The sequence below is a fragment of the Pseudonocardia yunnanensis genome, from assembly GCF_039534065.1.
In the GTDB taxonomy this organism is placed as follows: domain Bacteria; phylum Actinomycetota; class Actinomycetes; order Mycobacteriales; family Pseudonocardiaceae; genus Pseudonocardia; species Pseudonocardia yunnanensis.
In genome coordinates, this window is record NZ_BAAAUS010000001.1 from 113673 (window position 1) to 170959 (window position 57287).

General features: G+C 69.9%; 53 protein-coding genes (2 of these 53 cut by a window edge). 26 read left to right on the top strand and 27 right to left on the bottom strand.

The window, feature by feature from the left end; all coding sequences use genetic code 11:
- Positions 1–127, bottom strand: partial view of an APC family permease gene (locus ABD743_RS00585; protein WP_344717626.1) — the 5' end (the start) only. The gene continues 1127 nt to the left of window position 1, outside the view; 127 of the gene's 1254 nt are visible here — the first part of the coding sequence; the start codon lies at positions 125–127; its stop codon lies off the left edge, out of view.
- Between the two features lie 171 nt (positions 128–298).
- Between ABD743_RS00585 and ABD743_RS00590 the strand changes: the two genes are divergently transcribed.
- Positions 299–1810, top strand: a complete 1512-nt coding sequence (locus tag ABD743_RS00590) for a leucyl aminopeptidase (protein WP_344717628.1) — start codon at positions 299–301, stop codon at positions 1808–1810.
- A gap of 16 nt (positions 1811–1826) precedes the next feature.
- On the opposite strand, the gene ABD743_RS00595 is transcribed toward ABD743_RS00590, so the two are convergent.
- The gene (locus ABD743_RS00595) at positions 1827–2174 is read right to left on the bottom strand and encodes an oxidoreductase (RefSeq protein WP_344717630.1); all 348 of its coding nucleotides are present in this window, start codon (positions 2172–2174) and stop codon (positions 1827–1829) included.
- Between the two features lie 243 nt (positions 2175–2417).
- On the opposite strand from ABD743_RS00595, the gene lpdA reads away from it, so the two are divergent.
- The 4 genes from lpdA to lipB all read left to right on the top strand — a co-directional run bounded on the left by lpdA (position 2418) and on the right by lipB (position 7510).
- Positions 2418–3800, top strand: coding sequence for a dihydrolipoyl dehydrogenase (lpdA, locus tag ABD743_RS00600; RefSeq protein WP_344717632.1), 1383 nt, complete (start codon positions 2418–2420; stop codon positions 3798–3800).
- Between the two features lie 68 nt (positions 3801–3868).
- A complete protein-coding gene (sucB, locus tag ABD743_RS00605) occupies positions 3869–5695 on the top strand; it encodes a 2-oxoglutarate dehydrogenase, E2 component, dihydrolipoamide succinyltransferase (protein WP_344717634.1) in 1827 nt (608 codons plus the stop codon).
- Between the two features lie 66 nt (positions 5696–5761).
- Entirely contained in the window at positions 5762–6652 is an 891-nt protein-coding gene (locus tag ABD743_RS00610; RefSeq protein WP_344717636.1) for a TIGR01777 family oxidoreductase, read from the top strand.
- Between the two features lie 111 nt (positions 6653–6763).
- Positions 6764–7510, top strand: coding sequence for a lipoyl(octanoyl) transferase LipB (gene lipB, locus ABD743_RS00615; RefSeq protein ID WP_379659132.1), 747 nt, complete (start codon positions 6764–6766; stop codon positions 7508–7510).
- 6 nt (positions 7511–7516) lie between these two features.
- On the opposite strand, the gene ABD743_RS00620 is transcribed toward lipB, so the two are convergent.
- Positions 7517–7708 carry a glycine zipper domain-containing protein gene (locus ABD743_RS00620; RefSeq protein ID WP_344717641.1) on the bottom strand — a complete coding sequence of 64 codons (192 nt, stop codon included), beginning with the start codon at positions 7706–7708 and terminating at the stop codon, positions 7517–7519.
- Positions 7709–7750: 42 nt separating this feature from the next.
- Between ABD743_RS00620 and ABD743_RS00625 the strand changes: the two genes are divergently transcribed.
- On the top strand, positions 7751–8227 hold the full coding sequence (locus ABD743_RS00625) for an ArsR/SmtB family transcription factor (protein WP_344717643.1): 477 nt from the start codon (positions 7751–7753) through the stop codon (positions 8225–8227).
- A gap of 15 nt (positions 8228–8242) precedes the next feature.
- Here ABD743_RS00625 and ABD743_RS00630 read toward each other — a convergent pair whose 3' ends face one another.
- Entirely contained in the window at positions 8243–9178 is a 936-nt protein-coding gene (locus ABD743_RS00630) for an LLM class F420-dependent oxidoreductase (RefSeq protein WP_344717645.1), read from the bottom strand.
- A gap of 111 nt (positions 9179–9289) precedes the next feature.
- On the opposite strand from ABD743_RS00630, the gene lipA reads away from it, so the two are divergent.
- Entirely contained in the window at positions 9290–10291 is a 1002-nt protein-coding gene (lipA, locus tag ABD743_RS00635; RefSeq protein WP_241042821.1) for a lipoyl synthase, read from the top strand.
- 85 nt (positions 10292–10376) lie between these two features.
- On the top strand, positions 10377–11105 hold the full coding sequence (locus ABD743_RS00640) for a DUF4191 domain-containing protein (protein ID WP_344717646.1): 729 nt from the start codon (positions 10377–10379) through the stop codon (positions 11103–11105).
- A 4-nt stretch (positions 11106–11109) separates the two neighbouring features.
- On the opposite strand, the gene ABD743_RS00645 is transcribed toward ABD743_RS00640, so the two are convergent.
- The 3 genes from ABD743_RS00645 to ABD743_RS00655 are packed head-to-tail and all read right to left on the bottom strand — an operon-like array spanning position 11110 to position 13009.
- Complete coding sequence (locus tag ABD743_RS00645) at positions 11110–11889, bottom strand: MerR family transcriptional regulator (protein WP_344717648.1); 780 nt, start codon at positions 11887–11889, stop codon at positions 11110–11112.
- A 24-nt stretch (positions 11890–11913) separates the two neighbouring features.
- Positions 11914–12501, bottom strand: coding sequence for a GyrI-like domain-containing protein (locus ABD743_RS00650; protein ID WP_344717650.1), 588 nt, complete (start codon positions 12499–12501; stop codon positions 11914–11916).
- Between the two features lie 34 nt (positions 12502–12535).
- Positions 12536–13009: an RDD family protein gene (locus ABD743_RS00655; protein ID WP_344717652.1), complete on the bottom strand. Its 474-nt coding sequence runs from the start codon at positions 13007–13009 to the stop codon at positions 12536–12538.
- A 161-nt stretch (positions 13010–13170) separates the two neighbouring features.
- On the opposite strand from ABD743_RS00655, the gene glnA reads away from it, so the two are divergent.
- Together glnA and ABD743_RS00665 are read left to right on the top strand one after the other, a co-directional pair.
- Positions 13171–14595: a type I glutamate--ammonia ligase gene (gene glnA, locus ABD743_RS00660; RefSeq protein ID WP_344718753.1), complete on the top strand. Its 1425-nt coding sequence runs from the start codon at positions 13171–13173 to the stop codon at positions 14593–14595.
- A gap of 229 nt (positions 14596–14824) precedes the next feature.
- Positions 14825–16120: a glycosyltransferase family 2 protein gene (locus tag ABD743_RS00665; RefSeq protein ID WP_344717654.1), complete on the top strand. Its 1296-nt coding sequence runs from the start codon at positions 14825–14827 to the stop codon at positions 16118–16120.
- A 29-nt stretch (positions 16121–16149) separates the two neighbouring features.
- Here ABD743_RS00665 and ABD743_RS00670 read toward each other — a convergent pair whose 3' ends face one another.
- Positions 16150–17070 (bottom strand): CapA family protein, encoded by a 921-nt coding sequence (locus ABD743_RS00670; protein ID WP_344717656.1) that lies wholly within the window; start codon positions 17068–17070, stop codon positions 16150–16152.
- 294 nt (positions 17071–17364) lie between these two features.
- Positions 17365–18528, bottom strand: coding sequence for an MFS transporter (locus ABD743_RS00675; protein ID WP_344717658.1), 1164 nt, complete (start codon positions 18526–18528; stop codon positions 17365–17367).
- 174 nt (positions 18529–18702) lie between these two features.
- On the opposite strand from ABD743_RS00675, the gene ABD743_RS00680 reads away from it, so the two are divergent.
- From ABD743_RS00680 to asnB, 4 genes are all read left to right on the top strand, one after another.
- Positions 18703–18855: a hypothetical protein gene (locus ABD743_RS00680; protein WP_344717660.1), complete on the top strand. Its 153-nt coding sequence runs from the start codon at positions 18703–18705 to the stop codon at positions 18853–18855.
- A gap of 209 nt (positions 18856–19064) precedes the next feature.
- A complete protein-coding gene (locus ABD743_RS00685; RefSeq protein ID WP_344717662.1) occupies positions 19065–20468 on the top strand; it encodes an FAD-binding oxidoreductase in 1404 nt (467 codons plus the stop codon).
- A gap of 336 nt (positions 20469–20804) precedes the next feature.
- The gene (locus ABD743_RS00690) at positions 20805–22370 is read left to right on the top strand and encodes an AMP-binding protein (RefSeq protein WP_344717664.1); all 1566 of its coding nucleotides are present in this window, start codon (positions 20805–20807) and stop codon (positions 22368–22370) included.
- Positions 22371–22625: 255 nt separating this feature from the next.
- On the top strand, positions 22626–24497 hold the full coding sequence (gene asnB, locus ABD743_RS00695) for an asparagine synthase (glutamine-hydrolyzing) (protein WP_344718755.1): 1872 nt from the start codon (positions 22626–22628) through the stop codon (positions 24495–24497).
- Positions 24498–24551: 54 nt separating this feature from the next.
- On the opposite strand, the gene ABD743_RS00700 is transcribed toward asnB, so the two are convergent.
- From ABD743_RS00700 to ABD743_RS00710, 3 genes are all read right to left on the bottom strand, one after another.
- Positions 24552–25526, bottom strand: coding sequence for an ABC transporter substrate-binding protein (locus ABD743_RS00700; protein ID WP_344717665.1), 975 nt, complete (start codon positions 25524–25526; stop codon positions 24552–24554).
- A gap of 254 nt (positions 25527–25780) precedes the next feature.
- The gene (locus ABD743_RS00705; protein WP_344717666.1) at positions 25781–25972 is read right to left on the bottom strand and encodes a Rieske 2Fe-2S domain-containing protein; all 192 of its coding nucleotides are present in this window, start codon (positions 25970–25972) and stop codon (positions 25781–25783) included.
- A 192-nt stretch (positions 25973–26164) separates the two neighbouring features.
- Positions 26165–26479 (bottom strand): 2Fe-2S iron-sulfur cluster-binding protein, encoded by a 315-nt coding sequence (locus tag ABD743_RS00710; protein ID WP_344718757.1) that lies wholly within the window; start codon positions 26477–26479, stop codon positions 26165–26167.
- 332 nt (positions 26480–26811) lie between these two features.
- On the opposite strand from ABD743_RS00710, the gene ABD743_RS00715 reads away from it, so the two are divergent.
- On the top strand, positions 26812–27612 hold the full coding sequence (locus tag ABD743_RS00715) for a FadR/GntR family transcriptional regulator (protein WP_344717667.1): 801 nt from the start codon (positions 26812–26814) through the stop codon (positions 27610–27612).
- A gap of 20 nt (positions 27613–27632) precedes the next feature.
- Here the strand turns inward: ABD743_RS00715 and ABD743_RS00720 are convergent, their stop codons facing one another.
- From ABD743_RS00720 to ABD743_RS00745, 6 genes are all read right to left on the bottom strand, one after another.
- Positions 27633–28940 carry an MFS transporter gene (locus tag ABD743_RS00720; protein ID WP_344717669.1) on the bottom strand — a complete coding sequence of 436 codons (1308 nt, stop codon included), beginning with the start codon at positions 28938–28940 and terminating at the stop codon, positions 27633–27635.
- Between the two features lie 29 nt (positions 28941–28969).
- Positions 28970–30136 (bottom strand): ABC transporter ATP-binding protein, encoded by a 1167-nt coding sequence (locus ABD743_RS00725; protein ID WP_344717671.1) that lies wholly within the window; start codon positions 30134–30136, stop codon positions 28970–28972.
- Between the two features lie 30 nt (positions 30137–30166).
- A complete protein-coding gene (locus ABD743_RS00730; protein WP_344717673.1) occupies positions 30167–31921 on the bottom strand; it encodes an ABC transporter permease in 1755 nt (584 codons plus the stop codon).
- A 30-nt stretch (positions 31922–31951) separates the two neighbouring features.
- Entirely contained in the window at positions 31952–33076 is a 1125-nt protein-coding gene (locus tag ABD743_RS00735) for an ABC transporter substrate-binding protein (RefSeq protein WP_344717675.1), read from the bottom strand.
- Positions 33077–33123: 47 nt separating this feature from the next.
- A complete protein-coding gene (locus ABD743_RS00740; protein WP_344717677.1) occupies positions 33124–34233 on the bottom strand; it encodes an ABC transporter substrate-binding protein in 1110 nt (369 codons plus the stop codon).
- 239 nt (positions 34234–34472) lie between these two features.
- Positions 34473–35579, bottom strand: a complete 1107-nt coding sequence (locus ABD743_RS00745) for an ornithine cyclodeaminase family protein (protein ID WP_344717679.1) — start codon at positions 35577–35579, stop codon at positions 34473–34475.
- 85 nt (positions 35580–35664) lie between these two features.
- On the opposite strand from ABD743_RS00745, the gene ABD743_RS00750 reads away from it, so the two are divergent.
- The 8 genes from ABD743_RS00750 (at position 35665) to ABD743_RS00785 (ending at position 45816) form a co-directional block, all read left to right on the top strand.
- Positions 35665–36927: an MFS transporter gene (locus ABD743_RS00750; protein ID WP_344717681.1), complete on the top strand. Its 1263-nt coding sequence runs from the start codon at positions 35665–35667 to the stop codon at positions 36925–36927.
- A 107-nt stretch (positions 36928–37034) separates the two neighbouring features.
- Positions 37035–38060 carry a cupin domain-containing protein gene (locus tag ABD743_RS00755; protein ID WP_344717683.1) on the top strand — a complete coding sequence of 342 codons (1026 nt, stop codon included), beginning with the start codon at positions 37035–37037 and terminating at the stop codon, positions 38058–38060.
- Positions 38061–39999: 1939 nt separating this feature from the next.
- Positions 40000–41535 carry a tripartite tricarboxylate transporter permease gene (locus tag ABD743_RS00760; protein ID WP_344717685.1) on the top strand — a complete coding sequence of 512 codons (1536 nt, stop codon included), beginning with the start codon at positions 40000–40002 and terminating at the stop codon, positions 41533–41535.
- A complete protein-coding gene (locus tag ABD743_RS00765) occupies positions 41532–42032 on the top strand; it encodes a tripartite tricarboxylate transporter TctB family protein (protein ID WP_344717687.1) in 501 nt (166 codons plus the stop codon). The genes ABD743_RS00760 and ABD743_RS00765 overlap by 4 nt, the downstream gene beginning before the upstream one ends.
- Positions 42029–43051: a Bug family tripartite tricarboxylate transporter substrate binding protein gene (locus tag ABD743_RS00770; RefSeq protein ID WP_344717689.1), complete on the top strand. Its 1023-nt coding sequence runs from the start codon at positions 42029–42031 to the stop codon at positions 43049–43051. The genes ABD743_RS00765 and ABD743_RS00770 overlap by 4 nt, the downstream gene beginning before the upstream one ends.
- A 97-nt stretch (positions 43052–43148) precedes the next feature.
- Positions 43149–44408: an NAD(P)/FAD-dependent oxidoreductase gene (locus ABD743_RS00775; RefSeq protein WP_344717691.1), complete on the top strand. Its 1260-nt coding sequence runs from the start codon at positions 43149–43151 to the stop codon at positions 44406–44408.
- Positions 44405–45349: a substrate-binding domain-containing protein gene (locus ABD743_RS00780; RefSeq protein ID WP_344717693.1), complete on the top strand. Its 945-nt coding sequence runs from the start codon at positions 44405–44407 to the stop codon at positions 45347–45349. The genes ABD743_RS00775 and ABD743_RS00780 overlap by 4 nt, the downstream gene beginning before the upstream one ends.
- Before the next feature lie 14 nt (positions 45350–45363).
- Positions 45364–45816: an RpiB/LacA/LacB family sugar-phosphate isomerase gene (locus tag ABD743_RS00785; RefSeq protein ID WP_344717695.1), complete on the top strand. Its 453-nt coding sequence runs from the start codon at positions 45364–45366 to the stop codon at positions 45814–45816.
- A gap of 9 nt (positions 45817–45825) precedes the next feature.
- On the opposite strand, the gene ABD743_RS00790 is transcribed toward ABD743_RS00785, so the two are convergent.
- Genes ABD743_RS00790 through ABD743_RS00805 form a run of 4 tightly spaced genes read right to left on the bottom strand, consistent with a single transcriptional unit; the run spans position 45826 to position 50219 of the window.
- On the bottom strand, positions 45826–46392 hold the full coding sequence (locus ABD743_RS00790) for a VOC family protein (protein ID WP_344717697.1): 567 nt from the start codon (positions 46390–46392) through the stop codon (positions 45826–45828).
- 9 nt (positions 46393–46401) lie between these two features.
- Entirely contained in the window at positions 46402–47421 is a 1020-nt protein-coding gene (locus ABD743_RS00795; protein WP_344717699.1) for an ABC transporter permease, read from the bottom strand.
- Positions 47422–47423: 2 nt separating this feature from the next.
- On the bottom strand, positions 47424–49034 hold the full coding sequence (locus tag ABD743_RS00800) for a sugar ABC transporter ATP-binding protein (protein WP_344717701.1): 1611 nt from the start codon (positions 49032–49034) through the stop codon (positions 47424–47426).
- Positions 49035–49040: 6 nt separating this feature from the next.
- Positions 49041–50219, bottom strand: a complete 1179-nt coding sequence (locus ABD743_RS00805) for a sugar ABC transporter substrate-binding protein (protein WP_344717703.1) — start codon at positions 50217–50219, stop codon at positions 49041–49043.
- 266 nt (positions 50220–50485) lie between these two features.
- On the opposite strand from ABD743_RS00805, the gene ABD743_RS00810 reads away from it, so the two are divergent.
- Positions 50486–51283, top strand: a complete 798-nt coding sequence (locus tag ABD743_RS00810) for an alpha/beta fold hydrolase (protein WP_344717705.1) — start codon at positions 50486–50488, stop codon at positions 51281–51283.
- A 71-nt stretch (positions 51284–51354) separates the two neighbouring features.
- On the opposite strand, the gene ABD743_RS00815 is transcribed toward ABD743_RS00810, so the two are convergent.
- The 4 genes from ABD743_RS00815 to ABD743_RS00830 all read right to left on the bottom strand — a co-directional run bounded on the left by ABD743_RS00815 (position 51355) and on the right by ABD743_RS00830 (position 55018).
- A complete protein-coding gene (locus ABD743_RS00815) occupies positions 51355–52548 on the bottom strand; it encodes an acyl-CoA dehydrogenase family protein (RefSeq protein WP_344717707.1) in 1194 nt (397 codons plus the stop codon).
- A gap of 77 nt (positions 52549–52625) precedes the next feature.
- Complete coding sequence (locus ABD743_RS00820; protein WP_344717709.1) at positions 52626–52823, bottom strand: ferredoxin; 198 nt, start codon at positions 52821–52823, stop codon at positions 52626–52628.
- A 1-nt stretch (position 52824) separates the two neighbouring features.
- On the bottom strand, positions 52825–54012 hold the full coding sequence (locus ABD743_RS00825; RefSeq protein WP_344717711.1) for a cytochrome P450: 1188 nt from the start codon (positions 54010–54012) through the stop codon (positions 52825–52827).
- Positions 54013–54208: 196 nt separating this feature from the next.
- Positions 54209–55018, bottom strand: coding sequence for an IclR family transcriptional regulator domain-containing protein (locus ABD743_RS00830; RefSeq protein ID WP_344717713.1), 810 nt, complete (start codon positions 55016–55018; stop codon positions 54209–54211).
- A 288-nt stretch (positions 55019–55306) separates the two neighbouring features.
- On the opposite strand from ABD743_RS00830, the gene ABD743_RS00835 reads away from it, so the two are divergent.
- Positions 55307–56473 (top strand): VanZ family protein, encoded by a 1167-nt coding sequence (locus tag ABD743_RS00835; RefSeq protein ID WP_344717715.1) that lies wholly within the window; start codon positions 55307–55309, stop codon positions 56471–56473.
- Entirely contained in the window at positions 56470–56736 is a 267-nt protein-coding gene (locus tag ABD743_RS00840) for a PLD nuclease N-terminal domain-containing protein (RefSeq protein ID WP_344717717.1), read from the top strand. Before ABD743_RS00835 ends, ABD743_RS00840 begins: the two co-directional genes overlap by 4 nt.
- On the opposite strand, the gene ABD743_RS00845 is transcribed toward ABD743_RS00840, so the two are convergent.
- Positions 56729–57287, bottom strand: partial view of a beta-glucosidase family protein gene (locus tag ABD743_RS00845; RefSeq protein WP_344717719.1) — the final stretch only. Its footprint extends 1943 nt past the window's final position; only the last 559 of its 2502 coding nucleotides appear in the window; its start codon lies off the right edge, out of view; its stop codon occupies positions 56729–56731. The genes ABD743_RS00840 and ABD743_RS00845 overlap by 8 nt on opposite strands.

Genomic DNA, 57287 nt, shown 5'->3' on the forward strand with positions numbered 1-57287 from the left:
GCAACCACGACCCCGCCGCGCCAGCGGCAGGGGCCCAGACCGCGAACACACCCGTACCGAGCATGGCCGATAGCCCGAGCACCACCGCATCGGCCGTACCGAGACGACGTTGCAGGCTCCAGGACACGTGCCCCACCCTTGCACCCGGACCTGCCTGATCCGGCTGCACACCGGTGTCATTACCATCTCGAAGCGATCTCGCCTTAGTCTGCGCCGGTCCGCGTCCGGTCCGGCCTCCCCGGGAACACCCGGCGACCGCTCCGACTCGAGCGGACTCCGTTCATCGAGAGGACAGCGCGTGTCCACCGATCTGTATGTGGAGGGCGGTTCGCCCGCCACCGTCGAGACCGACGCCGTGGTCGTCGGGCTGCTGCCCGCGAGCGGTGACGGCTCCGCGCCACGCCTGGCGCCCGGCGTCGAGGACGTGGGCGAGGCGTTCCGCGACGCCGACGCCGACCTGCCCGCCCTGCTCGCCATCGCGGGAGCGTCCGGCAAGGCCGACGAGGTGGTGAAGCTGCCCACGCGCGGCGCGATCACGGCACCGCTGCTCGTCGCGGTCGGGCTCGGCGACGCGGAGGCGAACGGGACACCGGGCGCCGAGGCCGTGCGGCGGGCCTCCGGCGCGGCCGCCCGCGCACTGGCCGGCACCGGGAGCGCTGTCAGCACGCTGGGCCGGATCAACCTGGCCGCCGCGGCCGAGGGCGCCCTGCTCGGGGCCTACACGTTCACCGACTACCGCAGCAACGGCGCGGGCCGGGCGCCGGTGGGCCGCGTGGGCCTGGTCGCCGACGGCGCCGACGGGGACGCAGCGGAGATCCTGCGCACCGCCACGGGCGTCGCGCAGGCCGTCCGCACGGCTCGCGACCTCGTGAACACCCCTCCGAACGACCTGTTCCCGGAGACCTTCGCCGCCCGCGCGCGCGAGCTGGCCGAGGCGGTGGGCATCGAGGTCGAGGTGCTGGCCGGCGACGAGCTCGCCGAGGGTGGATACGGGGGCGTGCTCGGCGTCGGGCAGGGCTCGTCGCGCGGGCCACGGCTGGTCCGGCTCCGCTACTCGGGCGGAGCGGCACCGCGGGCCACGGTCGCGCTGATCGGCAAGGGCATCACGTTCGACACCGGCGGCATCTCGATCAAGCCCGCCGCGAACATGGACCACATGACCTCCGACATGGGCGGCGCGGCGGCCGTGATCGCGGCCACCGTGGCGGCCGCCCGGCTGGAGCTACCCGTGGCGGTCACGGCGACCGTGCCGATGGCCGAGAACATGCCCAGCGCCACCGCATACCGTCCGGGCGACGTCCTGCGGATGTACGGCGGCCGCACCGTCGAGGTGCTCAACACCGACGCCGAGGGCCGGCTGATCCTGGCCGACGCGATCGCCAGAGCCGCCGAGGACGCCCCCGACTACCTGATCGAGACCTCCACGCTCACCGGCGCCCAGCAGGTGGCGCTGGGGCTGCGCACCGCTGGCGTGATGGGCAGCGACGAGTTCCGCGACCGCGTGGCCGCGCTCGGCCGCGCCACCGGCGAGGACGCGTGGGCCATGCCGCTGCCGCCTCACCTGCGCGGCGAGCTCGACTCCCGCGTCGCCGACATCGCCAATGTCACAGGCACCCGCTGGGGCGGAATGCTCGTCGCGGGCACTTTCCTGCGGGAGTTCGTGCCTGCCGACCTGCCGTGGGCGCACATCGACATCGCAGGCCCGTCGTTCCACACGGGCGCGCCGTACGGCTACACCACCAAGGGCGGCACGGGCGTTCCCGTTCGCACGCTGGTCGCCGTGCTCAGCGACATCGCGGCCAACGGCTGATCCGGACGCCCGCCTGCTACCCGTTCAGATCCCTGCGGCGTTCGCGATCACGCAGGATGCGCTGGCGGGCGTCGTGGTCGCGCATCCGTTGCGGATAGCCCACCAGCTGCACGTCGTACACCGGCATCCGCAGCGATCGCGCCAGCTTGCGTGCGCCGTCGGGCGACGAGATGCGCCGCCGGGTCCACGCGCCGTCGCGGTCGACCAGCAACATCGTCGTGGCGGTGACGGTGGTGCGGGGCTCCACGAACGCCTCCACCCCCTCGTGCGTCTCCGCCCAGTTACGCAGGTACGCGACATCGCCGGAGTCGGCTCCACGGAGTCCGCCCTTGAAACCTCGGCCGAGCCTTCCCAGGAGGCTCACCGTTCGTCTCCACCGTGTCCGGCCTGCGTGCCGCGTGGGCACTGTCTCGACGGCCAGGTCCCGCCCTCGCTCGCCAATTCGCTCATCGCGCCCCACCTCCTGACTGCGCCAACGTCCGAGGTCGCCGGTTTTCTCCCGTGTGACCAGCCGCCGCACCCGACCACGGCGGATGACAAGATGGGTCAAGCGGCGTTACAGCCACTGTCACAAGCACTGCCGGCAATTCGGTGAGGGAGTTCTGACGTGCCCGAGCACAACGCGGACCTGGTCATCCTCGGGGGCGGATCGGGCGGTTACGCCTGCGCCCTGCGGGCGGCCGAGCTGGGAATGTCCGTGGTGCTCGTCGAGCGCGACAAGCTCGGCGGCACGTGCCTGCACTACGGCTGCATCCCCACCAAGGCGCTGCTGCACGCCGCCGAGGTGGCCGACAACGCCCGCGAGGGCGACCGGATCGGCGTCAAGAGCTCACTGGCCGGCATCGACATGGCCGGCGTGAACTCGTACAAGGACGGCGTCATCGCCAAGCTCTACAAGGGACTGCAGGGGCTGGTGAAGTCCCGCAAGATCACCCTGGTCGAGGGCACCGGCCGCTTCGAGGGCCCGCGGACCGTCGTGGTCGGCGAGGACCGCTACGTGGGCAAGAACGTGGTGCTCGCCACCGGTAGCTACTCGAGGACGCTCCCCGGCCTCGACATCGGGGGCCGCATCATCACCAGCAGCGAGGCCATCCACCTCGACGAGGTGCCGGACCGGATCGTGATCCTCGGTGGCGGGGTGATCGGCGTCGAGTTCGCCTCGGTGTTCCGCAGCTTCGGCTCGGAGGTCACCATCGTCGAGGCGCTGCCGCGGCTCGTCCCCAACGAGGACGAGTTCGCCTCCAAGCTCCTCGAGCGGGCCTTCCGCCGCCGCAAGATCACGTTCAAGACCGGCGTCAGGTTCACCGGTGCCAAGCAGACCGAGGACACCGTCACCGTCTCGCTCGAGTCCGGCGAGGAGATCGACGCCGACCTGCTGCTGGTCGCCGTGGGTCGCGGTCCCAACACCGCCGACGCCGGTTTCGAGGAGGCCGGGGTGGCGATGGAGCGCGGTTTCGTGCTCGCCGACGAGCGACTGCGCACCAACCTGCCCAACGTCTTCGCCCTCGGCGACATCGTGCCCGGGCTGCAGCTCGCCCACCGCGGGTTCGCCCAGGGCATCTTCCTCGCGGAGGACATCGCGGGCCTCAACCCGCCGCCGATCGACGAGGCCGGCATCCCCCGCGTCACCTACTGCGAGCCCGAGGTCGCGTCCGTCGGGCTCACCGAGGCGCAGGCCAAGGACAAGTACGGCGAGATCCAGACCCTGACCTACGACCTCGCGGGCAACGGCAAGAGCCAGATCCTGCAGACACAAGGCGCAATCAAGCTGATCAAAGCCGGGGCTACGGGCACACCAGGCCCCGTCATCGGCATCCACATGGTCGGCGCCCGCGTCGGCGAGCTCATCGGCGAGGCCCAGCTGGTCTACAACTGGGATGCACAGGCCGAGGACGTCGCTGCGCTGGTGCACGCCCACCCCACCCAGAACGAGGCGTTCGGCGAGGCCCACCTCGCGCTGGCCGGCAAGCCGCTGCACAGCCACTCGTGACCAGGCGCAGCCGACCGCTGCTCCGGCCACCCGAACCCGAACCGCAGGAAGAGGAGCTCCGACCCGATATGGCCTTCTCCGTCCAGATGCCCGCCCTCGGTGAGAGCGTCACCGAGGGCACCGTCACCCGGTGGCTCAAGCAGGAGGGGGACCGTGTCGAGGTCGACGAGCCGCTGCTCGAAGTCTCCACCGACAAGGTCGACACCGAGATCCCCTCGCCCGCCGCGGGCGTGCTGCAGCGCATCGTCGCCGCCGAGGACGAGACGGTCGAGGTCGGCGGCGAGCTCGCAGTGATCGGCGACGGCTCGAACTCCGGAACCGACTCGGGAGGCGACGTCGAGGGCAGCCAGTCCCCTGCGGAGTCCGCCGCCGAGGCGCCCGCGGAGGACGAGACCGCAGCCGAGCCGGCGCAGGCACAGGCGGCGTCCGACGAGCCCGAAGCCGCGCCGCGGGCCGACACCACGTCCACCGGCAAGGGCACCGCGATCACGATGCCGGAGCTCGGTGAGAGCGTCACCGAAGGCACGGTCACCCGCTGGCTCAAGCAGGTGGGCGACTCGGTCGCGGTCGACGAGCCGCTGCTCGAGGTCTCCACCGACAAGGTCGACACCGAGATTCCCTCCCCCATCGCCGGCACGCTCCTCGAGATCACCGCGGGTGAGGACGAGACGGTCGATGTCGGAGGCCAGCTCGCCGTGATCGGCGATGCGTCCGCCGCCCCCGCGAAGAGCGCTCCTGCCCCGGAGAAGCCTGCTGCGCAGGAGAAGCCGGAGCCCGCGAAGCAGGCGGCTCCCGAGCCCGAGGCGGAGCAGCCCTCCACCAACGGCAAGGTCTCCGCCCAGGCGGTCGAGCAGGCCGAGGAGCAGGCCGAGCGCGACGAGCTCGTGGCCGACGAGCCCGAGCGGCCCGAGAGCGGCGACGCCGGTCGCGGAGCCCCGTACGTCACGCCGCTGGTGCGCAAGCTCGCCGCGGAGCACGACGTCGACCTCTCCGTGATCACCGGCACCGGTGTGGGCGGCCGCATCCGCAAGCAGGACGTGCTGGCCGCTGCCGAGTCGCGCAAGCCGGCTCCGGAGCCCGAGCGTGCACCCGCGCCCGCCGCTGCCGCCGCGCCCGCGGCGAGCGCCCCGGCCGCGCCCACGCGGATGCCGAAGCCCTCCCCCGACGGTCCGCAGCCCGGCACCACCGTGAAGATGCCCCGGCTGCGGCAGGTGATCGCGCAGCGGATGACCGAGTCGCTGCGGGTGTCGGCCCAGCTCACCACCGTGCAGGAAGTGGACGTCACCCACATCGCCCGGCTCCGGGCTCGCGCCAAGGCCGAGTTCGAGCGGCGCGAGGGCGTGAAGCTGACGTTCCTGCCGTTCTTCGTCAAGGCGGCTGTGGAGGCGTTGAAGGCCTTCCCGCAGGTCAACGCCTCGATCAACGAGGAGACCAAGGAGGTCGTCTATCACGGCGCCGTGCACATGGCGATCGCGGTCGACACCCCCCGCGGGCTGCTCGTCCCGGTGATCAAGAACGCGGAGGACCTCAACCTCGCCGGTCTGGCCCGGCGGATCGCCGACGTGGCCGAGCGCACCCGGTCCAACAAGATCGGCCCCGACGAGCTGTCGGGCGGCACGTTCACGGTCACCAACATCGGCAGCGCGGGTGCGCTCTTCGACACCCCGATCATCAACCAGCCGCAGGTCGCCATCCTCGGCACGGGCAAGATCACGAAGCAGCCCACGGTGGTCACCGGGCCCGACGGCGAGGACTCCATCGCCATCCGCTCGGTGTGTTATCTGCCACTCACCTACGACCACCGCCTCGTCGACGGGGCCGACGCAGGCCGCTTCGTCAGCGCGATCAAGGCCCGCCTCGAGGAAGGTGCGTTCGAGGCCGACCTCGGGCTCTGACCCGCTCACCCGCACGGGGCGCGCGCCCGACTCGCGCGCTCCGTCGGGTTCGGCGAGGATCACCGCGTGCGCATCGTCGTCGCCGGCTCATCCGGCCTGATCGGAACCTCGCTCGTGGCCCATCTCCGGGCCACGGGTCACGAGGTGCTGCGTCTGGTGCGGCGGCCCGCCGCCGCACCAGACGAGCGGAGCTGGGACCCACCGGCGGGCCGCATCGACGACGGCACGTTCGACGGCGTGGACGCGGTGGTCAATCTGGCGGGGGCCGGGATCGGCGACCGCCCGTGGAGCGGCGCACGCAAGCAACTCCTGCGCGACAGCCGCAATGTGCCCACCGAGGTGTTGGCAGGCGCCGTCGCCGATCACGGCGTGCCGGCCCTGCTCAACGCCTCGGGCATCAACTACTACGGGGACACCGGGTCCGACGTGGTCGACGAGACGGCACCGGTCGGCGCGGGGTTCCTCGCCGAGGTCTGCCGCGACTGGGAAGCCGCCACCGCACCGGCCGCCCTGGCGGGAGCACGGGTCGTCCTCCTGCGATCGGCAGCGGTGCTGTCGCCGCGGGGCGGCCTCCTGGGCAGGCTGAGGCCACTGTTCTCGCTGATGCTCGGCGGCCGCATCGGCACCGGAGAGCAGGCGTTCCCCTGGATCTCCCTCGACGACGAGGTCGGAGCCGTGCGGTTCCTGCTGGAACACCCCGACGTGTCGGGGCCGGTCAACCTCGCAGGCCCCGAGCCGGTCACGAACGCCGAGTTCACCCTGGCCCTGTCCGAGGTGCTGCGCCGGCCCGCCCCGTTCACCGTGCCGGCATTCGTCCTCCGAACCGCCCTGGGCCAGATGGCCGAGGAACTGGTGCTCACCGGGCCGATGGCCGTGCCCGGCGTGCTGCAGAAGCACGGCTACCAGTTCCGCCACACCACTGTGCGCGACGCGCTGGCCGCAGCCCTCGACCGCTGACCCACCCGTCCCCTACCCCGCGAGTCGCCGAATCCTGTGGATCAATTGCCCCCACCAACATGGCGCCGTCCCCGGCCAGGCGATCCCGGGCGTAGCGTAAGAATCATGGGTATGCGTCACACCGGCCGGTCCTGCCGCCGCACCACCGACCCCGTCCGGATCGACCGGCTGGGCACCGTCGACTACGTGTCCGCCTGGGACATGCAGCGTGCCAACGCCGCCGCCCGGCGCGAAGGCACCGGACCGGACGTGCTGATGCTGCTGGAACACCCGTCCGTCTACACCGCGGGTAAGCGCACCCGGCCCGAGGACCGCCCCACCGACGGCACCCCCGTCGTCGACGTCGACAGGGGCGGCCGCATCACCTGGCACGGCCCCGGCCAGCTCGTCGGCTACCCCATCGTGGCGCTGACCGAGCCGCTCGACGTCGTCGACTTCGTGCGACGGCTGGAGGAGGCGCTGATCCGCGTGGCCCACGAGTTCGGGCTCACCGCGGCGGGCCGGATCGACGGCCGCAGCGGCGTCTGGCTGCCCGCCGACGACATCCGCCCGGAGCGCAAGATCGGCGCGATCGGCGTGCGCGTACAGGGTGGGGTCACCCAGCACGGATTCTCGTTCAACTGCGATCCCGACCTCATCGAGTACGACCGGATCGTGCCCTGCGGCATCACTGACGCCGGAACCAGCTCGCTCTCACTGGAGCTGGGCAGGACCGTCGGCGTGGCGGACGTACGGGAAGCGGCCGCCGAGGCCGTCACGGCCGCACTGGACGGAACCGTGCCCGTGGCCGAGCACATCGTGCCGCGGGTGGCCGCCCCTGCCGGCCTCGACCTCCAGCTGCATCCCTCGTTGCGCTGAGCGAGCTCAGCCTGTGCCCTCGGGCGGGCCGGAGCGGTCGTCGGACGACCCCCGGCGTCCGACGGGTCGTGCCGCACCGAACGCGACGCCGAGCGCCACGTTGCCGGCGAGGACGCCGAAGACGGCTCCTACCGCAATCCCCACCGCGATCGCTGTGCCCATCGCCGTGCCACTCGTGCGGTCCGGGTGCTTGCTCATGGCGCTATCGTAATCTGTAATTCCGGATATCCGAGGTATCGCGTGCACGACCAATCCCTGCCGGAGCGGCTCGCCGAGCTCGAGCGCCGCATCGAGGCGCTGGAACACGGCGAACCGCCCACCGGACCACCGGCCGTAGCGGACGGCTCGGGCACCGTCCGCTACTCGGGTGACGTGCACCTGCACGGCGACGTCGTCTGGGAGATCGCGCTCGACGCCGGCGCTGTTCTCAACCTGGACGACGGCCCGCGGGTAGCGGTGCTCGCAGCGCTCGGGCACCCGGCCCGGGCCCGCATCGTCCGCAGCCTGCTCACCGACGGCGCGCACAGCACGGCCGCGCTGCAGGCGGCGGCCGACCTGGCCTCGACTGGCCAGCTCTACCACCACCTGCGCTCCCTGACCCACTCCGGGCTCGTGGAGCAGGACGGCCGGGGGTCCTACCGGATCGCACCCCGCGCCGTGGTGCCGGCGCTGGTGCTGCTGAGCGCGGCCGCCGACGTCGCGGGGCAGCTCAGGTAGAGGGCCGAGGCCGCCTCAGCGCAGCTGCGGAACGACCTCCGACGCGATCAGCTCGATCTGGTCGATGTCGGCGAGGTCGAGAAGCTGCAGGTAGATCCGCGTGATGCCGGTCTTCTCCTGCCACTGCCCCAGCCGGTCGACGATCTCGGCCACCGTGCCGGCCAGCCCCTCAGCCCGGAGCTCGTCGACCTTGCGGCCGATCGTCACGCAGCGGTTGGTCACCTCGGCGTCGTCACGGCCCACGGCGATGGTGTGCGCGGCGGAGAGGACCAGCTCGGCAGGGTCACGGCCGATCTCCCGGCACGCCGCGGCGACGCGCTCGAACTGGGTGGCGATGACGTCCGGCGAGCTGAAGGCGACGTTGAACTCCGTAGCGAACCGCGCGGCGAGGGCGGGCGTGCGCTTCGGGCCGTGGCCGCCGACGATCAGCGGCGGCTGCGGCTGCTGCACCGGCTTCGGCAGCGCGGGCGAGTCGGTGACCGTGTAGTGGGTGCCTGCGAAGGAGTAGCGCTCGCCCGGCAGCGTCCGCCACAGGCCGGTGACGATCTCCAGCTGCTCCTCGAGACGGTCGAACCGCTCCCCCAGCCCGGGGAACGGGATGCCGTAGGCGGCGTGCTCGGCCTCGAACCATCCCGCGCCCAGGCCCAGCTCCACGCGGCCGCCGGACATCTGGTCGACCCCCGCCACGGCGATCGCCAGCGGCCCGGGGAGCCGGAACGTCGCCGAGTTGACGAGCGTGCCCAGCCGGACCCGCGACGTGTCGCGCGCCAGCCCGGCGAGGGTGATCCAGGCGTCGCTCGGGCCCGGCTCGCCGGACACCTCGCCCATCTTCAGGTAGTGGTCCGACCGGAAGAACGCGTCGTAGCCCGCGTCCTCGGTTGCCCTGGCCACCCGCAGCAGGTCGTCGTAGGAGGCCCCCTGCTGAGGCTCGGTGAAGATCCTGAAGTCCATTGGGGAACGCTAACCCCTGACCGGACGGCCCCATCCCGTGCGTGCCCGTCGCGCGCCGCATGTCACATGGGAGGAGATCGCGCCGCTCGGCTTCGGCGTAGCCTGACGTACGTGACGATCGCACCGGAGGGCCGCAAGCTCCTGCGCCTCGAGGTCCGCAACAGCGAGACCCCGATCGAGCGCAAGCCGCCGTGGATCCGCACCCGCGCCCGCACGGGACCGCAGTACACCGAGCTGAAGGGCCTGGTTCGATCCGGCGGCCTGCACACGGTGTGCGAGGAGGCAGGCTGCCCCAACATCTACGAGTGCTGGGAGGACCGCGAGGCCACGTTCCTCATCGGCGGGGAACAGTGCACGCGGCGGTGCGACTTCTGCCAGATCGACACGGGCAAACCCGCCGACCTCGACACCGACGAGCCGCGCCGCGTCGCCGAGTCGGTGCGCACGATGGGCCTGCGCTACTCCACGGTCACGGGTGTGGCACGCGACGACCTCGAGGACGGCGGGGCGTGGCTCTACGCCGAGACCGTCCGGCAGATCCACGGCCTCAACCCCGGCACCGGCGTCGAGCTGCTGATTCCCGACTTCAACTCGATCGACGACCAGCTCGCCGAGGTGTTCGGCTCCCGGCCCGAGGTGCTCGCACACAACCTGGAGACGGTGCCGCGGATCTTCAAGCGGATCCGTCCCGCTTTCCGCTACGAGCGCTCCCTCGATGTGATCAGCAAGGCCCGGGCAGCGGGCCTGGTCACCAAGTCCAACCTCATCCTCGGCATGGGTGAGACGCCGGAAGAGGTCGTCTCCGCGCTGCGCGACCTGCACGACGCCGGGTGCGAGATCATCACAATCACCCAGTACCTGCGCCCCTCGCTCCGCCACCACCCGGTGGAGCGGTGGGTGAAGCCGGAGGAGTTCGTCGAGCACTCCGCAGCGGCGCAGGAGATCGGGTTCGCCGGGGTGATGGCCGGCCCGCTGGTGCGCTCGTCCTACCGCGCAGGCCGGCTCTACGCCCAGACCGTGGCGCATCGGGGCGAGGAACTCCCGGAGAATCTGGCCCACCTGGCAGACGAGGGCGCAGCAGCCCAGGAGGCACGCTCGCTGCTGGCCCGCTGACCTCCGAGGTCGTCCTGGAAAGTCCCCCCGTCAGCGGGGCGGATCTGCCCGCGATCGTCGCTGGACGACCCGTATCCTGAGCCGTATGGCCGGTAAGCCCGACAAGGCAGCGAAGAAGGAAGCCGCGCGCGAAAAGCGTGCGGCGTCGAAGGCGCGCCGCAAGCAGATCTTCGAGGCGTTCAAGATGCAGCGCCGGGAGGACAAGGCGCTCATCCCCTTGATGGTGGGCGCCATCGTCGTGTCGGTGGCCGTCGTCTTCGGCATCGGGCTGATCTTCGATCTCCACTGGCTCCTGCTGCCGATCGGGCTCGCGATCGGCATCCTCGCCGCGATCAGCATCTTCGGCAGGCGGGTGCAGCGGTCGGTGTACACCAAGGCCGACGGGCAACCGGGCGCTGCGGGCTGGGCGCTCGACAACATGCGCGGCCAGTGGCGCGTCACCGCCGGTGTGGCGGGTACCACCCACCTCGACGCCGTGCACCGGGTGATCGGCCGTCCGGGAGTCATCCTCGTGGCAGAGGGCGCCCCGCACCGCGTCAAGAGCCTGCTCGCGCAGGAGAAGAAGCGCACCGCGCGGGTCGCGGGCAGCACCCCGATCTACGACATGATCGTGGGCAACGAAGAGGGCATGGTGCCGCTGAAGCAGTTGCAGCGCCACATCATGAAGCTGCCGCGCAACATCAGCCCGAAGGAGATGGAGTCCCTCGAAGCGCGGCTCGCCGCGCTGGGTTCGCGCGCCGCGGCGATGCCGAAGGGCCCGATGCCGGCCGGGGCGAAGATGCGCAGCGTGCAGCGCACGGTCCGCCGCCGCTGACCGCCTACGCCTCGAGTGGCATCGCCACCCGCGTGACGAATTCGTCGGGCGTCGCGGTGCTCGGGTCCGTCAGGTAGGTCTCCGTCACCGGCCCCTTGGCCTGGTGCCCGAGCGCGCGTACGTGCTCCAGCACCGCGGTGTAGGCCAGCGGCAGCTCCTCGTACGGCCCGACGTGCAGTGTGGCCGCCCACGGGCCGCCGGGAAGCGTCACTGTCACGTCGGACGCTCCGGCCGCTGCCGCCACGCCGACCGACACAGTGAACTCGTCCGTCAGGTCCAGCGGGAAGACCCCGACCAGCGGCTCGCGGCCGTGCCCCGCTCCGGTCCGGAGCACAGCGGTGCACAGCGCCGCCGTGTCCACGTCGATCGCGTCCGCCCGCACCGGCCCGCTCATCCCGACCAGTGCGAGTGGAGCCCGTTCGGCGATCGCGACGTCGTAGCGCACCCGCTCGGGCGCCACCAGCAGTGCGTCGAGAGACCGCAGCACCTGCTCGCGCCGGGCCAGCTCAGCGGCCAGGCGCTCCCGCTGGGCGGCGAGCACGGCGGCCACGGTCCTCTCGTCGGGGGCGGCCAGCACCTCGCGTACCACCGGAAGCGGCACGTCGAGGCCGCGGAGCAGAGCGATCGTGGTGGCCGTGCGCACCTGGTCGGCTCGGTAGTAGCGGTATCCAGAATGGGGGTCCACCGAGGCCGGGACCAGCAGCCCTTCGGCGTCGTAGTGCCGCACCGCCTTGACCGTGAGACGGGCAAGGCGAGCGAACACCCCGATCGGCATCAGGCTCATCGGACCGGCCTCGCCAACGCGCCGTCAGCCCTGCTTGCCGGGTGGCACCACCGGTACCTGCAGAACGGTCCGCAGCTCCGCTGGTGGCGTCGACGAGGGGTCGGTGAGGTAGATCTCGGTGTGTGGGGCCGCCGGCACCAGCCCGTTTCCGGCGATGAACGCGTACAGCGCGGCGAGCGAGGGCTCCTCGTCGGCATAGGGCCCGAGATGCAGCAGCCGGGCCACGCGGCGCTCCGGCTGCCGGCGACGCTGCACCGGTGCGCCGAAGCGAGCGGCCGCAGCGGCGACGGCGCTGTCGGTGGCACCCGGCGGTGCGGGAACGAGCAGCCGCCAGTGCCAGCCGTCGGGATTCGTGAGATCGAACGGCGGTGCGTCGTCGGACTCCACGCTGCCGCCCTGGCTGTAGGTGCCCTCCAGCGGCACGTCCTCGCCGGCGCCGAGCGCCGACCGCGCCGCGAACAACGCACGGACGGCGGCACCGAAGGACGGATGCTCCGGAGCTCCCCGGCCGTCGACGGCGAGGGTGTCCCGGGCCGGAAGGTCGGCAAGGACCGGGTCCGTGGTCGTGGGTCCGGGGTTCGTCGGGTCCGGGGAGATCGTGTCGGCTTCCATGCCGTCGACGTTCCGCTCTCCCGTACGGGGAGGGTCAAGCCCGGGTGCGGACGACGATGCTGCGCACCGCGCGGTCGTGCCACCCCCGGCCGTCGGAGTCGCGCACGAGCGGCGGCACGATCAGGGCGATCAGTGCCGTGCGCAACAGCGCCCGCGGCACCCCGATCACGGCGGCGGAGTCGATCGACGCCACGCGGATGCCGAGCAGGGTCATGCCCGCGCTCGCCCCGAACACGGCCACCGGTATGGCCGTGAGCAGGAACCAGATGCCGAGCACCGCCCACGGAAGGTTCGGGCCGCCGATCTCGTCCGACCCCAGCACCAGCACCGCGATCAGGTAGCCGAGCAGCCAGTCGACCACCAGCGCGGCCAACCGGCGCCCGAAACCGGCGACGGAGCTCACGCCCTCGGCAGGCAGGCCAAAGCGCTGCCCCGGATGGCCCTCGCCACCGCGCCCCATGGAACCGGTGCCCGATCCGGGCATCCAGGACTCGATCCAGCGCGCCATGGCGTCTAGCGTAGGGCGACAGGTCCTGATGAGCGGGCCGCCCGGTCCGTTAACCTCCGCGAAACGGCCGAGTGACAGCCGGGCAACACCACGGCCATAGCGTCGCTGACAAGAGTGGTCAACCGACCCCCTGAGCGTGCCGTTGAGAGGAGTCAGTGAGCGTGTTCAGCAACTCCGAAGAGGTTCTGAGCTACATCTCGGACGAGAACGTCGAGTACGTCGACATCAGGTTCTGCGACCTCCCAGGCGTCATGCAGCACCTCACTGTCCCCGCCTCGACGTTCACCCAGGATCTGATGGACGAGGGCATCGCGTTCGACGGTTCGTCGGTCCGCGGTTTCCAGGCCATCAACGAGTCCGACATGGCGCTGTTCCCGGATGCGGCCACAGCGCGGCTCGACCCGTTCCGCAAGCACAAGACGCTCAACATCAACTTCTTCGTGCACGACCCGATCACGGGCGAGCCCTACAGCCGCGACCCTCGCAACGTCGCGCGCAAGGCGGAGGAGTACCTGCGAGCCTCTGGTGTGGCCGACACCGCCTACTTCGGCGCGGAGGCGGAGTTCTACATCTTCGACTCGGTGCGCTTCGGGTCCGACCCGCACCAGCAGTACCACCACATCGACTCGGTCGAGGGCTGGTGGAACACCGGTCGTGAAGAGGCCGGAGGCAACCAGGGCTACAAGGTCGCCTACAAGGGTGGCTACTTCCCGGTGCCGCCGGTCGACCACTACGCCGACCTGCGCGACGACATCGTCGCCAACATGATGGCCAGCGGTTTCGAGGTCGAGCGCGGCCACCACGAGGTGGGTACCGCCGGCCAGGCCGAGATCAACTACAGGTTCAACACGCTGCTCCACGCCGCCGACGACGTGATGCTGTTCAAGTACCTGGTCAAGAACACCGCCTGGCACGCCGGCAAGACCGCCACCTTCATGCCGAAGCCGCTCTTCGGTGACAACGGCTCGGGCATGCACGCCCACCAGTCGCTGTGGAAGGACGGCCAGCCGCTGTTCCACGACGAGTCCGGCTACGGCGGGCTGTCCGACACCGCCCGCTACTACATCGGCGGCCTGCTGCACCACGCCCCGAGCCTGCTGGCGTTCACCAACCCCACGGTGAACTCCTACCACCGCCTGGTGCCCGGCTTCGAGGCGCCGGTGAACCTGGTGTACTCGGCGCGTAACCGCTCCGCCTGTATCCGGATCCCGCTCACGGGCAACAACCCCAAGGCCAAGCGCCTGGAGTTCCGCTGCCCCGACTCGTCGGGCAACCCGTACCTGGCGTTCTCCGCGATGATGATGGCCGGCATGGACGGCATCAAGAACAAGATCGAGCCGGCCGCGCCGATCGACAAGGACCTCTACGAGCTGCCGCCCGAGGAGGCCAAGGACATCGCCCAGGTGCCGGGCAGCCTGGCCGCGGTGATCGACCGGCTCGAGGAGGACCACGAGTACCTGCTCGAGGGTGGCGTCTTCACGCCCGACCTCATCGAGACCTGGATCTCCTACAAGCGGGACAACGAGATCGACCCGCTGCGGCTGCGCCCGCACCCCTACGAGTTCGCGCTCTACTACGACGTCTGATCTGACGTTGCGCTGACCTGCTAGGCAGCCCCGGAAACGGCGGTTGACCTGCGAAGACGTCTTCTGACGTTCGCAGCGTCAACCGCCGTTTCTCGTGCTCGTGTACACGAGCCCTCGCTCACCAGCCGAACTCCCGCAGGGTGGCGCGGTTGGGCATTCGGCGGCGTGCCACTCAGCGACATCTCAGCAACTCAGCGTCATCACAGCAGCTTGCGCCCACAGTGGCGGCATGAGCAGCGACGCTGTACTCGTTCGACCGCTCGACTCGGCGGGACGACTGGCCGAGCTGACATCGAACGTCCCGATCTGGGTCGGGGAGATCGAGATCCATGGACATCTCGACGACATCGCCGTCGACCCGGCCTACACCGCCGCCGCGCTCCTCGTCACGGCGAACGGAGTTGCCGTCGGCCAGGTCGTCGTGCCCCTGACCGGCGGCCGCGCTCCCTCCGAGACCGTACGCGCCGCCGCCTGGACCGAACTCGGGCGCGAGATCGAGCGCGCCGCTCCCCCGCTGCGCAACGTGTCGACACCGATCACGGTGGTCGTCCCTACGCGGGGTCGACCAGAAAGCGTGGCCCGCTGCATCCGTAGCCTGCTGCGGACGGATCGCCCTGAGCTCGCAATTGTGATCGTGGACAACGATCCGGACGACGACCGGACCGCCCTGCTGGTCGATGCCGTCGGCGACGAACGCGTGACATACGTGCGCGAGGGTTGTCGGGGCACGTCGGCCGGACGCAACCGGGGGCTCATCGAGGCGGCCTCCCGTGGGGCGCAGTTCGTCGCCTTCATCGACGACGACGTGGAGGTGGACCCGGCGTGGGCTGGTCGCGTCGCTGCGGCGCTCTCCGAGCCCGGTGTGGCGTGTGTCTGCGCGCCAGTACTGGCCGCTGAGCTGGCAACGCCCGCGCAGGTCATGGCCGACGAGGCCCTCGGCTGGCGGAAGGGCTTCTCGCGGCGCCGATTCTCGCTCTCCGAACCCCCGCCCGACTCAGCCATCTTCCCGTTCTCACCCGGGCTTTTCGGCGTAGGCGCGAACATGGCAGTGAAGGCCGAAGTCGCGCTTGGTCTGGGCGGGTTCGACCCCGCCCTCGGGCCTGGCACACCGGCCCGCGGCGGCGAGGACTGCGAGTTCATGATCCGCCTGGTGCTCGCCGGACACGTGCTCGCCTACGAGCCGTCGGCATACGTCTGGCACCACCACCGGCCGACGATCGCCGAGCTGAACAACCAGCTACACGGCTACGCCCTGGGCCTCGGCGGATTCATCGCGAAGATCATGGTGGACCCGGTCGGGCGAGCAGCGGCACTACGTCGGGCTCCTGCAGCGGTGCGTCAGCTCTGGCGGATCCGTTCGCGCGAGGCTGTTGCCGGCGTTCCGGGTTCGCCCGCCATGCGCAAGGTGCTCGCCATCACGCTCGGACCTGCTGCCTACCTCAAAGGGCGGCGACGAGTGAGGGCCGGCGGTCACAGCATTCCTCGGCTGCACCGGCACGACGCTCGCAGCCTGCTCGACAGTTGAGGTCCGGCTCAGCGGCGCCTCCACGTGAGCTACGGCGTCGCCGCCAGGCCGGTGCAGCTGCGGAGGGACTGCCAGTTGGCGACCGCTCGCTCGGCGGCCGCGCTCCGGAGCTGGTGCGGGATGCCGCCCGAGATCACGGCCGGGACCCACTTGGCCCTGGTGACCGCCCGTCCACGGAGGGTCAGTAGCAGCACGCCGCTCTGGGCCGTGACCCCTCCGCGCGCGTAGAAGACGAAGTTGCCGAGCCCGTAGTCGACGTAGGCGCCGTGCAGGTAGCCGCCCCCGAGCAGGACATGGGCGTGGGACCCGACCACCACGTCCGCTCCTGCCGCGACCAGCTTGGGCGCCAGCGCGCGCTGCGGGTCGGTCGGGCAGCGCTCCAGCTCGCGGCCCCAGTGCAGGTCGACCACCACGGTGTCGCCCTCAGCCCGGGCCGCCCGCACAGCCGCGAGCAGCCGCGTCTCGTCGTAGGCGGACGCCAGGCCCGGCTTGCCGTCACCGGCGCTCCAGGCGGTGGCAAGGCTGGAGTCCAGCACCTGGGTGGCACCTATGACGGCGATGCGCTGGCCGTCCACGGTGACCACGTAGGGCCGGAACGCCTCGGCGGCGTCGTTGCCGATCCCGACCACCGGGACACCGGCCTGCCTGGCCGCCGCCAGCGAGTCGCGGATCCCCACGACGCCGTAGTCCTCCCCGTGGTTGTTGGCCATGGTGGCCACGTCGACGCCGGCCGAGTGCAGTGCGACGAAGGCCGAGGGGGGCGCGCGGAAGGTGAACTGCTTGGCCGCCGGGGTGCCCCGCTCGGTGATCGCGGTCTCCAGATTCACAACGGCCAGGTCGGCACGGCGCAATACGCCGGCGATCGGCCCGAACGTGGTGGCCGGGTCCGCGGCCAGGCGGCCGGCGATGGCGCCCTCGAAATGGACATCGCCTCCGAAGGCGATGGTCACCGGAGCGCCGGCCGGCTCCCTGCCGGCGGCGGCCCCTGGCGTGGAAGTGGTCGTCTGCGCGGGCGGCGCGGTGTTCATCGAGGTTGCGCCGGCGTTTCCGCCGGAGCAACCGCTCAGGGCCAACACCGCCAACACGAGCGCGGCGGCGGTCCGGCGGCGGGCCCGACGCGGCAAACGAACTCCAGGCTCGGCTCGAGGAATCAGTTCCAGCCTAAGCGAGGTGATCACGGCAGCACCCCATCAAGCGCCGGTCCCGGAACGTCTGACCCGTCACACCGTGCGTTGCAAGCAGTCTCACGCGACCGCGTTCTCTGCCGCCACGGGCCTGCGGCCGAGCTGAACCGTCAGCAGTAGAGCGATCACGACGAGGCTGAAGCCCGCACTGACCAGGGGCAGCGCGATCAGGCCGCCAGCGCCGATCACGATTCCGCCGACCATTCCACCCACGGCGGTGCCGACGAAGATCGCAGATGAGTTGAGCGAGAGCACCAGGCCGCCGGTGGGAGCCAGCTCTAGCAGGAGGGACTGGGCCGGGGGGTTGAACGCCCAGTTGAAGGCAGCCCACAGGGCGAGGATCACGGCGGCGCCCACGACGGTGCTCGCGGCCGGAGAGAGCACCGCGGCTGTGACGACCGAGCCGGCGAGTAGGGCGAAGAGCGTGGGCACGGCGCCGAACCGGTCGGCAGCGCGGCCGCTCCACGTGTTGCCGGCCATCGCCCCGACGCCGTAGACGAGCAGCAGAAGAGCGACGATGGCGCCGTGGATGCCGCCTGTGGCGCTGAGCAAGGGCGTCACATAGATGAAGACGACCATGCCGGCGAGCACGTTGACCAAGGTCATCGCGAGAGCTGTCAGCACGCGCCGGTCAGCGGCGACGGCGAAGCGCTCGCGCATCGTCACCGCCGGGGGCGCCGGTATGCGGGGTAAGCAGAGCGGCACGGCGGCTGCGACCAGCACGGTGACCACGGCCACCGCCCCGAACACGCCGCCGTAACCGATTCTGCTGCCGAGCAGATCTCCCGCAGGCACGCCGATGGCGAGCGACAGCGTCAGCCCACCGACGACGATGCCGACGGCCCGGGCGCGCTGGGCGGCGGGAAGCATCGCGGTGGCCACGAGCGTGGCAGCCGGCTGATAGGCCGCCGCGCCGAGCGCGGCGATGATCCGGCCGACGATCAGAAGAGGGTACGTGTTGGCCACCGCGGACAACCCGTTGCCGACGGCGGCCACGGCGAGAGCGGCGATCAGCAAGGTGCGGCGGTCCCACCGGCCGGTGAGGGTGCTGAGCAGCGGCGCACCGACGGTGTAGGCGATCGCGAACGCCGTGGCGAGTTGGCCCGCGGCGGTCAGCGAGACGCCGAGCTTCCCACTGACGTCGAGCAGTACGCCCGACACCACGAAGTCGCTCGTGCCGACGGTGAAGGCACCAGCGGCGAGCAGATGGGTGCGTACGGACATCGAGAGCCTTCCGAGTCCCTGGTCGGATGAACGTCGTACAAGTTCTTCCGATTCTTCCGACGGCCTGAACCTGTGGCGTCAGCTGTCCGCCCGTCGCCGACTTAACGTTACAATGCTTGAGTGTAACGTATGCTGAGTGGTCCTACCCAACGACATGAGGAGGGCCGATCTCCCATGGGAAGCACGATGGCGGTGCGGGCGCACACCCGGGACTCAGGCGAGGTGCTGGTCAGCGTCGACGCGGCAGCGATCACGTTCGACGAACCGGGCCGGCCCGCGAGCCGTGCCGGTCGTCCGCTACCGACCGATCGGCAATTGATCCTTTGAACGACTGATTCAACGGGATGCCCGGAAGTGCTCGGCAGAGCCGAGGGATCGGACGACCGTGATCATATTTCAGGATGTTGCCGGACAGCTAAATCCGGCGCAAAAGTGATTTTAATTCCTGCCGTTACATACCGAGATGGATCCGCCGGGCGTTGTGCCGCCGGTTGTCTCGGCTCCGAAATATTCGCACTAGCAACAGGAAGTGTCTGATGAATTTCGACGATTCGTCCCTGCCGCCGGTCCTTCCGGAGGATGCCGCGGCCCTCGCGGCCACGGTGGCAGGTTCGGTTCTGCTGCCGGGCGGCGCGGGATACGACGACGAACGCGCCGTCTTCAACCTGAATCACGAGTTGGTGCCCGCGGTGATCGTGGTGGCGGAGAGCGTGGCCGATGTCCAGGCCGCCGTCACTTTCGCGGCGGGGCAGCACCGGCCTGTCCTGGTGAAGACGACCGGCCACCAGATTGTCGGCAAGGCGCACGGCGCCGTCGTGATCTCGACCCATCGGATGAATGACGTGACCATCGACGCGGTCAGCCGCGCGGCCCGGGTCGGCGCCGGAGTGATGTGGTCCGAGGTCATCCCGAAGGCGGTGAAGGCCGGGCTGGCTCCGCTGAACGGGTCGAATCCCACGGTGGGAGTGGCCGGCTACACCCTGGGCGGCGGCCTCAGCCCGACCCTCGGCCGTTCCCAGGGCTACGCCGCCGACCATGTGCGTTCGCTCGAGGTGGTGACCGCGGACGGCGAACTGAGGCACGTCGACGCTTCGTCCGATCCCGAACTGTTCTGGGCGCTGCGCGGTGGCAAGGGCAACTTCGGTGTTGTCACGGCTCTGGAATTCGATTTGTTCCCGGTGCCCCGCCTCTACGGCGGCGCCATCTACTTCCCCGGTGAACGGATGGCCGACGTGCTGCGCGCCTGGACCGCCTGGCTCCCGGGCACACCGGAGATCATGGTCTCCTCGTTCGCCGTCATGCGCCAGCCACCGGTGCCCGAAGTGCCCGAACCGCTGCGCGGGGCGTTCGTGGTGTCGTTGCGGTTCGCCTACACCGGCACGGCCGAGGACGGCGAGCGGATGATTGCGCCGCTGCGGGCGGTGGCTCCGGCGGTCCTGGACACCGTGCGGGACATGCCCTACACCGAGGTCGCGTCGATCCACAATGAGCCGACCGACCCGGTGCCCTACTACGAACGGGGCATCATGCTGCGGAAGTTCCCCGCCGAAGCGCTGGACAAGCTGGTCGAGCTCGTCGGCCCGGACTCCGACTCCACTCTGGCGATCGCCGAACTGCGGGCCCTGGGCGGGGCGTGGGACCGGGAGCCGGCGGTGCCCAACGCCGTGGCGACCAGGGGCCTGCCCTACAGCCTGTTGGGCGTTGCGGCGGGTCCACTGGCGGAGGAGCACCAGCTCAAGAAGTCGGTCGCCGCGCTGCTCGACGGCATGGAGCCCTGGCGAGGCGACCAGCGGCTGGTGAACAACCTCGCGCCGGATGAGGCGACCGACGCCGCCGCGATCTACGGCCCGGAGCGCTACGAGCGTCTGGTGGCCATCAAGAAGACCTACGACCCGGACAACATGTTCCGGCTCAACCACAACGTGGTGCCGGCCGCCTGATCAGGCACTGGCCGACCGAGCGGGGCCGGACGTGACCAATTCGTCGATCATGTCCGGCACCACCGCTCTTCACTGGAGCCAGTCCTGCCCGGTGTCGCAGCCGGGCCGGCTGGCCGGCTGTCTCCGCGCATTCCGCGGTTACCGTCAGCCCCGGCCGGTGGGCGAGCTGGACCAGGGTCTTCACGATCGCCACGTCGGCGGGCCCGTCCGGGCGTCGCGGTAGGCACGATTTGAGGGAGTCCCAGGTTGCGTTTCGAGTCGATTCGATCCTCGGACGTTGCAGCGCAGATGTTCCGCACCGCCGGATTGTGGCGAAATTCTGGCCCGATATCCGACTTGTGCCGGTGGCGGGACGCGACACCGGACGCGCCGGCGATCAAGGCCTACCGGGTCGATGAGAGGTCGGTCCGGATCAGCTACGCCGAATACGCCCGTCATGTGGAGCGGTTCGCGGGTGCGTTGTACGAGCTGGGGGTTCGGCCGGGTCAGGTGGTGGCGTGCCAGCTGCCGAACTGGTGGCAGGCACAGGCGTTGCTGCTGGCCGCCGCCCGACTGGAGGCGGTGGTGGCCCCGATCATGACAACGATCCGTCCGCGCGAGCTGGAGCGCATGCTGCGTCTGCTCGGCGCGAGCGTCTACGTCACTGTGGATGAGTGGGCCGGGTTCGGCCACTCCGCGGCGCTCGCAGAGATCGCTCCACGGCTGCCCGAGCTGCGACACCGGGTGGTGATCGGCGCACCGGCCTGCGGTGAGATCGATTTCCGATCCTTCTTCGAGGAGACCCCGTGGGAACAGCGCCACCCCGTGGTACTGGACGACGCGCAGGAAGATCCCGACCGCGTCGCCCTGGTCCTCTTCACGTCCGGCACCACGGGAGAGCCGAAGGGCGCACTGCACACCCAGAACACGATGTACGCCTCCGCGATCAGCGTGGGCGAGGTGCACAACTTCGGAGCTGACGATGTGCGCTTCACCCCGCACGCGCTGATGCACATCGTGGCGCAGACCAATGCCCTCGGCGTCTTGTCGGCCGGCGCGTCCATGGTCCTGCTCGACACCTGGTCGGGTGAGCGGGGCCTGCAGGTGCTGGCCGACAGCGGCACCACCGCTTTCGTGGCTGCGCCGAGCTTCGTCCACGACATGATCGCCGCCATCCAGGGCGAGGCCCCTCATCTGCCTGCCCTCCGGACGGTGCGCTGCGTCGGCGCGCCCGTCCCGAAGCAGCTCGTCTCACAGGTGTCGGACGTCTTCGGGGCGCATCTGCTGGTCGGATGGGGGATGACCGAGATCGGCACCGGCACGATGACTCGCAGCGATGACCCGCCGGACTGGGCTGCGCACAGCGACGGCCGCCCCGTCAGGGGGATGGAGCTGGACCTGCGCTCGGACACCGAGATCAGGAAGGACCGGCCCGGCCGACTGTTCGTCCGCGGCAGTGGCGTGTGCCTGGCGACGGTGGTCCGGGACTCCGGGACGCTGACCGTCATCGCCGAGCACGACGACGGCTGGTACGACACCGGCGACCTCGCCGTGCCGGACGGGCGCGGTGGGATCCGGCTGATGGGCCGCGCCGCTGACCGGATCGGCGGGGTATTCATGATTCCGGTCAGCGACGTGGAGTCCGAACTGCTGAAGAACCCCGGCGTCGCGGACGCCGCCCTCGTCGGTTATCCGGACGAGAGGGACGGAGAGCTGGCCTGCGCGGTGATCGTCCCGGCGACCGAGCCGCCGATCACTCTGGACGGGCTGCGCAAATACCTCGCAGACCAGGGCATGACCGAGTGGTACCTGCCGACCCGGGTGGAGTACGTCGAGAGCCTGCCGCGCAACGGCAACGGCAAAGTGCGCAAGGAGCTACTCCGGCGCCGGCTGGTCGGGACGGCCTCCCTCACCGGCGACTGAGAGAAGGCCACGCCGACGTGATCGGTTCCCGGAGAACGGGACAGTCGGCCCCCCGCCCAGGCCGGACTCTGCCCGGTCGTGGAACACGGTGAGCTCGTGCTCGATTCAGCCGATGGTCTCGCGGGTGAGCAGTGTCACCGAGGCGAGATCCGGGTGTTCCGGCGCGAACGGTGCGTTCACCGTGCAACCAAGAGCGGCGGGCGCAGTAGCGTTACGAACAATGACTGTAACGATACTGCGTTGGGGTGGATGACTATGTGCGGGATCTGCGGATGGGTGGACTACGAGCGCGACCTGGCGGACCCGGCCGCTCGCCGCGAGTTGGCCGACATGACAGCGACGATGGCGTGCCGTGGTCCGGACGACGAGGGCACGTGGGTCGACGGGCCGGCAGCGTTGGGGCACCGGCGGTTGGCGATCATCGATCTGCCGGGTGGCCGGCAGCCGATGACCGTGCAGGACGAGGGGCATGCCGAGCTGGCGTTGGTCTACAGCGGGGAGACCTACAACTTCCGGGAGCTGCGTGAGCGACTCGCCTCGGTAGGGCACAGGTTCGAGACCAGCAGTGACACCGAGGTGGTGCTGCGCGCGCATCAGGAGTGGGGCCGCAGCGATCCACGGAACGCGGTTCGTGAGCTGAACGGGATGTTCGCCTACGCGATCTGGGACTCGCGGGCCCGGGAGCTGGTGCTGGTGCGGGACCGGCTGGGCGTCAAACCGCTGTACTACTACCCGACCGCGCACGGCGTGCTGTTCGGTTCGGAGCCCAAGGCGGTACTGGCGAACGCGCTGGCGGAGCGGGTGGTGGACGCGGACGGGCTGCGTCGGGTGCTCGTGTACATCGCCAATGCGGGGAACGCGGTGTTCCGGGGGTTGCGGGAGGTACCGCCGGGCCACGTGGTTCGGGTGAGCCGCGAGGGGATCCGGGAGCTGCGGTACTGGCAGCTGGAGGACACCGGGCACACCGATGATGTGCCGTCCACGGTGCGGCACGTGCGGGAGCTGTTGGAGGACACCGCGCAACGTCAGTTGGTGGCCGACGTGCCGTTGTGCACGTTGTTGTCCGGTGGGCTCGACTCGTCGGCGTTGACCGCGCTGGCCGCGCGGCACAGCACCGAGCGAGTGCGCTCGTTCGCGGTCGAGTTCGCCGGCTACACCGAGAACTTCGTCGCCGACGAAGTGCGCCCGACCCCCGACACCCCCTACGCCCACGCCGTGGCCGAATTCGTCGGCACCCACCACAGCGACATCACGCTCGCGAACGAGGCGCTGATGGACCCCGCAGTACGGGACGCCGTCCTGCACGCGCGTGACCTCCCGGTGCTCGGGTCGGGCGGTGATATGGACGCGTCGCTCTACCTGCTGTTCCAGGCGGTCCGGCAGGAGTCGACCGTGGCCCTGTCCGGGGAGTCGGCCGACGAGGTGTTCGGCGGCTACCGCGACTTCTCCGACGCCGACACCATCGCCGCCGACACGTTCCCGTGGTTTGCCGGACGGATGTTCAACCACGACATGACCCGATCCGGCCTGCTCGACCAGTCCCTGACCAAGCAGCTCGATCTGCCCTCCTACGTCAACGACACGTACCGGACGGCGCTCGCGGCAGTGCCCGCGCTGACCGGCCCGGCCGCTGCCGATCCCCACGAACGCCGGATGCGCGAGGTCTGCCACCTCTTCCTCACGCACTTCCTGCCCGTCCTGCTCGACCGCAAGGACCGGGTGAGCATGGCCGTGGGACTCGAGGTACGGGTGCCGTTCTGCGACCACCGCCTCGTCGAGTACGTCTTCGGCACGCCTTGGTCGCACAAGAGCTTCGACGGGCGGGAGAAGAGCCTGCTGCGTGCCGCCACCGCGGACCTGCTGCCCGAGTCGGTGGCGCAGCGGGTGAAGAGCCCGTACCCGTCCCCGCAGGACGCGAGCTACGAGCGATGGCTCCGCGCGGAGCTCTCGGCGCTGCTCGATCGACCCGACTCACCCGTCGCGCCGTTGCTCGACCGTGACGCATTGCGGGAGCAGCTGGCCGAGCCCATCGGCCACCGCTCGGGGCTGGGCGCCAGGTTCCAGCTCGAGCAGATTCTGAACCTCCACGCCTGGTGCACCGACTACCGAGTCACGCTCGACCTCTGACGATCCCCACTCCTCGGGAGGGCGCAGGCGCCGAGGTCGTACGGCGAGCTGACGTCATCCGAGCCCGGCCAGCGCCTTGTCGTAATAGGAAAGATCGACGTACGTGGCGGCCGGGCGGGGCGCATGACCGGTCCAGTCGGCGCGCAGCCGCAACACGTTGTCGAAGCCCGCGCCGTCGAACCGACCGTCCTTCGCCAGCCCTTCGAGCGGATCGGTGGCGACAGCGTAGGTGGCCGCCGCGACGTCGGGCGGCAGCTTCAGGCCGCCGGCCAGCATCTTTATCGCCTCATCCTTGTTCTTCGGATCGAGCACATACCGCAGCCCTTCGATGTAGGCCTGCAAGTATTTCACCAGAATGTCGGAATGTTCCTCGGCCCAGGGCCGCAGCACGATACCTGCAGTGGCCTGATAGGGGCCGATTGTCGACACCGCCGAACCCTGGTCCTTGAGACCGTCGTTCTGAGCGGTGAATGCGAACGGTGGGTTGAGCATGGACGCCTTGTCGTCCTTGTTCTGCTGGATGTCAACGAGCCGTTTGGACGTCGCGCCGACCGGTTTGATGCTGTAGTCGCCCTTGTTGAGACCGCCGCGCTTGAGCATTTCGTAGAGCTGGAACGCGTACGCGGTGTCGGGCGCGTCGACAATCACGGTCTTGCCGCGAAGGTCGGTGATCGCATGGATGTCGGGCTGCACGATCAGCCGGTTGAAGCCGTTGTCGCCGCCGATCACCGCCGCGATGTCGACCTTGGCAACATCCGCCATGGCGACGCCGTTGTCAACCCCGCAGTGAATGATCTGGTACTTTCCTTCGGCGAGGCCGGCGCGCTGCTCGTCGGACGACGGCGTGACCTCGACGTCGACCGATATGCCGTGTTCGGCGAAGAAGCCCTTCTGCTGCGCCGCGAAGAGCGGAAGGTTCTGCATGCCCTGAAACACGCTCACAGTCAACGAGGGCTGCGCAGCACACGCCGGTACCGCAAGTGCCATCGTCACGACGGCAGCAGACAACAACGCTCCAACGATTTTCATCGCGATCCTCCCCCCGGGTGTCGTGACTATAACCCGGCATCGCCGGTTCCGGACCGGCCGCCGATGGAGGCGAACAGCGCATTCTCCCCTTTGTAGCGGGTGCGCCAGGAGTTCCACTGGACCATTTCGATCCCAAGGGTGCAGAACAAGTTCGAGATCAGCACATTGATGCTGCTGTACGCGGGCTGCGCACATACGCTGCGCCCGAGTCGTCGTGCCCGACGACATGGTGCTCGGTGAGATCGGCGCCGGTTTTATGAGCAGCGCAGGCCCGACTCCTCGTTCCGGCCGAACCAGAGCGAGACGCCGCGGTGGGCACAGAACTCGTCGATCAGGCCGTATCGCCCCTGGCTGTCGCGAAACGCGATGAGCCGCTCGGACAGGAGCTTGACCCGGACCGGGGGGCAGTCATTCTCCGGGAGCTCTTCCGCGAGGAGCGCAGGCATCCAGTACTGGCGGAACAGCTCGGTATCGGTGCGCCCGGCCCGGTCTGCGTCAAGAGGCCGTTGATCTCTTGTCTGAGCGCGAGCGTCTTCCTCTGATCCACCGACGCGCCGCCGAGAAACCGACGAGCACGCCAGTTTGGACTAATGTCATACCTATATCCGCTAGCTGTCAAGCGGGCAGCCGGGGCGGCCTCACGGCTGGTCGGGCGGGATGTCGACCGTCAGGCCGTCGAGGTCGGGTGCGACCGGGATCTGGCAGGAGAGCCGGCTCGTGGGCCGTCGCTCGGATACGCCGAGGTCGAGGAGGTCCTCCTCCAGGTCACCCGGGGAGCCGACGAGCCGCGCGTACTCCTCACGCACCCAGACGTGGCAGGTGGCGCAGGAGGCGTTCCCACCGCACTCCCCGATGATCCCGGGGACCCCGTTCTTGACCGCCATGGCCATGACCGACTCACCGATCACGGCGTCCACGGCGTACTCCCGCCCCTCGCCGTCGACGTAGATCACCTTCGTCAAAGTCCCTCGAGTCCTCTCCCCGCACTACAGATTTGGCCTATCCATTAGACCACGGAGTAGGACAGGGAGGCCAGAATCGGGCTTTCGACTCATGCGTCGCAGAGCCCCTACGAGGCCGGCACCGCCTGCGGTGCCGACGACACGGGAGACGGCTGCAGAAGTGGCATCAGGACGCCAATGCGACAGCGAAGCCGCCTTCCGCCGATTGGTAACAACCATCAGACCGATCGGACCTACGCCCGTACACTGCACAAATGACCACGCCGGGAACCGTCCCAGCCGCTACACCAGCTGAAGGAGGAAAGGGGGACCTCCTCACCCGGGTGAGCGTCGGACGCATCTCGGAAATGATCGTCGACCAGATTCGATTACTCATCCGCCAGGGTGATCTGGCGCCGGGCGACCGGTTGCCCGCCGAGCGCGAGTTGTGCGAGCGGTTCGGCGTCAGCCGGGTCACCGTCCGCGAGGCATTGCGGGTCCTCGAGGCGAACGGCCTGGTCGTGATCCGGGTCGGGGCGCGAGGTGGAGCCTTCGTCACGGCGCCGAGCAGCCGACTCGTCGGAGAAGGCATCGCCGATCTCATCACCCTGTCGACGATGTCGGCGCAAGAGGTCACCGAGACGCGGATGGTGCTCGAACTCGGGATCATTCCGCTGGTCTGCGAGAGGGCCACCGAGGAGGACATCGCCGCGCTCTACGAGATCTGCGATCGCAGCAAAGCAGCACTCGAAGGCGACGAATATCCACTCGCCCTGTCTGCGGAGTGGCACACGCGTTACGCACGGGCGACGCACAACGGCGCCATCGCGATGCTGGTCGAGTCGCTGCACGACCCGCTGGTCATGTCGCTCGAACGCGCCCGGGAGGCGGCACCGCTGCACGGCAGGCGCGGCGTCAGGGAACATCGGGCACTCGTCGACGCCATCGCCGAACGAGACGCGGCACGGGCGATCGAGCTCATGAGAACCCACCTCCAGAGAACCGCGAAGCTGGTCGCAACCGGGGAACGCGCTGACACCCGGCGGACGAGCCGCTCCGGCGGCGGAAAGCGGGAGGGCACCGTCGCCGAGAAGCCCACCGGCGGCAGCACCAGGAAGGGCCCCGCCACCGGGAAGTCCGGCTGAATGTACGGCCACCGGATCGACTACGCCGACGAGTCACCCGTGGTCCGCGAGCTGTTCGCCTGTGTGCGCGTCCCGCCGGCATCCGGTTCCTGCGGCGCGGGGACGGGTTCCGGCACCGACGCGCTGGTGTACTCGCGGACGACGTTGGGGCGAGCCCGGAACACGGCCGCGACGAGCACCGGGCCGAGGCCGCCGATCGTCAGGGCCGCGATCGGACCCACGACCCCCGCGAATGCGCCCATGAGCAGGTCCCCGATCGCCGGGCCCCCGCGCGAGGACATCTGGTAGAAGGCCGTGACGCGGCCGCGGATGTCGTCGGGCGTGTCGACCTGCACCGCGGCGTGCCTGATGGTGGTGGCCATCGCGTCGAGGGCGCCGAGCAACAGGGCCGCCACCAGGGCGAGCGGGAACCACCGCGACTGCGCCAGGAAGATGGCGGCGATTCCGTACAACGCCGTGGACGCCAGCACGATCCGGCCCAGCCGGTTGCTGCGCGCGACGACGCGGAAGATCACGTACGTGGCGAGCAGCGCACCGGCCGAGGGGGCGGACGACAGCAACCCGTAGCCCGTCGGGCCGACGTGGAGGACGTCGAGCGCCAGCGCGGGAAGCAGCACCCGGTAGGCGCCGAACACGGTGGCGGCCAGGTCCAAGGCCATGAGCCGCGTGACGAGCGGCCGCTTCAGCACGTACCGGGCGCCCTCGGCGACGGATCCGAAGACCGATCGCGGAGGCCCGGCCTGGACCAGCGGCGCCACCCGGAGCACCGCCAGAACTCCGATGAGCACGGCGTAGGTCACCGCGTCCACCGCGTACATCAGCCCCGGACCGCCGACGGCGATGAAGACGCCGGCGAGCGCGGGGCCGACCAGGACAGCCACCTCGCGGGACGGGTTGAGGAGTGCGATGGCCTGGGCGAGCTGATGCTTGGGCACCATCGCCGGGATGAGCGCCTGGCGGGCCGGCTGGTCGAACGTCGCAGCAGCCGTGGTGAAGAGGACGCTCAGGATCACGTGCCAGGCCTGCGCCTGCCCCGTGAGTGTCAGCACGGCGAGGACGAGGGCCACGACGAGGCTGACCACCTGCGCCCACATCAGGAGCTTGCGTCGGTCGAGCCGGTCGGCGTACGCGCCGCCGATCGGGCTGAGCACGATCAGCGCAACCGCCTGGCCGGCGCCCACGAGCCCGGTCTGCAGGACCGAGCCCGTGAGCGCATAGACCTGGAAGTAGTTCGCGGCAACCGTGCCACGGGTCCCGATCTGCGACAGGACGACGCCCGCCCAGTACAGGTTGAAGTCGCGATTCCGCAGCACTGCGGGCACTGCCACCTTGCGAATCCTCCGTCGAGGTCGAGCGGCTATTCGACCGGCACCAGCGAGAGCTTGTCGGGGTCCATCCGCAGGTGGACGGTCGTTCCCGGCGCGACGGAGACGTCCGGGTTGGAGCGGTTGCGGACCTCGACCTTCCCGACCTTGACGACGTGGTCGACCGAGTCGCCCAGGAAGGCCCGGTTCACGACCTCCCCCGTCCACTCGTTCGGGGCGGTGCCGCCGGAGCCGGCCAGGCTGACCTCGACCGCCTCCGGACGGATCGACACGATCGCCTCGTCGCCCACCGGAAGGACGATCGCGGAGCGCACCCGCAGCCTGCCCTCGGTCGTGTCGACCGTGACGCAGTCCCCGTCGTGGCCCGCGACCGTGCCGGTGATGAAGTTGGAGGTTCCGATGAACTCGGCGACGAACCGTGAGTTGGGGTTGGTGTAGATCTCGCGGGGCTTGCCGAGCTGCACCACCTTGCCCGCTCGCATCACGGCGATGTGCGAGGACAGCGCCAACGCCTCGACCTGGTCGTGAGTGACGTAGATCGAGGTGATGCCGAGCTCGCGCTGGAGGCGCTTGAGCTCGAACCGCAGCGACTCGCGCAGCTTGGCGTCCAGGTTGGACAGCGGCTCGTCGAGCAGCAGCAGCGGTGGCTGGGTGACGAGGGCGCGCGCCAGCGCCAGTCGCTGCTGCTGTCCGCCGGAGAGCTTGGTGGCCTGTCGGCCGGCCAGATGACCGAGCTCCATGACGTCGAGCACGCGCTCGACGCGCTCGGCGATCTCGGCCTTCGCTGGTCGTTGCGAGCGCTTACGCACCTGTAGCGGGAAGCCCACGTTGTCGAAGACCGTCATGTGCGGCCAGATCGCGTAGGACTGGAACACCATTCCGAGGCCGCGCTCATTGGCCGGCACGTTGACGGTGGATTTGCCCGTTGCCGCGTCGAACAGCACACGGCGGTCGACCGAGATCTTGCCGGAGTCGGGCTTCTCCAGACCGGCGATCGAGCGCAGCGTCGTGGTCTTCCCACAACCGGACGGTCCGAGCAGGGTGAACATCTCGCCCTGCTCGACCTCGAAGCTCACGTCGTCGACGGCGAACACGCGCGTCGGCTCCGTCTCGTCGCCGTTCGCCTTCGCCGCCTTGGACTGCTTGCGCGACTTCTTGTCCGCCGCAAACGTCTTGACGAGGTTGTCGATGGCCAGCACGTTTGTCTCCTTCGGGACGCGTGGCGGGGGTCAGTCCTGCCGGAGGCCGACCTTGGCCCCGACCTTGTAGGCGACGGTCACGAGCACCACGAGCGTCAGCACCATCACGACGCCGAGGGCCGCGAGAATCGTGAACGAACCGTTCTCGAACTGCTCGAAAATCAGGATCGACAGCACCTCGTTGCCCGGGCTGTACAGCAGGATCGAGCTGCTCAGCTCACGGAACGAGACCGTCAGGATGTAGATGAACCCGGCCACGAGCCCCGGGCTGAGCAACGGCAGGAGCACCCGCCGGAACGTCTGCCACCAGCTCGCGCCGCTGACCTGTGCCGACTCCTCGAGCTCGGCGGAGATCTGGTGCATCGACGTGACCGCGTAGCGCATGCCGTAGGGCATGTACCGGGTGCAGTAGGCGATCAGCAGGATGAAGATCGTGCCGTAGATGGGGATGGGGCTGCGCAGGTACACGAACGAGATGGCGAGGCCGAGAACGAGACCGGGAATGACGAGGGGGACGAACGCCAGCTGGTCGAGCAGGCCGCGGAACCGGATCTTGGAGCGCACGACGATCCATGCGGCCACGGACATGAACAGCATCACGACCGTCGCCGAGCCGAGACCGAGGATCAGGCTGTTCTTCAGCGCCGTGCCCGCCGAGGACAATCCGGCGAGCTCCCGGTAGTTGTCCAGGGTCATCGTGCGGAACGCCTCCGCCGACGGCGCGACGTAGAACTTCAGCAACGACGTGTAGAGCAGCACCGCGAGCGGAGCCAGCACCGTCGCGACGAAGTACACGATGATCAGCCCGCCTGCCACCCAGCGGAACTTGCCGAGCTCCATGGGACGCGGCCGGAACCCCTTGCCCGTGACGGTCTGGTAGTCCTTGCTGTTCCTGCCCACCCGGTTGCTCAGGATGACGCCGAGAACGGCGATCACGAGCAGGCCGACCGCGAGAGCTCCCGCGCCCGCCAGGTCCGGCGGGTAGCTGCGCAGGGTGAAGTAGATCTGGCTGGTGAAGACGTAGATGCCGTTCTGCAGGCCCAGCAGGGCCGGCACCTCGAAGCTCTCGAGGCTGCGCACGGTCATCACCAGGATGCTCGCGACGATCGCCGGCCGGACGAGCGGGACCGTGATCTTGAGGAAGGTCGTCCAGCGGCTGGCGCCGCTCATGAGCGCCGACTCCTCCAGTGAGGGGTCCATCGAGCGGAACGCCGCCACCATCAGGAGGAAGACGATGGGTGAGAGGTGCAGCCCCTCGACCCAGATCATCCCCCAGATCGTGAAGATGTCGAAGAAGCCCGGACCGACGAGCGGTTCGAGGAACGCGTTCAGCAGTCCGATGTCCGGGCTCGCCAGGAAGATCCACGAGATCGTGTAGAGAATCCCCGGGATGATCAGCGGAATCATCGACGCCGCGAAGAACAGCGGCTTGAACGGCACGTCCGTCCGCACGTTGAGATATGCCAACGCGGTGCCGACCACAAGGCTCAGGATCGCCGCGCCGATGGCGAAGAGCAGCGAGTTCGAGATGAGCTCGCCGATCCCGTCGGCGGTGTAGGCCCGCGCGAAAGCCCCCAGCGTGAAGCCGTTCGCGTCGAAGAACGTCCCGTACAGCAGGTAGTACAGCGGGACGAGCGCGAGGTAGCCGATGACTACGGCCACGCCGGCGACGATGAGCAACTTGAGCGTGAGCAGCGAACGAACTCGCGCCAGTAGGCCTGGAGCCGGCTCCGCAGACTGCTGCGGCGGCGCGGTGGACGGCGCCGTCGGCATCGCTGTGGTCATGTCATCACCTTCGTATTCGGACCGGGAGTCCTAGTTGCTGGCAGGCGAGCCACCGCTGACGACGGCCTCGTACTTCTTGCTCCACTCGGCGTTCTCGTCGAGGACCTTGTTGACGTCGACGGGAATGATCTGGACACCCGCAAGGGGATCGTTGCCCTCGATGATCGACGGGGTCAGATGCAGATCAGCGATCACCTTCTGGCCCTCGTCGAGGATCCAGTCGTTGAAGAGCATCGCGGCGGCCGGGTGGGATGCGCTCTTCATCAGTGCCACACCGTTGGGCCGTGCGATCACGGGCTGGACGGTCGGCGCGTACTCGATCGGGGCACCGTCCTGCTTTCCCCGCTCGACGATGTAGGTGTAGGCGGAGGCGGCGACGGCGAACTGGCCGGCCGACATCAGCTCGACCTGCACCGTGTGGCCCTTGGTGATCTGCGCGCCCTGGGCCATGTCGGCGAAGAGCTTGTCGACCTCGGCGTCGGACTTGCCCTGCTGCTTCCAGTACTCGTAGAGCGTGAGGTACCAGTCGGTGTCGGACAGCTCCATGGACAGCTTGCCGTCGAACCGCGGGTCGGCCAGGTCCTCCCAGGTCTTGGGCGGGCCGCCGACCGAGTCGATGACGCCGGTGTTCCAGCCCGGCGAGAACAGGTTGAAACGGGTGGCGGTCCAGCGGGGGAACCGGCCGGCCTCGGGCACGAGGTCGCGGCGCTCGCCCTTGTACTCGGCGAGGTATCCCTCGCGCTCGAGGGCCGCGAGCTCGGTGGCGTTGGTCTCCACGACGTCGTTGCCGGCGAAGTGCGCCGACTGCTCTTGCAGAACGCGCTGGAGCACCGTTTCGGAACCGGCGCGGTACACCGAGATCGGGATGTCGAACTGGTCGGTGAAGGCCTTGGTGATGGCATCGGCGACGTCGGAGGTCATGGAGGTGTAGAGGGCCAGCTGCCCCTCCTCCTTGGCACGCTTGACGAGCTCGTCGCGCCGCTGCTGCCCCTTCAGCGCCGTGAGCTCGGCGAAGACGGCCTCAGCTTGGCCCGCCGCGGCACCTCCTCCGGCGGCCGGCACGCCGTTCGTCGCGGTCGGGGACCCCCCGCACGCGACGAGCGCGAGTGCGGCCAGGGCTGCGGTGAGGCCGATTCGGAGACGGGTCGTGCGCACGGAGTCCTCCTTGGACGGTGCAGGGATCGGCGAGTGGGTGCGGGTGATCATGCAGACCCACTACGGGTGACCTCGGCGTAGAGGTCGTCCCACTTCTTCGGGTTGTCGAGCAGCTCCTGCTCCGGCACGGCGACCACGTCCAGGCCATCGAGTGCCTTCGCCGCGTCCGCGGTGGCGCCGATCCGGTTCGCCCCCGCAACGGCCTCCTGGCCGGCGCTGAGCTCGTAGTCCACGAACAACATCGCGGCGCACGGGTTGACGGCGTTCTTCATCAGCCCGATGCCGTTCGGCCGCACGACGACCGGCTGTGCGGCTCCGCCCTGCGCCGGCTTCCACGCGACGTGGGCGCCCTTGGCCGCGGCGTTGTCGACGGTGTGGCTGTACACCGAGACGGCCACGGCGAACTGGCCGGCCGAGAGCAGCTCGCCCTGAACGGTGTGGCCCTTGGTGATCTGGGCGTTCGCGGCGACGGCCTTGAACAGGTCGAGGGCCTCCTGCTCGCTCCGTCCCTGCTCGATCAGGTGGCGGAAGAGCGCGGTGAACCAGTCCACATCGCCGATCTCCATGGAGATCCGGCCCTTCCACTTCGGATCGGCGAGCTCCTCGAAGCTCTTCGGCTCCTCACCCGACTTCACGAGGTCGGTGTTCCAGCCGATCACGAAGGCGTTGAACCGTGTGGCCGTCCACCCGTCGGCCTTGCCTTCCTCGCGCACGGCTTCGCGCAGCTCGCCCTCGTAGGGCGACAGCAGCGCTTCCCGGTGCATCACGTTCAGCTCGAGCGCGTTCGTCTCGATCACGTCGTTTCCGTGGTAGCCGGCCGACTGCTCCTGGAGGACGCGCTGCAGCACCGACTCCGAGTTGCCGCGGTAGACGGAGACCTCGATGTCGTAGAGGTCGGAGAACCCCTTGATCAGGGGATCGATATCGGTGTTCGAGGTGTAGAGGGAGACCTTGCCCTCCTCCTCCGCGCACTTCACGAGCGCGTCGGTGCGCTGCCCTCCCGACATGGCGTTCATGCGCTGGTAGGTCTCGGTCGCCGCGGTCTTCTCCGCGACCACCGGGCCGGTACCCGCCGTCGGAGAGCCGCCGCACGCTGCGAGGACGAGGGCGGCGGCCACTGCGGTGGCGGCCGCCCGAAATACCAGAGAACACGTCATTGGGGTCTCCTGCGAGGAAGAGCCGGCTGAAGCCGGGGCGCGAGGTTGGTTCCTCGTGGGCGAAAGTAACACGTATTGGTCTGAGGTCATACCCTTTGCACGGACTGACGCGCCAGATCGTAAGCGGCCCCCCGGGCAGGACTCAGCACGCTGATCGACGATCGTGACGGGAATGTGACCGCACGTGTCCGACTCGGCCCGTCCCGACCGCCGTGTCCCGTCGAGCCGGACGCCGCATCTCAGTCCCTGATGTCCTGGAGGAACCACGACGTCGGCAACTCATGACCGAGCCCACGCTCCCGGCACTGCTCGTAGACGTGCCCGGCCACGGCGAAGAACTGGGCGCCCTGGACGTTCCCGCGCTCGGAGTACGTGATGTCTCCGTCGCCGGTGCGCACCTGAGCCGTGCCCGCCACGACGTCGTCGAAGGTGACGACCCGGGGCGCGCCCGGCCCCTCGGGCGGACGCCGCACCCGGCCGTGGGAGTGCCGCGCCCACACCGGATCCTCCGGCCGGGCGACATACGCGAGGAACTCGTCGGTCGGACGCCAGGACGGGTCGTTGACCGGTGCCGGCGCGGTGCCCAGCCGCAGCCACGCGTCGAGCACCTCGAACGTGCGGGCGTCGGGCCGGCCACCGACGCACGTCACGTGCGTGCCGGGCTCCAACCAGTCGCCGACGATCACATCCGCCGCCGCGTCCGTGCAGCCTGCGACGATGTCGGCGCCACGGAAGGCGTCGCGCGGATGGGACACGGCGACCACGTCGACCCCGTGCCGCTCACTCATCTCCGCGGCGTAGCGCGCACGATTGACCGTGGTCGGGCTGTAGACCTGAACGCGCTCGATCGGCCGGACTGCGAGCAGGGCCTCGAGATGACTTCGCGCCATGCCGCCGGAGCCGAGCATTCCGAGCACGCGGGCGTCGGCGCGCGCGGCGTACTTCGTGCCGATCGCCGAGTCGGCGCCCACCCGCATGTGCTGCAGCACGCCGTCGTTGAGCAGGGCCAGCGGCTCGCCGGTGCGGGTGGACAGCAGGAGGACCAGTCCGCAGAAGGTGCCCGGCGAGACGCAGTACTTCTCCTGCGTGCGGGTGCCGCCGTACTCCACCTCGGTCAGGACGTCGGACTTCATCCGGATCGCGTAGTACCCGGAGGCGGCCGACCCACCCTCCATCGAACCCCACTGGTAGACCGAGTCGCCGTCGCCCACCGGGAAGCGCATGTCGATCCGCGGCCGGCAGATCGCGTGACCGCCCGCGAGATCCCGGTAGGTCTGTTCGAGCACGGCCACGACGGCCGGCATCGCGAGGACGGTCGCCGTCGCCTCGTTGTCGATCAGCAGCATGGCTCTTCCTCTTTTCGGTTTGTAGGTCTTACCATTGGTCCTTCCTGGCCGGAAGGGGAGAGCGGGAAGTGCAGGCCGCCGCCGCGTGAGACGGCTCTTCCGGGCAACCCGACGCGCGTACGGCCGGGTGTTCCGCTCCTTGCAGGAACCGAACTTCCGCAGGTACTTCGTCGGCCACGCCATCTCCGTGGTCGGCACGTGGGCGCAGCGGGTCGCCCAGGACTGGCTGGTCCTGACCTTGACCGACAGCGGCGTCGCGCTCGGCATCAGCGCCGTCCTGCAGTTCGGACCGGTGCTCCTGCTCGGCATGTGGGGCGGCACCGTCGTCGACCGCACCGACCGCAGGCGCCTCCTCATGGCGACCCAGGCCGCACAGGCGGTGCTCGCGGCGGCACTCGGCGCGCTCGCGCTCGCCGGCGTCGTCCAGTTGTGGATGGTCTACGTCCTCGCGCTCGCGCTCGGCATCGTGACGGTTCTGGACACCCCGGCGAGGCAGGCGCTCGTCGGCGAGATGGTCGGGCCGGCCAACTACGTCAACGCCCAGGCCCTCAGCTCCACTGTGCACAACGCCGGACGACTGGTGGGCCCGGCGATCGCCGGCCTGCTCATCGCCACGACCGGAGTGGCGGTCGCGTTCATCGTGAACGCGGTCTCCTTCGTCGCGGTTCTCATCGGGCTGATGCGCATGGATCCGGCAGCACTACGTCCCCGCAACTCCCCCGCTGGCCGCGGCAAGCACCAGGCCAGAGAAGGCCTGCGCTACGTCCGGCGCACACCGGATCTGTGGGCGACCCTCCTGCTCGTCGGGATCGTCGCGTTGTTCGGACAGAACTTCCGAGTGGTGCTGCCGCTGCTCGCGCAGGACACCTTCCACAGTGGACCGGAGGTGTACGGCTACCTCACCGCCGCACTCGGGCTCGGCGCGGTGCTCGGCGCACTGTTCAGCGCAGCGCGCGAGACGGCGACGTCCTGGGGACTGCTGCTGTCGTGCCTGGCCTTCGGCGCGGTCAACCTCGTCACCGCGGCGGCCCCCGTGCTCGTGGCCGCGTACGCCGCGATGGTGGCCATGGGCTTCGTGAACATCGTCTTCAACACGCTCGGACGGTCCGTCCTGCTGCTGGGCAGCGATCCGGGCATGCACGGGCGGGTACTAGCCCTGCACGGGCTGGTGTTCCTCGGCTCCACGCCGTTCGGCGGCCCACTGCTGGGCTGGATCTGCGAGGCGCTCGGAGCCCGGACCGGGTTCGTCGTCGCCGGCGTGACCGCGCTCGCCGCCGGGGTGGCGCTGTTCCCGCGGATCCGCGCGCTGCGTCGCGAGGCCGCGTCGGCGTCCTCTCGAATGGTATGAACGTTTGTCATTTACCTGTTACGGTGACGCCCGATCACAGGCGGTTCCGTGCGGGACCGCTGAGACTCGCGCCGAGCCGGCCGACGGCCGGGGGAACAGGAGATCAGATGGGCAAGAAGGGACGGGTCTTCGTCCGCGGGCTGACGTCGGAGACCTACGGGCTCGGCGAGTTCCGCAAGGCACAGCTCGCCGCGCAGCGGGTGCGCGACGACTCCGTGGTGGTCGACGACGCCAAGGTCGGCCACTCCGGCGACTCGGAGAAGTCACGCACCTGGTGGCGGATCGGCCCGGGCGACGAGGAGTTCCTGACCCAGACCCTGCAGGTCCACTTCGTGGAGCTGCCCCCGCAGAGCTCCAACCACGGACACGGGCACCAGAACGAGGCGGCCTTCTACATCCTCGAGGGCGCCGGATACGAGATCCACGACGACAAGCGCTACGACTGGAAGAAGGACGACCTCGTCTTCGTCCACACCGACTCGGTGCACCGGCACTTCAACCCGTACGACGAGAAGGCCGTCGCCCTCGTCGTCAAGGCGAAGTGCACGTGGATGTTCATGGGGCTGATCCAGCAGGGCCGCAGCGCACCGATCGAGCGCGAGGACGAGTTCGGCCCTCGTGAGGACTGGTCGAGCATCTGGACCGACGGCGTGCTCGACCGCAAGAAGGTCGTCTCGCCCGAGGACACGCACTGGGAGACCACCCCACTGGGCAACGTCCGGCACCTGATCAACAAGGAGCGCACGGACCTGCGCCAGTTCGGCGTCGACATCTTCGAGCTCGCGATCCCGGCCGGGAGCCGCTCGGGCAAGCACTGGAAGATGGCCGACGAGGTCGACTACGTCCTCTCCGGCGAGGGCTACTCCCTGCACTGGGAGGTGCAGGAGGAGATCGCGGAGCAGTACTACGCCCGCATCGCGAAGAAGCCCACCCGCCACGAGATCAAGAAGGGCGACACGCTCTACGTCCCGCAGAACACCGTGGTCCAGCACTTCGCTGCCGACGGATCCGAGCTGCGGCTGCTCGCTTCCCAGAACCGCGTGTTCAAGCACCTCGGCTACGACCGCGTGCACTACTTCGAGAACTCCCCCGAGTACGACACGGTGGAGCTGGCCACGGCCGGGCGCGCCTGACCCGCTGAAGCGCCGGGCCGGGCTCACACCCCTGCCCGGCGCATGCGGTCCCCGGCCGGTGCTCATGATCAACGTTGGGCCCCGGGGCCCGAGCCGGCCTCGGCCGCATGCCCGGGCCGACGATCTTCGCCGAGCGGCGGTCCCGGGCGCGGCGGGTGTTCATGATCAGCGTTCTGGGCGCGGCTGTGGCTCCCGAACCGACGATCATGGCTGCCGGCGCCCGGGGCGAGACACCGCTTATGACAAGTGGCTCCGAGTCCGACGATGACGCGCTTCACGTCGACGGGCCACGCGTTGCAGTCCGGCGTGGGCAGTTGCTGGTCCAGGCGCTCATGATCAGCACTTTGGTCCCGCTAGCCGCGCCGGACCCGGCTGGAAGTCCCGAACCGACGATCACGGCGCAGGTGGCGGGCGAGCAGGGCAGGTGCGGCTCCATGACCACGTCCACCGCTCATGATCAGCGATCTGGACCCGGGAACCGCACAGGGCACGGCTGCACGTACCCAACCGATGATCAACGCGCCGGAGGCCCCGCGAAGCGGGGTGGTGCGGAACTGGCTCGATACCCGGCCAACCTCTCATGACCGGTGGCTCGGGCTCGGGGACCGAACCGCGCGCGCGGCCCGGCCTCGTCGGTCATGATCAGCAGTTCGGGACCGGGAACCGCACCGGACCCTGCTACAGACCCCGAACCGATGATCAACGCAACGAAGCCCCACAGCAGCGTGGTCCGGGAGGGCTCCAAACCGGCGGGCCCAACACTCATGACCGATGGCTGGGGCACGAGGACCGAACCGCGCGCGCTGCCCGGCCCCGCCGCTCATGATCACCGGCTCGGGACCGGGAACCGCACCGGACCCCGCTACAGACCCCGAACCGATGATCAACGCAACGAGCCTCGTAGCGGCGTGGTGCAGGACGGCTCCGAAACCGGACCACCACTATTGACCGATGGCTCGGCCTCGGTGACCGGCCGTGGGCGCTGCCGGGCCCGCCACCGTTCATGATCAGCGCTTTGGGCCCGGGAACAGGGCTGGACCCGGCTGGACGGCCCAAGCCGGCGATCATCGCGCCAGACCAGCCGCCCGGACCGACGATCACGGCGCCGGAGCCGGGCGGGCGGGGAGAGGGCGGCTTCATGACCGGGTCTACCGCTCATGATCAGCAATCTGGTGCCGGGAACCGCGCCAGGCACGGCTGCACGTACCCAACCGATGATCATCGCCAGAAGACCCGGCAAAGCCGGCCCCACGACGGTGGCCCCATGCCCGGGCCCAAGGCTCATGATCGACAGTCTGGGCCCGGGAACCGCGCAGGTCGCCACTGCACGTACCGAACCGGTGATCACCGCGCCCAGAGACTCAGCAAAGTCGGCCGGACGCGGGCGGCACCCAGGCCCACCCCTCATGATCAACGATCCGGGCCTCGGCGCCGCACAGGGCACCGCTGCGCGTACCGAACCGATGATCATCGCGCCCCGAAAACCGGTGGAGCCGGTCTGACCAGCGCGGCTCCGCCGGATCCACCGTTCATGATCATCGGCCTGGACCCGGAGCCGCGCAGGGCACGGCTGTGCGCACCCAACTGGTGATCATCGCTGCCGGAGGCTGCGCATGCTCCGCCTGATCAGCGGCCGGACCGACAACAGGGTGGGGCGCCGCTGCGTGCACCAAACCACTGATCAAGGCCGGCCCGTCGCCACCACGATCTTCCGCCCGAACCTGGTGATCTTCACGGGGCGGGCCTGTCACCCCGGTCCCCGGGAGTCTCCGGCGAGGACATCCCTCACTTCGATCACCACTGGACACTGGACATCAGTCGGGCAAATGGTATGTCCTTTACACCGGTGTCGCGCGCAACCTGACGAACGCAGCGACCCCACACGACAGCCATCCCACCGGCACGACGACGTAGCCGGCCGCGAGATCACGGAGGATCCATGGGAGAAGCGCTGGTCGGCAGTCTCGCCCAGGTATTCCAGCTCCAGACGCTGTTGCTGATGCTGGTGGGCATCGCGCTCGGGTTCGCGGTCGGGATCCTGCCCGGCCTCGGTGGTGCGGTCACGCTCGCGCTGATGTTGCCGTTCACGGTCGGCCTCGAGCCGGTCCAGGCGTTCGCGTTCCTGCTCGGGATGCTCGCCGTGACCTCGACGGCGGGCGACATCACCTCGGTGCTGTTCGGCGTGCCGGGCGAGGCGACGTCCGCGGCGACGGTGCTCGACGGGCACCCCATGACGAAGCGTGGCCAGGCAGGCCGGGCGTTGGGGGCTGTGCTGTCGGCCTCCGCGCTGGGTGCGGCCTTCGGCGCGATCGTGCTGGTGGCGATCATCCCGATCGTGCGCCCGCTGGTGCTGTCGTTCGGGCCTGCCGAGTTCTTCGTCCTCACCGTTCTCGGGCTGACGTTCGTCGTGGCGCTGTCGGGCAAGCAGATGCTGAAGGGCCTGCTGATGGCGACGTTCGGCGTGCTGGTGGCGATGGTGGGGATCGACGCGCAGGAGGGCGTGCCGCGCTACGCGTTCGGCGAGCTCTACCTCTGGGCAGGCATCCCGCTCGTCCCGCTGGTCGTCGGGCTGTTCGGGGGCACCGAACTCCTGCAGCTGATGCTCAGCAGGCGCAGCATCTCGCGCGCCGAAGCCGAGGCTGCCACGGCCGGTGCGAGCTCGGCGTCGGGCGACCTGTCCGGGCTCGGACGGGGCGTGCGCGACTCCTTCGCCCACTGGTGGCTCGTGGTGCGCTCGAGCGCGATCGGTGTGGGGGTCGGCATGGTGCCCGGCGTCGGCGGGTCGGTGGCTCAGTTCCTCGCCTACGGCCACGCCCAGCAGACCTCCAAGCACCCCGAGGAATTCGGCAAAGGCTCGATCGAAGGCGTCATCGCCGCGGGTTCGGCCAACAACGCCAAGGACAGCGGTGCGTTGATCCCGACCGTGGCGTTCGGGATTCCCGGCGGCGCCGCCACAGCAGTGCTGCTCAGCGCGTTCCTGGTGGTCGGCCTGGACCCCGGACCCGAGATGTTGACCTCCGACCTCGACGTGACGCTGTCGATGGCGTGGGTGACCATCCTCGCCAACATCGTGGCGGTTGCCGTCGGCTTCCTGCTCGTCCGGCAGCTCACCCGGCTCACGACCATGCCCGGCACGTACATCGTCCCGGCTCTGCTGATGCTCCTGACCATCGGCGCGTTCACGGCCAGCAACAACTTCGGCGACGTGCTCGTGATGCTCGGGGCCGCGGTGATCGGCGTGCTCTGCGTCCGCTGGGATTGGCCGCGCGTCCCGTTCCTGCTGGCGGTGGTGCTCGGCTCGATCGCGGAGCGGTACCTGTTCCTGTCCTACTCCCTCTACGGGTTCGAATGGCTGACGAGGCCGCTGGTGCTGATCGTGGCGGCGATCATCGTGGTCACGCTCGCCCGCCCGCTGTGGCGACGAAGGCGCTCGGCTGCGTCGGCGCAGCTCGAAGAGACAGGAGAGCGGCGATGAACCCACTGTCGGAAGGCTCGCGGCGCACGCCGGACCTCGTGTTCACCATCGTCCTGCTGGTGGTCTTCGCCGGAGCGCTGCTGCTGGCCCGGCAGTGGGGGTTCCGCGCTTCGCTGGTCCCGACCCTGGTTGCGAGTGTCGGCGTCGGACTGAGCGCACTCCACCTGGTTCTGGTGCTCACGGGACGGACCCACGTCGCGGCGCCGGTGCCCACATCAGCCGACGACGAGGCGGACCACGACCCCGCGCATGTGTTCGCCACGGCGGGGGCTGCGAACTGGCGGAGCTCCCTGCTCTGGGTCGCGGGCTTCTTCGCGGCGGTCTATGTCGTCGGCCTGATCGTCACGACGGTGGTGTTCACCGCCGCCTACCTGCGGTTGAGCGTCCGGGCAGGCTGGCGATTCTGCGCCATCTACGCCGCGGCGATGGGGCTGCTGCTGTGGCTCGTGTTCGTCGAACTGCTCGCCATCCAGATCCCGGAAGGAGTGTTCGCATGAGGGCCGGAGTGCGTGTCGTCCTCGCAGGCGCGGCGGTCACCTGCCTGCTCGCGGCCGCCGGGTGCGGGGGCAGCGGCGCGGGAGCGCCTCCGGCGGAGTTCTTCGCCGGGGAGACCATCGAGTTCGTCGTGCCGTACGAGCCCGGCGGCGGCTACGACCTGTACGCGCGCGACATCGCGCCCTACCTCTCGCGGTGCACGGGCAGCGACGTCACCGTGATCAACGAGCCGGGTGCGGGCGGGCTGCTCGCGACGTCCCAGACCGCGGTCGCGGACCCGGACGGGCTGCGCGTCCAGATCATCAACACGGTGGGCGCGGTGAGCGCCGAGCTCGGCCAGGCCGAAGGCTTGAACTTCCACCTGTCGGAGCTCTCCTGGCTGGCCAGGGTCTCGTCCGAGGCGAACGTCGTCGTGGTCGCGGCCGACAGCAGGTTCCGCACGTTCGACGACATGCGCCGCTCGGCCGAGCCGGTCAAGTTCGTCTCGACGGGGCCGGGGTCCAACGACTACGTCAACCCGCCCCTGCTGTCCCGGATCTTCGACTTCCCGGTGGACGTCATCACCGGCTTCTCGGGCTCGGGCGAGGCGCGCACCGCCTACCTCCGCGGCGACGCCGACGCCCAGGTCCTCCCGGTCGCCAGCGTGTCGAGCGCGATCCGCGCCGGCGAGATCCGCCCCCTGCTCACGATCGGCGAGACCGACGACGAGCTGTTCACCGACACACCCAGCGCGGCCGACCTCCCGCTGCGGACCCCGGAACAGACACAGATCCTCTCCTCGTTGCTCGATCTGGCCGCGGCCAGTCGGACGGTCGCCACGACACCGGACGTGGAGCCGGCCCGGCTGCAGTTCCTGCGCGACGCGTTCGCCTGCGCGCTCACCGACCCCGAGCTCGTGGCGAAGTCCACGAAACAGCGCAGGCCGATCGAGTTCATGCCCGGGGACGCCACCGCACGCGCGGTGGACTCGTTGCTGCACTCCGACGCCGCCTTCCAGACGGCGCTGCGCGAGATCACGTAGGGGCACCTCGCCATCCGATGGTATAATGGTATGGCCAATACCGAGAGGGGAGCTCAATGCCGTGCACGCGCCTGCGGTGTTTCGTCCGAGGTCCACGGTGAACGCCGGCACCCTCATCATCGGTGCCAGCCAGGCGGGCCTCCAGCTGGCCGTCACGCTCCGCGGGCGGGGTGACACCGCGCCCATCACGCTCGTCGGCAACGAGCCGCACGCGCCCTACCAGCGGCCACCGCTCTCGAAGGAGTACCTGGCAGGCGACGCGGACCACGGCTCCGTGGCACTGCGGACACCGGCCTGGTACGCGGAGGCCGGCATCACGCTCATCAGCGGCGAGCAGGTCACCGACCTGGCCCTCTCCCCCGGTTCCCACCCCGGCGGGGCGGCGATCACCGCGGCCGGGCGCCAGCTGACCTTCGACCGGCTCGCGCTCACCGTCGGAGCCGGCCCGCGGCGCCTCGACGTGCCGGGCGCGGACCTCGACGGCATCTGCTACCTGCGCGACCTCGACGACGCGACCCGCCTGCGGTCCCAACTGGCCGACGCGTCGCGGGTGGTCGTCGTCGGCGGGGGCTTCATCGGCCTCGAAGCCGCCGCGGCGGCCCGGAGCCAGGGCAAGACCGTCACCGTGGTGGAGGCGGCCGAGCGCCTGATGTGGCGAAACGTCGCGCCGGTCGTCTCGGAGTTCTACCGGCAGGCGCACGAGCGCCGCGGCACGCACGTGCAGCTCTCAGCCAAAGTCACGGCCTTCACCGGCGAGGGGGGCCGGGTCCGCGGCGTGGTGCTCGCCGACGGCACCGAGCTGCAGGCGGACGTCGTCGTGGTCGGCATCGGGGTGGTCCCGCGCACGGAGCTTGCCGAGCGGATCGGCCTCGAGTGCGACGGGGGCATCGTCGTCGACGCCCACGCGCGCACCAGCGCGCCCTTCGTCGTCGCGGCGGGCGACTGCACCGCCCGTCCGCATCCCCTCACGGGCGAGGGCCGGGTGCGGCTGGAGTCCGTCCAGAACGCGCAGGCCCAGGCCGCTGTCGCGGCGGCCACGCTGCTGGGGAGCGTCGAGGATCCGCGGAGCGTGCCGTGGTTCTGGTCGAACCAGGGCGATCTGCGTCTGCAGATCGCGGGGCTCTCCTTCGGCTACGACACCGTCGTGGTGCGCGGCGACCCGGACAGCGAGCGCTTCTCCGTCCTCTACTACGAGGACGACCGGCTGCTGGCGGTCGACGCCGTCAACAGCCCCGTCGACTACATGGTGGTGCGCAAGGCGCTCGACCGGGGCACCAGCATCGACGCCGACAAGGCGGCCGACGTCGCCACCCCGCTGAAGAGTCTGCTCGGCTCCGGCACGGGGGCGGCCGCGTGAGCCAGCAGCTGCTGACGGTGACCCGCACCCAGGGCAACAACGAAGCCCTCAAGACCGGCGCGGTGACGCCACACGGATTCCAGTTCGCGTTCGAGGAGGTGCCCGTCCTCGTCCACGCGTTCCGGCGGATGGTCCGCGGCCTGGAGTTCGACGTGTGCGAGATGGCACTGACGACCTACCTCGTCGCCAAGGCGCACGGAGTGGCGTTCACCGCGGTGCCCGTGTTCCTGGTGCGGGGCTTCCATCACGGTGCGATCCACCGCATCACGACGTCGGACATCCGTACGCCCAAGGACCTCGAAGGACGCAAGGTCGGGGTGAGTCGGGGTTACACGGTCACGACGGGCGTGTGGGCGCGGTCGGTCCTCCAGGACGAGTACGGCGTCGACCTCCGCACGGTGACGTGGGTGCTGTCGGGCGACGAACACGTCGCGCAGTACCAGCCGCCGGGCAATGTGGTGCCGGTCGACGCGGGAACGACACTGGACGAGATGCTCGCGCGCGGCGAGCTCGCGGCGGTGATCGGCGCGGGAATCGAGGGCCCCGACGTCACTCCGTTGATCCCCGACCCGCTGGAAGCGGGCTTCCGGGCGATGCAGCAGCGCGGCCTCTACCCGATCAACCACCTCGTCGTGATCAAGGACGAGGTACTCCGGGCACGGCCGGAGGTCGCCGCGGAGGTCTTCGACGCGTTCGCCCGCGCGAAACAGCTCTACGTGGAGCGGCTGCGCAGCGGCGCGATCACGAACCCGACGGCGACCGACCGGATGTACGCGCGCGTGATGGAGTCGACGGGTGCCGACCCGCTCCCCTACGGGATCGAGCCCAACCGGAAGACGCTGGACGAGCTGCTGCGCAGTGCCGTCGACCAGAAGATCCTGGATCGCCCGCCCGCGATCGAGGAGGTCTTCGCGCAGGCCACGCTCGATCTGACCGCATGAGGAAGGCAGGGCACGTGCGCATCGCGATCACGTCCGACCACAACGGCGTCGACCTGAAGGGGCGGCTCGTCAGCTGGCTCGCCGACCGCGGGCACGACGTCGACGACAGGGCCTCACACGTCGGCGACGAAATCGTGGACTACCCGCCGCTGTGCGTGGACGTCTGCCGGCAGGTCATCGACGGGCCCGCCGACCGGGCCATCGTCCTCGGCGGCAGCGGCCAAGGCGAGGCCATCACCTGCAACAAGATCCTCGGCATCCGCGCCGGCCTCTGCCAGGACCTCTTCAGCACCCGGATCTCCCGCGGCAACAACAACTCCAACGTGCTCGTGATCGGCGCCAAGGTCGTCGTACCCGAGCTCGCCGTGCAGATCGTCGAGACGTGGCTGGAGACGCCCTTCAAAGGCGGCGTGCACCAGCGGCGGCTCGACCAGATCGCCGCCGTGGAGCAGGGCAGGACCCCGTAGCGAGGCAGGTCATCCGGCGTCGCCCGCTGCGGGCCGCGCGCCGAAGGGCCGGACGGGGTCGGTGCCGTCCCAGTCCCGGCTCGCCCGCCACATGGCCGTGAAACCGGCGTCCATCCCGGGCGTGTACTCGATCAGCTCGGTCATCCCGGGCTTGCCGGGACCGCCGTCCATGTAGGCCACGTCCCCGCCGCTCCCCACACCCGCGCGGAACGCGAGCGTGAGCCCCTTCGCCTCGAGGTCGGCGATGGCCGTGTCGATGTCGTCGGTGCACAGGCCGAAGTGGTGGAAGCCGTAACCGCGCTGCTCCAGCGTCTCCCGGTAGACCGACGGATGGTCGTCCTTCGGCTGGATGAGCTCGATGTTCATGTGGCCCGCGAAGGCCATCGCGATCGACACCTCGGCCCGGCTCGGCTCGCCGCGGTAGACCGGATCGCGACCGGTGAACGAGTCGAGCAGGAACCACGGCCCGACGTGCAGCTCCTCGGTCCAGTACGCGATCGACGCCCGGATGTCCTCCACGATGTAGGCCATCTGCATCACGCCGTCGCGTGGCTGGCCGAAACCGAGATCCGCCATGGATACCCCCTAGGTGCGGCGCAGGTAGCGCGAGATCGTCACGGCCAGCACGAGGGCCGCTCCGTAGAAGAGCTGCTGCGCGTAGTCCTGCGCGCCGAGCAGCTGCAGGCCGGCGACGCCGGTCGCGAGGAAGAGGACGGCGATGCCCGTACCCAGCGCGTTGAACCGGCCGGGCTGGATCGAGGTGGCACCGAGGAAGATCGCCGCGTAGGCCGGGAGCAGGAACGTGTCGACCGAGGTCGGGCCCGCCGACCCGGTGGTGCCGACGTAGAGCACGCCTGCGAGGGCGGCGATCACGCCGGCGAGGACGAAGGCGCCCCACCGGATGCGGTCGGCCTTGATGCCGCTGAGCACGGCGACCTCCCGGGACTGCCCGACGAACAGCGCCCGCACGCCCAGCGGCGTGTAGGTGGCGACGTACCAGATCGCGAGCATGATCAGCAGGCAGTAGAAGAACTGCACCGGCACGCCGAGCAGGCTGCGCAGGTAGGTCCACTCCGAGAGCTCCGGCGCGACGCCGACGATCGTCGTCGAGTTGGCGACCCAGAAGATCAAGCCGGTGAAGAACGTGCCCGTGCCGAGCGTCATGATGAACGGGCCGGTGTTGAACCGCACCACGAACAGCGCGTTGAGCGCACCGCACACGGCCCCGATGCCCACGGCCACGAGGCAGGCGAGCGTGATCGGTACCCCGTGGTTGACGTTGAGCACCGCGATGGCGATGGCGGCGAGCCCGCCCACACCCCCGAGCGACAGATCGATGTCGCCCACCATCGACGGCAGGAGCGCCGCCAGCGCGAGCATGAACAGGATCGACTGCGATCCCAGGATGTTCGAGACGTTCCCCATCGAGAGGAACCGGTCCGGCGACAGCACCGCGAACACCACGAACAGCACCAGCCATGCCACCGGGAGCGCCGCGCGTTCCGCCCAGCGGCCGAGCCATGTGACGCCGCCGCTCCCGTTCCCGGCAGGCCCCCGGGCATCCGGGCCGCCCTGACGCTTCACCACCTCAGTGCTGCTGCTCATCGTCACGCCCGTCCCACTGTCGAGATGGAGGACTCGCCCGTCGCGGCGGCCGCGCCGTAGACACCGGTCGTGATGGCCTCGGGCGAGATGTCGGAGAGTTCGATCGCGGTCGTCGCCACGCCCCCGCTGACGATGACGACCCGGTCGCTGACGGCGGCCAGCTCGTCGAAGTCGCTGGATACCCAGACGACGGACATGCCGCCTTCGGCAGCGCGCTGGATGATCCGGTAGATCTCGGCGCGGGCAGCGACGTCGACGCCCTGTGTCGGCTCGTGCAGCAGGAGCAGCTGTGGGCGGATCTCCAGCCACTTCGCCAGCACGACCTTCTGGGCGTTGCCCCCGCTGAGGGTGCCCACGGGCATGGTCGTGCGACGGGGCCGCAGGTCGAGCATCTCGGCCCGCTCGTCGGCGGTGGCCCGGAGCTGCCCGGGGCGCAGGCGCCCGCGCTTCCGGAACCGGGAGACGACGAGCAGCATCATGTTCTCCGCCACCGACACCTCCGGCGCGATGGCGTCGCGGCGTCGCTCGGCCGGGATCAGCGCGATGCCCGACGACACGGCCGCGCTGGGGTTCTGCCGGGTGAGCGGAGTGGTCCGGCCGTTCAGCGTGAGCTCGCCGCCGGTGGCGGGGCGGGCGCCGAACAGGAGGTACGGGACGTCCTCGGCGCCCGAGCCGATGAGACCGGCGAGGCCGACGACCTCTCCGGGCGCGACGTCCAGGTGGAGATCGCGCACCCGGCCGCCGGACAGTCCGGTGACGTGCAGGCCGGTATCGGGTGACCGGTCGAACTCCCGCCCGGTCGCCGACCGCGCCTCGCCGTGCCCGAACGTGTCCTTGGCCGAGGCCGCAGGCCCCACGATGAGCTCGACGATCTCTTCGTCGGTCACGTCGCTCATCCGGGCACTCGCTGCTACGCGGCCGTCCCGCAGGACCGTCACCCGGTCGGCGATCTCGCGGACGGCCGGCAGGTCGTGGGAGATGAAGACGACGCTCGACCCTGACGCGACCACCGATCGGATCAGGTCGAAGAGGAAGCTCACCTCCTCCTCGGGGAGGAAGACCGTCGGCTCGTCCAGGACCAGAACCGACGACGAGGCGCCCGACCGCTCGCGATGCTGCTTGAGCTCCTCGGCCGCGCGGGCGATGGCCACCAGGGCCTGGTCGACCGGCGCGAGGTGGTCGACGACCGTCCACGGGTCCACCTGCACCCCGTACGAACGGAGCATTTCGGTGGCCCTGCGGGCCTCGTGGCGCCAGCGGATCCGCCAGCGCGAGGAGGCCGTCCCGTCGACCGTGCCCCCGAGCAGGTTCTCCAGCACCGTCAGCGGCCGGGCGAGCCCGAGGTCCTGGTGCACGAAGCTCAGGCCGATCTCCCGGTACGTACCCGGCAGCATCGGCAGCGCCACGTCCACCCCGTCCACGCTCATCCGCGCGCCCGGCTCCGGTTCGTAGACACCGGCCATGACCTTCACCAGCGTCGACTTCCCGCAGCCGTTCTCCCCCAGCAGTGCGAGAACCTCGCCGTGCTCCACGGTCAGGTCCACATCGGACAGTGCGCGGGTCGCGCCGAACTGCTTCGAGACACCCCGCATCTCCAAAGCCGTGGTCCCCATCGGGAGTCAGGCCCCGGGGACGTCGAGCCAGAGGCTGCGGTAGCCGTCGACGAACGAGTCGCCGAAGCCGAAGTTCGGTGGGGTGAACTCGCCGACGTTGGCGGGGGTCCACAGGCGGTACGGGGAGTAGGCCTGGGCCGCTGGGATCGGCGGCTGCCCGGCAACCACGCGGAACAGCTGGTCGGCGCCGGTGTAGGCCATCCACGAGAAGTTCGGGCCCATGTCCGTGCCCATCGGGTTCGACGCGTCGGCCATCAGCTTCACGAACTGCTCGTCGCCGCCGAAGGCGTAGGTCTTGGCCGGGACGCGGGAGGCCTTGATCGCCGGGAGGACGAACGGCGTCTGCGCGTCGTAGACCGTGAAGATCGCCCGGATGTCGGGGTTGCGGACGAGCGCGGAGCGGACCGCACCGGACAGGTCGGTCGCGTAGGACGGGATCGGCACGTTGATCGACTCGACGCCGCACTCCTTGCAGAGGCGGGCGAACTCGTCCTTGACCGTCTGCTCCATGCCGATGGACGGCGGGTTCTCGTTCGACGTGATGACGAGTGCGTCGATGGCGTTGCCGTTGGCGTCGACGAGGGCAGCCGCCACCCCCTTCCGCATCGCGTCGTTGAACTGGCCGTTGGTCTGGCCCGCGATCAGCGGCGACGCCGCCTCCGAGACGTCGGCCAGGTGCATGTCCACGACCTTCATGCCGGCCTGCTTCGCCGCCTCCATCTGCGGGGCGAGCGCGGCGGGGTCGATGCCACAGACCAGCGCGACGCCGTCGAAGCCCTGGTTGATCGCGAGGTTCATGCCCTGCACCCAGGCGGCGGGGCCGCCGTCGTTCTGGAAGTAGGTGCTCTCGGTCATGCCGACGCTCTTGGCGATCTCCACGACGTCGCGCGCCATGCTGTCGCAGCCGGCGAGCTGGCTGCTCACGGGCATCGAGAGGATCTTCTTGCCCGCCAGCCCGGCCACCGAGAACGCGGGGCCCTGGGCCGCCCACTGCGGCTGCTCCTGACCCGCGGCGATCTCCGTCTTCAGCTGGGCGATGGTCTCGGCGGAGACCGCCGTGCCCGGCTCGGACGAGGCCGCGTCGTTCGCGGCGGGTGCGCAGGCCGCCACGACAAGCGCGATCGCGGCGGCCGGAACGGCGAGCCACCGTCGAAGCCGCGGTGATCGGATCACGGGATGAGCCATGGTGTCGTCCTCGTCGTCGGGGGCGCAGAGCACGGGTGATTCGACGCAGGTCGCGAGGCCTGACGCGGATATCGGCGGAACCCTGACTCGCGCAAGAACGAATGTCAACCGCCTGCCGTACACCTGTCCGCGTCGGCAATGCCGACCGAGACTCCTGTCTCACGCGCACGCGAGTGCGATGACCGACGTTGACACGCCACCGCGTGATGGATGACGGTCTGCAGAACGGACAAATGTCCGCTGTAGTCGTCGCAGAGGAGTCGAGAGTGACCGTTTCCTCCACCGGCCCGGCACCGACGAAGGTCCCGATGGGCTCGGGCGCCATCAACCTGTTCCGGAAGGGATCGGGCCGCACCGTCGTGGTCCTCCACGCGGCAGGCGGTGCCGGGGCCTGGAACCCGTACCTGGAGCGGCTCTCGGAGCACTTCGACGTGATCGCGCCCGACCACCCCGGCTTCGGGCTGTCCGACGAGCTGCCCGAGATCGGCTCGGTACCGCAGCTCGTGCCGCACTACCTGGACCTGCTGGAGAAGCTGGACGTCGACCGGTTCGACCTCGTGGGCGCGTCCTTCGGCGGCTGGGTGGCCGCGGAGCTCGCCGGCAGCGTGCCGGAGCGGATCGAGCACCTCGTCCTCATGGCCCCGGCCGGGCTGCACGTGCCGGACGCTCCCCCGGCCGACCTGTTCACGATGTCGCCCCCGCAGATCGTGCGGGCGCTGTTCTACGACAGCGCGATCGCCGACGCCGCACTGTCCGTGCCCCCGACGCCCGAGGCCGCCGAACAGGCCGCACGCGACGCGAAGGCATTCGAACGGTTCGCGCGCGACCCGTTCCTGCACGACCCCGAGCTGCCCGGGCGCCTGCCGCGGATCACCGCGCCGACGCTCGTGCTGGCCGCGGAGGTGGATTCGATCATCCCGCGGGCACACAGCGATGCCTACGCGGCCGCGATCGCGGGAGCCGAACTGCGCGTGGCCGCCCAGTGCGGTCACGCCCTCTACCAGGAGCGTCCCGGCTATGTCGCCGACCTGGTGATCGGCTTCCTCGGCGGCACCGCCCGCTGAGGATCGCCTTCCGACCGATCCCGACGACGACGGCCGGCCCGTGGGTCTCGGCCCGGCCGTCGTCGGCTCGGTCAGCTCGCCTTCGGCACCAGGTTCATGTACAGCCAGTCATGCGCAGGGGCGAGGCCGCCCAGATAGCGCCCGCATCCCTCGATCACGCCCGGGGCCGAGGTGATGTGCTGCGTCCCGGCGTGCATGTCGCGGAAGTAGCGCTGCATCACGCCCGCGCGCAGCGCGGTGGTGCCCCCTGCCCGGTAGACGGCGACGCTGATCGCCTCGGCCGCCCACGTCGCGTTGTACAGGGCAAGCCGCAGCAACGTTTTCTGTTCGACGCTGAGGGTGGCGCCGGAGTTGATCGTCTCGCTCGCACCGCGCCACGTCTCGTAGACGAAGGAGCGGGCTGCGTGCCAGCGGGCCTCCGCCTCGCCGTATGCGGCCTGGAAGGCCAGGCTGTCGGCCATGGTGCCGGGCCGGCCGGCCTTGGACCGGACCAGCCCCGACAGCTCGTCGAGCATCCGCCGCGAGAGACCGAGCGCCCACGCCGAGTGCCCGATCAGCGCGAAGTGCATGATCCCGAGGGTGAACAGCGGGCCACCCCGCACCGGTGTCTCGGTGGGGCCGGAGTGGGTGAAGGCAGCCGGAACGTAGACGTCCTCGATCGTGTAGTCGATGCTGCCGGTGGCCTTGAGACCCAGCACGTCCCAGTTGTCGATCAGCTCGGCCTTGTCGACCGGGAGCACGAAGATCAGCGGCTCGCCGGTCTCTTCCACGATCCCGAGCGTGTGGATCCACTGCGCGTGCTTGATGCCGGAGGCGAAGCTCCAGGACCCCGACAGGCGGTAGCCGTCGCCGTCCCGCACCGCCGTGCCCGGCCGGGTGCCCTGGCCCGCCACCACGGGGAAGCGCGGCCCCTGGAACATCTCGGCCACTGCCGCGTCGCCCAGGTAGGCACCGCCGGTACCCGTGGCGAGCGAGGCGGCCATGACGACCCAGCCGGTGGACGGGTCGGCCTCGCTGAGGGCCTGCACGACCTCCAGCGAGGAGACGGGATCGAGCTCGACGCCGCCGAGCGGTGCCGGCACCCACATGCCGAACAGGCCCTTGTCGTGCAGGGCATCGACCACCACGTCGGTGAGCTGCCCCGCGGCCTCGCCGGCGGCGCTGTTCTCACGCACCAGTGGCTGGAGCTCACGGGCGGCGGCCACCAGATCGGTGGGCCGGTCGGCGCCGTCGGCACGGCCGAGCACCGAGGGTGCTGTCGTCATTGATTGCTCCTCTTCTCGTGTGCGGGAACAGCGGGCGACGGCGCGCCGGGCGCCACTGGCCGTCCTCGGGCCGTCGGTCAGTGCACGACCCGCAGCGCGGCCACCGGGCAGACGGACGCCCCGTGTGCCGCGGCTGACGTGAGCTCCTCCGGTACGTCCTGACCGTCGAAGCGGTAGATCAGGTCGCCGGCCTCGTCGAGTTCGAAGACCTCCGAGGCCTGGCCCGCGCACAGGCCGTGGCCCTCACAGCGGTCGTGGTCGACGACGATCCGCACGTCAGGCGCCCGTCTCGACCGTCACCGGGAGGGCTCCGAAGGCGCGGATCAGGTTGTTGAGGGCGCGCTCGGGCGTGCCGACGTGGAACCGGGTGACGGACCGGGCGAGCGCGGCGAGGAGCGACTCTGTCTCCATCCGGGCGAGGCCCTGTCCGGCGCAGCCGTGTTCGCCGATCCCGAAACCCAGCTGGTGGACCGCGTCCTTGCGGGTGACGTCGAACTCGTCGGGCCGCTCGAACTTGCGCTCGTCGCGGTTGGCCGACGCGTAGATCACCAGGACACGCGACCCGGCCGGAATCGGGACGCCGCCGATCTCCGTGTCGCTCTCGGCCAGCCGGCCGAACGCGCGGATCGGCGACTCGAAGCGGACCACCTCGTTGACCGCGTTCGGGATCAGACCGGGATCGGAACGGACGAGGTCCCACTGGTCGGGGTGCTGCGCGAACAGCCACACCGCGCTGCCGACCGCGCTGATGGTGGTGTCGAGCGAGGGCGCGAGGTAGTCGAGCATCAGCATCATGCACTGCTCGGTGGTGACCTCGCCCTGGTCGCGGGCCTCGAGCACACCTGCGCCGAGGCTGCCGGGCAGGACGTTGCCCGTGCGGACGATCTCCGCGCCGTAGGCGGCCATCTCGCCGCACTTGGGCATCGCTCGCTCCGCCCGCGCGTTCATCGGCCCGAACGAGTCGAAGTTGGCCCCTGCCCACTCCAGCAGGTGCTCGCGGCCCTCCTGGGGCCAGCCGATGAAGTCGGGCACGATCGAGAGCGGCAGCGCGCGGGCAAGGTCGGACACGGCGTCGAACGACCCACGCTGCACCAGGCCGGCCACCAGTTCGTCGGCCCGCTCCGTGACGAGCTCGCGCATCGGGCGCAGGGCCCGGGGCGTCAGCCGGTGCGCCACCACCTTGCGCAGCTGGGCGTGCAGGTCCCCGTCGCTGGCGAGCGTGCAGCCCAGGATCGCCTGGTTCGCCGGCTCGTTGAGCGCGATCCCGTTGGCCGACCGGAACGTGTCGCTGTCCATGAGGACGGCCCGCGCCTCGGCGTACCGTGCCACCGCGAACGCGCCGTGCTTCTCGAGCCAGACCGCCGGACCCAGCTCCCGCAGCGCCCGGTAGTGCTCGTACGGCTCGAGGAGTACCTGGTCCTCGTAGATGTCCGCTCCGTACGTCGGGGCAGCGGTCGTCGTCATGTTGCGAGGTCCGTCCTTCCGGGGCAGCGCTGTCACCCACAGGGCTTTTCAGTGGACACTTGTCCGCCTCGCGGACACGATCCGGACGATGCCCGACGGCTCGAACCAATGTCAAGGATCGCTGACTACTCGCCGGAAACGGTCAAACCGTGACAAATCCGGATCGACGGGTGCCGGGATCCGATCGGGGTGGCCTTCAGGAGGCGGCCGACGGAACCTTCTGCGGGGCACTCGAGAGGTGCGCGTAGTCGGCGCTGATGTCCGCCGCGGCCCGCAGCAGGAGCGGCAGATGCGCATCGAGCAGGCGATCCACCGACGTCTCCGCCGCTTGAGTGTTGACGTTGATGCTGGCAACGACCGTGCCCGAGCCGTCCCGCAGCGGGGCGGCGACCGACCTGATGCCGGGGGCGAGCTGTTCGTCGGTGAGCGCCCATCCGCGGGCGCGCACCTCGCGAAGCTCCGCATCCCGCTCCGCCCGGTCTGGCTGCCAGCGCGCCACCAGCCCGGATCGCGTGGGCTCCGCAAGGACCCGATCCAGCTCGTCGACGGGCAGGGCCGCGAGCAGGACCTTGCCGAGCGAGGTCGGCAGCGCCGGGAACCTCGTGCCGATCTGCACCGACAACGCCACGATCTTCGGCACCGCCACCCGCGCCACGTACACGATGTCCGAGCCGTCGAGCTGCGCGATCGAGCACGACTCGTTCGTGCCCGCCACCAGCCGTTCCATGTGCGGCCGGGCGGTCTGCCACAAGCCGAGGGAACGGACGTACGCGACGCCGAGCTCCAGCACACGCGGAGTCAGCTCGAAGCCGGCATGCCGGATGCGGACATAACCCAGCTCTTCCAGCGTCAGCAGGATGCGCCGAGCAGTCGGCCGGGCCAGCCCCGTGGCCGTGGCGACCTCCGTGAGCGACATCGCGGGTCGCCCCGGCCGGAACGCGGCGATCACGTCGAGCCCACGGGCCAGCGCCTCGATGAAGTCCGGTCCGGTGCCGGTCCGCGCCATGGCGTGACCCCCAGCTCGACGTGGCGTCGCGCCAGGGTAACCGCCTTCGGCAGGTGGACATGCGCCGCTTCGGAGACACGAACGTCCGACTGACGGACGAGCGTCCGAGAAAATGATCTTGAAGAGCCCGGAGCCGGCACGACGGGCCCATGATCAGCCGGAAGTACTAGCCGTCGCCGTCGCGACAGGCCGTTGGGCCGATCCGAGCCGGCTCCCCCGCCACCAGACTGATCACGACGAACAGGCATCCGGCCTGTTCAGAGCGGTGAAGCGAGGTTGAAGGTACCGATGTCCTCCAGGCTGCTGCCCGGATTGCTGGCAGTGTTCGGTGGCGTACTGCTCGCCGTCGTCCTGCTCGTGCCCTTCGTCTTCCGCAGCTACCGACGGCGGGGCGAACTGGGCATCGGCGCGGCACTCCTTGCCCTGGCCTTCCTCGTCTACGGGCTCGCGCTCGTCGCCTACACGCTCTTTCCCGTCCCTCAGATCGACGACGCCTGGTGTGTCGCGCACCCGGCGTCGGCCGATCCGCAGTGGGATCCGCTGCGCTTCCTCGGCGACATCGCGAAGGAGCAGCGGGCACCGGGCGTGGGCGGGCTCGTCGCGAACCCGGCAGTGCAGCAGGTGCTGTTCAACGTGGCGCTGTTCGTTCCGCTCGGCGCCTACCTCCGCCATTACCTCCCGCATCGCCTGGTGCGCCACCGCGCTGCCGCTGTCGTGCTGACCGGGTTCGGGGTGTCGCTGCTGATCGAGTGCACCCAGCTCACCGGGAACTGGTTCCTGGTCCCGTGCCCCTACCGGCTGTTCGATGTGGACGACCTGCTCGCCAACACCCTCGGGACGGCGTCCGGCCTTCTGTTCGCCCCGCTCCTGGGCCTGCTGCACAGGCCGGACGCCATCGCGGCGGCCGATGTCGCCCGTCCGGTCACGACCCGGCGCCGCCTGCTGGGCATGCTGGTGGATGCCGTCTCGGTCTTCCTGCTGGGCGCATCCCTCGTCACCGCCCTGACCGTGGTGGCCGAGTACGGCTTCGACGTCCAGGTGGACGAGCAGCCGTGGGGCCCGATCGTGAACTCCGCCCTCAGGGCGTGGCTGCCGGCCGTGCTCCTGCTGGCCGTTCCGTCGTTCGGTGAGGGCGGCGCCACGCTGGGCCAGCGCGCGGTACGGCTGCGCCGGATCCGCGCGGACGGTAGCCGACCGGGCAGGCAGGTCGTTCCCGCGCTGCTGTGCGGCGGCTTCGGCTACTTCCTCCTGTCCGGACTCGGCGCCATCGCGCCCGCCGCGAGCACCTTGTCCGGCTTCCTGCTCGTGGCCTGCCTCCTGGTCGCCTGGCGCAGCCGCTCACATCGCGGTCTGTCCGGGCTGGCGTCCGGACTGCTCGTCGTCGACTCACGCACCCAAGCTGCGGCCGAAACCCCGGCCGTGTTCACGTCCACCGAGAAGGAGATGTTCCGATGACCATCTACAACACGATCACCGCTGCAGCCACCGCCGCCGCCGTTCAGGACCACCAGCAGATCTGGGGACCTGTGGTCGCCGCCGTGCTGGTGATCGCCATGCTCGCGTACGTCATCTTCTTCCTCGCCGCGCTCGTCAGCATCCTGGGGAGCCGCCAGAGCGGCGGGATGAAACTGGTCTGGATCATCTTCGCCTTCTGCGCGCCGTTCCTGGGCCCGGTGCTGTGGTTCCTCGTCGGGCGCAAACAGCACGCCTTCACGTAAGCGGTACGTCGACGACGGTCGTCGCGCGTAGGTCCCGGCTGGAGCGCCCGGCACGCAACCGGTAGCGGCCGGCCGGCGTGCGCCAGCCGGGCCCGTCCTCGTCCCAGACTTGGAACGCCCGCGGCGGCACGGCGACCTGCACCGATGCCCGCTCGCCGGGAGCCACCTCGGCTCCGGTGAACCCGCCCAGCCACCGCACTGGCCGCCGCGGATCGGCCGCCGGGGGCTCCAGATACACCTGGACGACCTCGCGGGACGGCCGGTCCGCGACGTTGGCGATCTCGACGGTGACGATCACACCGGCGCTGTCCGACCACGCTCCGGCCGTCATTTCGCCGTACTCCCAAGCGCCGTATCCGAGGCCGAAGCCGAACTCACGAGCCGGGCTCCGCCCCAGCCGGTCCCACGCCCGGTGCCCGACGTCCGTCCCCTCCGCGTAGCGCACGACGCCGTCGACCGGCACGGCGTCGGGCACCGGAACGTCCTCGGCGCTCGCGGGCAGGGTCCACGGGAGCCGGCCGCCGGGCTCGACGGCGCCGGCGAGCACGTCG

What these genes read in the sequence shown, in the direction of transcription:
- ABD743_RS00840 (WP_344717717.1), top strand. Translation starts at nt 56,470, where the DNA reads ATGACCATCTACAACACGATCACCGCTGCAGCCACCGCCGCCGCCGTT.
- ABD743_RS00700 (WP_344717665.1), bottom strand. Translation starts at nt 25,526, where the DNA reads ATGAAAATCGTTGGAGCGTTGTTGTCTGCTGCCGTCGTGACGATGGCA.
- ABD743_RS00815 (WP_344717707.1), bottom strand. Translation starts at nt 52,548, where the DNA reads ATGACGACAGCACCCTCGGTGCTCGGCCGTGCCGACGGCGCCGACCGG.
- ABD743_RS00790 (WP_344717697.1), bottom strand. Translation starts at nt 46,392, where the DNA reads ATGGCGGATCTCGGTTTCGGCCAGCCACGCGACGGCGTGATGCAGATG.
- ABD743_RS00665 (WP_344717654.1), top strand. Translation starts at nt 14,825, where the DNA reads ATGAGCAGCGACGCTGTACTCGTTCGACCGCTCGACTCGGCGGGACGA.
- ABD743_RS00745 (WP_344717679.1), bottom strand. Translation starts at nt 35,579, where the DNA reads ATGCTGCTGATCGACAACGAGGCGACGGCGACCGTCCTCGCGATGCCG.
- ABD743_RS00645 (WP_344717648.1), bottom strand. Translation starts at nt 11,889, where the DNA reads ATGAGCCTGATGCCGATCGGGGTGTTCGCTCGCCTTGCCCGTCTCACG.
- asnB (WP_344718755.1), top strand. Translation starts at nt 22,626, where the DNA reads ATGTGCGGGATCTGCGGATGGGTGGACTACGAGCGCGACCTGGCGGAC.
- lipB (WP_379659132.1), top strand. Translation starts at nt 6,764, where the DNA reads ATGCGTCACACCGGCCGGTCCTGCCGCCGCACCACCGACCCCGTCCGG.
- ABD743_RS00630 (WP_344717645.1), bottom strand. Translation starts at nt 9,178, where the DNA reads ATGGACTTCAGGATCTTCACCGAGCCTCAGCAGGGGGCCTCCTACGAC.
- ABD743_RS00640 (WP_344717646.1), top strand. Translation starts at nt 10,377, where the DNA reads ATGGCCGGTAAGCCCGACAAGGCAGCGAAGAAGGAAGCCGCGCGCGAA.
- ABD743_RS00675 (WP_344717658.1), bottom strand. Translation starts at nt 18,528, where the DNA reads ATGTCCGTACGCACCCATCTGCTCGCCGCTGGTGCCTTCACCGTCGGC.
- ABD743_RS00830 (WP_344717713.1), bottom strand. Translation starts at nt 55,018, where the DNA reads ATGGCGCGGACCGGCACCGGACCGGACTTCATCGAGGCGCTGGCCCGT.
- ABD743_RS00755 (WP_344717683.1), top strand. Translation starts at nt 37,035, where the DNA reads ATGGGCAAGAAGGGACGGGTCTTCGTCCGCGGGCTGACGTCGGAGACC.
- ABD743_RS00620 (WP_344717641.1), bottom strand. Translation starts at nt 7,708, where the DNA reads ATGAGCAAGCACCCGGACCGCACGAGTGGCACGGCGATGGGCACAGCG.
- ABD743_RS00825 (WP_344717711.1), bottom strand. Translation starts at nt 54,012, where the DNA reads ATGACGACGACCGCTGCCCCGACGTACGGAGCGGACATCTACGAGGAC.
- ABD743_RS00655 (WP_344717652.1), bottom strand. Translation starts at nt 13,009, where the DNA reads ATGGCGCGCTGGATCGAGTCCTGGATGCCCGGATCGGGCACCGGTTCC.
- ABD743_RS00685 (WP_344717662.1), top strand. Translation starts at nt 19,065, where the DNA reads ATGAATTTCGACGATTCGTCCCTGCCGCCGGTCCTTCCGGAGGATGCC.
- ABD743_RS00800 (WP_344717701.1), bottom strand. Translation starts at nt 49,034, where the DNA reads ATGGGGACCACGGCTTTGGAGATGCGGGGTGTCTCGAAGCAGTTCGGC.
- ABD743_RS00740 (WP_344717677.1), bottom strand. Translation starts at nt 34,233, where the DNA reads ATGACGTGTTCTCTGGTATTTCGGGCGGCCGCCACCGCAGTGGCCGCC.
- ABD743_RS00835 (WP_344717715.1), top strand. Translation starts at nt 55,307, where the DNA reads ATGTCCTCCAGGCTGCTGCCCGGATTGCTGGCAGTGTTCGGTGGCGTA.
- ABD743_RS00795 (WP_344717699.1), bottom strand. Translation starts at nt 47,421, where the DNA reads ATGAGCAGCAGCACTGAGGTGGTGAAGCGTCAGGGCGGCCCGGATGCC.
- sucB (WP_344717634.1), top strand. Translation starts at nt 3,869, where the DNA reads ATGGCCTTCTCCGTCCAGATGCCCGCCCTCGGTGAGAGCGTCACCGAG.
- ABD743_RS00765 (WP_344717687.1), top strand. Translation starts at nt 41,532, where the DNA reads ATGAACCCACTGTCGGAAGGCTCGCGGCGCACGCCGGACCTCGTGTTC.
- ABD743_RS00680 (WP_344717660.1), top strand. Translation starts at nt 18,703, where the DNA reads ATGGGAAGCACGATGGCGGTGCGGGCGCACACCCGGGACTCAGGCGAG.
- ABD743_RS00705 (WP_344717666.1), bottom strand. Translation starts at nt 25,972, where the DNA reads ATGCCTGCGCTCCTCGCGGAAGAGCTCCCGGAGAATGACTGCCCCCCG.
- ABD743_RS00730 (WP_344717673.1), bottom strand. Translation starts at nt 31,921, where the DNA reads ATGACCACAGCGATGCCGACGGCGCCGTCCACCGCGCCGCCGCAGCAG.
- ABD743_RS00650 (WP_344717650.1), bottom strand. Translation starts at nt 12,501, where the DNA reads ATGGAAGCCGACACGATCTCCCCGGACCCGACGAACCCCGGACCCACG.
- ABD743_RS00770 (WP_344717689.1), top strand. Translation starts at nt 42,029, where the DNA reads ATGAGGGCCGGAGTGCGTGTCGTCCTCGCAGGCGCGGCGGTCACCTGC.
- ABD743_RS00805 (WP_344717703.1), bottom strand. Translation starts at nt 50,219, where the DNA reads ATGGCTCATCCCGTGATCCGATCACCGCGGCTTCGACGGTGGCTCGCC.
- ABD743_RS00760 (WP_344717685.1), top strand. Translation starts at nt 40,000, where the DNA reads ATGGGAGAAGCGCTGGTCGGCAGTCTCGCCCAGGTATTCCAGCTCCAG.